Source organism: Rhizobium sp. FG96, assembly GCF_057808655.1.
This window is the reverse complement of sequence record NZ_JBMDIL010000012.1, coordinates 1-57,671: the sequence shown is the minus strand read 5'-3', so window position 1 is coordinate 57,671 and position 57,671 is coordinate 1. Positions and strand designations below refer to the sequence as shown.

At 58.8% G+C, this 57,671-nt stretch carries 46 protein-coding genes and 1 pseudogene (1 of these 47 running past the window's edge); 20 read left to right on the top strand and 27 right to left on the bottom strand.

The window, feature by feature from the left end; all coding sequences use genetic code 11:
* Positions 1 to 134 (top strand): annotated as a pseudogene (locus ACODR6_RS22510) (DUF1003 domain-containing protein) (it extends 338 nt beyond the left edge of the window).
* A gap of 101 nt (positions 135 to 235) precedes the next feature.
* On the opposite strand, the gene ypfJ reads toward ACODR6_RS22510, so the two are convergent.
* Positions 236 to 1,159, bottom strand: a complete 924-nt coding sequence (gene ypfJ / locus ACODR6_RS22505; RefSeq protein ID WP_203431222.1) for a KPN_02809 family neutral zinc metallopeptidase — start codon at positions 1,157 to 1,159, stop codon at positions 236 to 238.
* Positions 1,160 to 1,268: 109 nt separating this feature from the next.
* Positions 1,269 to 1,781 carry a YciE/YciF ferroxidase family protein gene (locus ACODR6_RS22500; protein WP_203431630.1) on the bottom strand — a complete coding sequence of 171 codons (513 nt, stop codon included), beginning with the start codon at positions 1,779 to 1,781 and terminating at the stop codon, positions 1,269 to 1,271.
* Between the two features lie 486 nt (positions 1,782 to 2,267).
* On the opposite strand from ACODR6_RS22500, the gene treZ reads away from it, so the two are divergent.
* Positions 2,268 to 4,049 (top strand): malto-oligosyltrehalose trehalohydrolase, encoded by a 1,782-nt coding sequence (treZ, locus tag ACODR6_RS22495; RefSeq protein ID WP_449099003.1) that lies wholly within the window; start codon positions 2,268 to 2,270, stop codon positions 4,047 to 4,049.
* A gap of 6 nt (positions 4,050 to 4,055) precedes the next feature.
* A complete protein-coding gene (gene malQ / locus ACODR6_RS22490) occupies positions 4,056 to 5,939 on the top strand; it encodes a 4-alpha-glucanotransferase (protein ID WP_489024591.1) in 1,884 nt (627 codons plus the stop codon).
* A gap of 310 nt (positions 5,940 to 6,249) precedes the next feature.
* On the opposite strand, the gene ACODR6_RS22485 is transcribed toward malQ, so the two are convergent.
* Both ACODR6_RS22485 and ACODR6_RS22480 read right to left on the bottom strand, forming a co-directional pair.
* Positions 6,250 to 6,426, bottom strand: a complete 177-nt coding sequence (locus ACODR6_RS22485; RefSeq protein ID WP_203431219.1) for a hypothetical protein — start codon at positions 6,424 to 6,426, stop codon at positions 6,250 to 6,252.
* A 9-nt stretch (positions 6,427 to 6,435) separates the two neighbouring features.
* Positions 6,436 to 7,611, bottom strand: coding sequence for a zinc-dependent alcohol dehydrogenase (locus tag ACODR6_RS22480; protein WP_203431218.1), 1,176 nt, complete (start codon positions 7,609 to 7,611; stop codon positions 6,436 to 6,438).
* A 516-nt stretch (positions 7,612 to 8,127) separates the two neighbouring features.
* Between ACODR6_RS22480 and ACODR6_RS22475 the strand changes: the two genes are divergently transcribed.
* Entirely contained in the window at positions 8,128 to 11,409 is a 3,282-nt protein-coding gene (locus ACODR6_RS22475; RefSeq protein WP_449099001.1) for a DEAD/DEAH box helicase, read from the top strand.
* A 238-nt stretch (positions 11,410 to 11,647) separates the two neighbouring features.
* Here the strand turns inward: ACODR6_RS22475 and ACODR6_RS22470 are convergent, their stop codons facing one another.
* Positions 11,648 to 12,517: an SDR family oxidoreductase gene (locus ACODR6_RS22470; protein ID WP_203431217.1), complete on the bottom strand. Its 870-nt coding sequence runs from the start codon at positions 12,515 to 12,517 to the stop codon at positions 11,648 to 11,650.
* Between the two features lie 610 nt (positions 12,518 to 13,127).
* Between ACODR6_RS22470 and ACODR6_RS22465 the strand changes: the two genes are divergently transcribed.
* Positions 13,128 to 13,544, top strand: a complete 417-nt coding sequence (locus ACODR6_RS22465; protein ID WP_489024587.1) for a hypothetical protein — start codon at positions 13,128 to 13,130, stop codon at positions 13,542 to 13,544.
* A 1,515-nt stretch (positions 13,545 to 15,059) separates the two neighbouring features.
* On the opposite strand, the gene ACODR6_RS22460 is transcribed toward ACODR6_RS22465, so the two are convergent.
* The 6 genes from ACODR6_RS22460 to ACODR6_RS22435 all read right to left on the bottom strand — a co-directional run bounded on the left by ACODR6_RS22460 (position 15,060) and on the right by ACODR6_RS22435 (position 21,526).
* Entirely contained in the window at positions 15,060 to 15,800 is a 741-nt protein-coding gene (locus ACODR6_RS22460) for a ribonuclease activity regulator RraA (protein WP_449099000.1), read from the bottom strand.
* Between the two features lie 21 nt (positions 15,801 to 15,821).
* A complete protein-coding gene (locus ACODR6_RS22455) occupies positions 15,822 to 16,985 on the bottom strand; it encodes a mandelate racemase/muconate lactonizing enzyme family protein (RefSeq protein WP_203431215.1) in 1,164 nt (387 codons plus the stop codon).
* Positions 16,986 to 17,015: 30 nt separating this feature from the next.
* Positions 17,016 to 18,113: an ABC transporter ATP-binding protein gene (locus ACODR6_RS22450; RefSeq protein ID WP_203431214.1), complete on the bottom strand. Its 1,098-nt coding sequence runs from the start codon at positions 18,111 to 18,113 to the stop codon at positions 17,016 to 17,018.
* 10 nt (positions 18,114 to 18,123) lie between these two features.
* Entirely contained in the window at positions 18,124 to 19,014 is an 891-nt protein-coding gene (locus ACODR6_RS22445) for a carbohydrate ABC transporter permease (protein ID WP_203431213.1), read from the bottom strand.
* Complete coding sequence (locus tag ACODR6_RS22440; RefSeq protein ID WP_203431212.1) at positions 19,011 to 19,970, bottom strand: carbohydrate ABC transporter permease; 960 nt, start codon at positions 19,968 to 19,970, stop codon at positions 19,011 to 19,013. The genes ACODR6_RS22445 and ACODR6_RS22440 overlap by 4 nt, the downstream gene beginning before the upstream one ends.
* Positions 19,971 to 20,047: 77 nt before the next feature.
* Positions 20,048 to 21,526: an ABC transporter substrate-binding protein gene (locus ACODR6_RS22435; RefSeq protein ID WP_203431211.1), complete on the bottom strand. Its 1,479-nt coding sequence runs from the start codon at positions 21,524 to 21,526 to the stop codon at positions 20,048 to 20,050.
* A 201-nt stretch (positions 21,527 to 21,727) separates the two neighbouring features.
* Between ACODR6_RS22435 and ACODR6_RS22430 the strand changes: the two genes are divergently transcribed.
* From ACODR6_RS22430 to ACODR6_RS22410, 5 genes are all read left to right on the top strand, one after another.
* Positions 21,728 to 22,438, top strand: coding sequence for a GntR family transcriptional regulator (locus ACODR6_RS22430; protein ID WP_112716169.1), 711 nt, complete (start codon positions 21,728 to 21,730; stop codon positions 22,436 to 22,438).
* A gap of 53 nt (positions 22,439 to 22,491) precedes the next feature.
* Positions 22,492 to 23,658 carry a mandelate racemase/muconate lactonizing enzyme family protein gene (locus tag ACODR6_RS22425; protein ID WP_449098999.1) on the top strand — a complete coding sequence of 389 codons (1,167 nt, stop codon included), beginning with the start codon at positions 22,492 to 22,494 and terminating at the stop codon, positions 23,656 to 23,658.
* A gap of 65 nt (positions 23,659 to 23,723) precedes the next feature.
* Positions 23,724 to 25,085 (top strand): mandelate racemase/muconate lactonizing enzyme family protein, encoded by a 1,362-nt coding sequence (locus ACODR6_RS22420; protein WP_148195186.1) that lies wholly within the window; start codon positions 23,724 to 23,726, stop codon positions 25,083 to 25,085.
* A 15-nt stretch (positions 25,086 to 25,100) separates the two neighbouring features.
* A complete protein-coding gene (locus ACODR6_RS22415) occupies positions 25,101 to 26,306 on the top strand; it encodes a mandelate racemase/muconate lactonizing enzyme family protein (protein WP_489024582.1) in 1,206 nt (401 codons plus the stop codon).
* Between the two features lie 189 nt (positions 26,307 to 26,495).
* Positions 26,496 to 27,482 carry an aldo/keto reductase gene (locus tag ACODR6_RS22410; protein WP_203431208.1) on the top strand — a complete coding sequence of 329 codons (987 nt, stop codon included), beginning with the start codon at positions 26,496 to 26,498 and terminating at the stop codon, positions 27,480 to 27,482.
* Positions 27,483 to 28,058: 576 nt separating this feature from the next.
* On the opposite strand, the gene ACODR6_RS22405 is transcribed toward ACODR6_RS22410, so the two are convergent.
* Positions 28,059 to 28,562, bottom strand: a complete 504-nt coding sequence (locus tag ACODR6_RS22405) for a 2'-5' RNA ligase family protein (RefSeq protein WP_203431207.1) — start codon at positions 28,560 to 28,562, stop codon at positions 28,059 to 28,061.
* Positions 28,563 to 28,907: 345 nt separating this feature from the next.
* Between ACODR6_RS22405 and ACODR6_RS22400 the strand changes: the two genes are divergently transcribed.
* Positions 28,908 to 30,764, top strand: a complete 1,857-nt coding sequence (locus ACODR6_RS22400) for a glycoside hydrolase family 15 protein (protein ID WP_489024579.1) — start codon at positions 28,908 to 28,910, stop codon at positions 30,762 to 30,764.
* A gap of 498 nt (positions 30,765 to 31,262) precedes the next feature.
* Here the strand turns inward: ACODR6_RS22400 and atzF are convergent, their stop codons facing one another.
* The 10 genes from atzF to ACODR6_RS22350 are packed head-to-tail and all read right to left on the bottom strand — an operon-like array spanning position 31,263 to position 41,629.
* On the bottom strand, positions 31,263 to 33,059 hold the full coding sequence (atzF, locus tag ACODR6_RS22395) for an allophanate hydrolase (RefSeq protein WP_489024577.1): 1,797 nt from the start codon (positions 33,057 to 33,059) through the stop codon (positions 31,263 to 31,265).
* Positions 33,056 to 33,409, bottom strand: coding sequence for a cupin domain-containing protein (locus tag ACODR6_RS22390; protein WP_203431204.1), 354 nt, complete (start codon positions 33,407 to 33,409; stop codon positions 33,056 to 33,058). The genes atzF and ACODR6_RS22390 overlap by 4 nt, the downstream gene beginning before the upstream one ends.
* A complete protein-coding gene (locus tag ACODR6_RS22385; RefSeq protein ID WP_203431203.1) occupies positions 33,402 to 34,070 on the bottom strand; it encodes a cysteine hydrolase family protein in 669 nt (222 codons plus the stop codon). The genes ACODR6_RS22390 and ACODR6_RS22385 overlap by 8 nt, the downstream gene beginning before the upstream one ends.
* On the bottom strand, positions 34,070 to 35,620 hold the full coding sequence (locus ACODR6_RS22380; protein ID WP_112715953.1) for an ABC transporter ATP-binding protein: 1,551 nt from the start codon (positions 35,618 to 35,620) through the stop codon (positions 34,070 to 34,072). The genes ACODR6_RS22385 and ACODR6_RS22380 overlap by 1 nt, the downstream gene beginning before the upstream one ends.
* A gap of 1 nt (position 35,621) precedes the next feature.
* Entirely contained in the window at positions 35,622 to 36,677 is a 1,056-nt protein-coding gene (gene atzD, locus ACODR6_RS22375) for a cyanuric acid amidohydrolase (protein ID WP_130279540.1), read from the bottom strand.
* Positions 36,677 to 37,378: a biuret amidohydrolase gene (gene biuH / locus ACODR6_RS22370; protein WP_203431202.1), complete on the bottom strand. Its 702-nt coding sequence runs from the start codon at positions 37,376 to 37,378 to the stop codon at positions 36,677 to 36,679. Before biuH ends, atzD begins: the two co-directional genes overlap by 1 nt.
* Before the next feature lie 9 nt (positions 37,379 to 37,387).
* Complete coding sequence (locus ACODR6_RS22365) at positions 37,388 to 38,404, bottom strand: formamidase (protein WP_130279539.1); 1,017 nt, start codon at positions 38,402 to 38,404, stop codon at positions 37,388 to 37,390.
* A gap of 19 nt (positions 38,405 to 38,423) precedes the next feature.
* Positions 38,424 to 39,350: an ABC transporter permease gene (locus ACODR6_RS22360; RefSeq protein WP_112715961.1), complete on the bottom strand. Its 927-nt coding sequence runs from the start codon at positions 39,348 to 39,350 to the stop codon at positions 38,424 to 38,426.
* The gene (locus ACODR6_RS22355; protein ID WP_130279538.1) at positions 39,350 to 40,480 is read right to left on the bottom strand and encodes an ABC transporter permease; all 1,131 of its coding nucleotides are present in this window, start codon (positions 40,478 to 40,480) and stop codon (positions 39,350 to 39,352) included. Before ACODR6_RS22355 ends, ACODR6_RS22360 begins: the two co-directional genes overlap by 1 nt.
* A gap of 21 nt (positions 40,481 to 40,501) precedes the next feature.
* Positions 40,502 to 41,629, bottom strand: coding sequence for a BMP family ABC transporter substrate-binding protein (locus ACODR6_RS22350; RefSeq protein WP_112715965.1), 1,128 nt, complete (start codon positions 41,627 to 41,629; stop codon positions 40,502 to 40,504).
* Positions 41,630 to 42,002: 373 nt separating this feature from the next.
* Here ACODR6_RS22350 and ACODR6_RS22345 point away from each other — a divergent pair, with 373 nt between their 5' ends.
* The 5 genes from ACODR6_RS22345 to ACODR6_RS22325 all read left to right on the top strand — a co-directional run bounded on the left by ACODR6_RS22345 (position 42,003) and on the right by ACODR6_RS22325 (position 47,819).
* On the top strand, positions 42,003 to 42,617 hold the full coding sequence (locus tag ACODR6_RS22345) for a GntR family transcriptional regulator (protein WP_413709012.1): 615 nt from the start codon (positions 42,003 to 42,005) through the stop codon (positions 42,615 to 42,617).
* 469 nt (positions 42,618 to 43,086) lie between these two features.
* Positions 43,087 to 43,773 (top strand): HAD-IA family hydrolase, encoded by a 687-nt coding sequence (locus tag ACODR6_RS22340; protein WP_112715969.1) that lies wholly within the window; start codon positions 43,087 to 43,089, stop codon positions 43,771 to 43,773.
* A gap of 205 nt (positions 43,774 to 43,978) precedes the next feature.
* Positions 43,979 to 45,091, top strand: a complete 1,113-nt coding sequence (locus ACODR6_RS22335) for an NADH:flavin oxidoreductase/NADH oxidase (protein WP_130279535.1) — start codon at positions 43,979 to 43,981, stop codon at positions 45,089 to 45,091.
* Positions 45,092 to 45,769: 678 nt separating this feature from the next.
* Entirely contained in the window at positions 45,770 to 46,003 is a 234-nt protein-coding gene (locus ACODR6_RS22330) for a DUF2171 domain-containing protein (RefSeq protein WP_112716171.1), read from the top strand.
* A gap of 79 nt (positions 46,004 to 46,082) precedes the next feature.
* Positions 46,083 to 47,819: an FAD/NAD(P)-binding protein gene (locus ACODR6_RS22325; protein ID WP_130279534.1), complete on the top strand. Its 1,737-nt coding sequence runs from the start codon at positions 46,083 to 46,085 to the stop codon at positions 47,817 to 47,819.
* On the opposite strand, the gene ACODR6_RS22320 is transcribed toward ACODR6_RS22325, so the two are convergent.
* The 3 genes from ACODR6_RS22320 to ACODR6_RS22310 all read right to left on the bottom strand — a co-directional run bounded on the left by ACODR6_RS22320 (position 47,735) and on the right by ACODR6_RS22310 (position 51,341).
* Positions 47,735 to 48,472 carry an MOSC domain-containing protein gene (locus tag ACODR6_RS22320; RefSeq protein WP_489024570.1) on the bottom strand — a complete coding sequence of 246 codons (738 nt, stop codon included), beginning with the start codon at positions 48,470 to 48,472 and terminating at the stop codon, positions 47,735 to 47,737. The two genes, ACODR6_RS22325 and ACODR6_RS22320, sit on opposite strands and share 85 nt — an antisense overlap.
* 381 nt (positions 48,473 to 48,853) lie before the next feature.
* The gene (locus tag ACODR6_RS22315; RefSeq protein ID WP_112715979.1) at positions 48,854 to 50,209 is read right to left on the bottom strand and encodes a pilus assembly protein TadG-related protein; all 1,356 of its coding nucleotides are present in this window, start codon (positions 50,207 to 50,209) and stop codon (positions 48,854 to 48,856) included.
* Between the two features lie 493 nt (positions 50,210 to 50,702).
* The gene (locus tag ACODR6_RS22310) at positions 50,703 to 51,341 is read right to left on the bottom strand and encodes a L,D-transpeptidase (RefSeq protein WP_489024568.1); all 639 of its coding nucleotides are present in this window, start codon (positions 51,339 to 51,341) and stop codon (positions 50,703 to 50,705) included.
* Between the two features lie 679 nt (positions 51,342 to 52,020).
* Here ACODR6_RS22310 and ACODR6_RS22305 point away from each other — a divergent pair.
* Positions 52,021 to 52,281, top strand: coding sequence for a hypothetical protein (locus tag ACODR6_RS22305; RefSeq protein ID WP_203431594.1), 261 nt, complete (start codon positions 52,021 to 52,023; stop codon positions 52,279 to 52,281).
* 921 nt (positions 52,282 to 53,202) lie between these two features.
* Here the strand turns inward: ACODR6_RS22305 and ACODR6_RS22300 are convergent.
* Positions 53,203 to 53,613 carry a response regulator gene (locus ACODR6_RS22300; RefSeq protein ID WP_112715981.1) on the bottom strand — a complete coding sequence of 137 codons (411 nt, stop codon included), beginning with the start codon at positions 53,611 to 53,613 and terminating at the stop codon, positions 53,203 to 53,205.
* Positions 53,614 to 53,969: 356 nt separating this feature from the next.
* Here ACODR6_RS22300 and ACODR6_RS22295 point away from each other — a divergent pair, with 356 nt between their 5' ends.
* Positions 53,970 to 54,188, top strand: coding sequence for a hypothetical protein (locus tag ACODR6_RS22295; protein WP_112715985.1), 219 nt, complete (start codon positions 53,970 to 53,972; stop codon positions 54,186 to 54,188).
* Between the two features lie 243 nt (positions 54,189 to 54,431).
* The gene (locus ACODR6_RS22290; protein ID WP_112715987.1) at positions 54,432 to 54,653 is read left to right on the top strand and encodes a hypothetical protein; all 222 of its coding nucleotides are present in this window, start codon (positions 54,432 to 54,434) and stop codon (positions 54,651 to 54,653) included.
* A gap of 781 nt (positions 54,654 to 55,434) precedes the next feature.
* Here ACODR6_RS22290 and ACODR6_RS22285 read toward each other — a convergent pair.
* Entirely contained in the window at positions 55,435 to 55,635 is a 201-nt protein-coding gene (locus tag ACODR6_RS22285) for a hypothetical protein (RefSeq protein WP_413708907.1), read from the bottom strand.
* A 1,611-nt stretch (positions 55,636 to 57,246) separates the two neighbouring features.
* Here ACODR6_RS22285 and ACODR6_RS22280 point away from each other — a divergent pair.
* Positions 57,247 to 57,645, top strand: a complete 399-nt coding sequence (locus tag ACODR6_RS22280; protein WP_112715989.1) for a DUF1236 domain-containing protein — start codon at positions 57,247 to 57,249, stop codon at positions 57,643 to 57,645.
* The last annotated feature ends 26 nt before the right edge of the window (positions 57,646 to 57,671 follow it).

Genomic DNA, 57,671 nt, shown 5'->3' with positions numbered 1-57,671 from the left:
CGCCGCGATCGCCGACAAGCTTGGCCTCGACCTAGAGGAAGCACGAGATCGAAGAGCTCCAGCAAGACGTCACGCCCGATGAGGTTTTCGACACAATGGAAAAGATCACAGAAGGTTCATCCTCAGACCTTTAAGTCACGGCCGACAAGCAGGAGCACTGACCCCCCTTAGCTTGCGATGGCAGGAACCGGCTTTTGCGGACGATCACTTGACGACGATCTCAGGCAATTTTGCATCAGACTGGTCCAGAAAAGGTGTCGCAAGATGAAAGTTGACCGCTGTCGAACCCTCGCTTGAACCATTTTACACGTTGAGCGGAGGTGCCGTGGTTGAAGCTGTCCGGCACGACATAGCCCTGCGTGCGCTTTTGCAGTGTGTCGTCACCGATCTGCTGTGCGGCGTTCAAAGCCTCTTCTGTGTCGCCTGCATCGAGGATGCCTTTCTGCTGTGTGTATTTCCCCCAGATGCCCGCAAAGCAGTCCGCCTGAAGCTCGACGCGGATCGACATCTTGTTCGCATCGCTTTCGCTCATCTGTTCTCGGGCTTGGTTGAACTTCGGGAGAATGCCGAGCTGGTTCTGTACATGGTGCCCAATCTCGTGAGCCACCACGTATGCTTCAGCGAAATCACCGATGGCGCCGAAGCGATTGCTGAGTTCCTCGAAGAAGGCGGTATCAAGATAGACTTTCCGGTCTTCAGGGCAGTAAAACGGCCCGGTCGCAGCCGACGCCGCGCCGCAGGCGGATTCCGTCTGATCTCGGAAGAGTACAAGCTTCGGATCCTCATACGAAAGGCCTTGTGACTGAAAAATGCCCTGCCAGGTATCTTCAGTCTCTGCAAGGACTGTCTTCATAAATGCTGTCATCTGGTCGCTGGCAGGGGTCTGCCCCGCCCCCGCGTTCTGACGCTCGCTTTGCTCGTATCCCGATCCGTCAGAGTTGGCTTCCCCCAGCACCTGAAGAAGGTCGACGCCCATTGCTTTGAAAACCAAGTAGATCACGACGAGAAAAATGATCGTGCCGATGCTCAGCCCGCCACCGCGGCGTCCGATCGGCAAGGTGAACCCGCCGCCCCGACCGAATGCACTATCGTTGAGCCCGCCGCTTTCGCCTTGGCGATCCTCGACGTTTTGAGACTGACGTCTGCCTTGCCATTCCATCTCTCAGTTCCTTTGAATTGGGACGGTCCGTTACTAACGCTGCTGTCAAGGTTGCGTAAAAAGGAAAAGGCCGCCTCACGAGGCGGCCTTCTCGGCGAAACTGCCCAAATTAAGCAGCTTTGGAACCTTTGCCCTTAGGATTGGCCTGCGCCTCGGCGAGGTGCGTCAACTTCTGATCAGTTGCTTCCTCCTCCTGAAGATTAGCCTCCAGCAGGGCAACGGCGTCCTTTAGGCCAAGCTGCTTGGCCCATGCGATCAAGGTGCCATAGCGTGCGATCTCATAGTGTTCAACAGCCTGAGCCGACGAAATGAGACCAGCGTCGAGAGCAGGCGATCCCTTGAATTCTTCCATGATCTCTTCGCCCTCGGAAATAATGCCCTGGATGGCTTCGCAGGTCTTGCCGCGCGCGGGCTTGCCAAGGATCTCGAACACCTGCTCCAGGCGGTCGATCTGGCCCTGTGTTTCATCACGATGCTGAAGGAAGCCAGCCTTGCCTTCCTCGGATTGCGCAGCGCGCGCCATCTTCGGCAGAGCTTTCAGGATCTGTTTTTCCGCGAAATAGATATCCTTGAGGGTGTCGAGAAAGAGATCGTCGAGTGTCTTGGTCGAATTCGTTGCCATAATATCCTCCTTGTCGGCCAGCTTTCTGGCGCGTGCTGCTCCGCCCGTGGCGGCGCCGCCGGTTGCAGAGATCGAAAAAACAATGCGTGTTCGAAGCATTTGTTCCGTAACTTTGACGGCCGCATCCCACGCATCTTTTCAGCGCTTGAGCTCAAGATGTCGCCCGTCGCGCCCCGCCATGACGATGAAAAACGGTATGTCTTTCCCCCATCCGCCGCCGTTGCAACCAGAGCCGCGCATTCAGCTTCTTAACGTTCTTGACCGTACGGACAGTCCCGTCGTGGAACTTCGATCCGTGCTTCTAGTTGTAAGTCCGCTCGCAGTCCTGGAGACCTGAATGCTTCCATCGATAAACTTATCCGCCAAGGCCGCTGGCATACGGAGCTTGGTGCCGTCTTGGGCGATGTCAGGTTCGCCACCCGCATGTTGTCGGATGAGATCAGGTCACCCTGCCGGAGCTATGAATTCACAAGATAGGATGATGTCGTGATCGAATACGCGTTCGGCCCGCTGATCTATGAGGATGGTGTCGAGTTTCGGCTATGGGCGCCTTTGAAAGACAGAGTTCTGGTCGACCTGGAAGGTCTTCAGCCGCAGCTGATGGAGCGGCAGGCAGACGGGTGGCATCGCTGTCGCGTGAATGGTGTCAGGCCCGGTGCCCTCTACACCTTCGTCTTGCCGGATGGATTGGAGGTGCCGGATCCGGGCTCGCGATACCAGCCTCAGGACGTGCATGGGCCGAGTGAGATCATCGATCTGTCACGACATCGCTGGAAGACCGATGCCTGGACAGGCCGTCCTTGGGGAGAGATGGTGATCTACGAGCTGCATGTCGGCTCTTTCACATCGGAGGGAACTTTCGCGGCCGCGATCACCAAGCTCGATCACTTGGCAGCTTTTGGTGTAACCGCCATCCAGATCATGCCGATCAGCGATTTTCCCGGCCGGTACAACTGGGGCTATGATGGTGTTCTCCCTTACGCGCCGGACAGCACCTATGGCCGCCCCGAAGACCTGATGGCACTGGTCGATGCTGCACACGAACGCGGCATTGGCGTCTTCCTCGACGTTGTCTACAACCACTTCGGGCCGGATGGGAACTATCTTCCGAACTACGCACCGCTGTTTACCGAGAGCCACAAGACCCCGTGGGGCAACGGGGTCAATTATGACGGTGACGGATCAAGAGCAGTTCGCGAATTCCTCATCCAGAACGCGGTTTACTGGATCAAGGAATTCAGGCTCGACGGGCTGCGGCTGGATGCCGTACACGCTATCAAGGACGACAGCGAGGAGCATCTTCTCCATGAGCTTGCCCGTCGTGTCCGAGCCATCGCTGCCGGTCGGCATGTTCATCTAATCGTCGAGAACGAAGATAACGACAGCGATCTTCTGGAGCGGGATCAGAATGGCCGGGCCGTCCAATTCACCGCCCAGTGGAATGATGATGTACATCACGTCCTTCATATTGCCGCGACCGGTGAAACTTTCGGCTATTACCAGGATTATGCCGATGACCCCTTAAAGATCGGGCTCGCTCTTGCTGAAGGCTTCGTATTCCAGGGCGAACATATGCCCTATCGTGGCGAGAGCCGGGGCAAGCCGACTTCGAACCTGCCTCCGACCGCGTTTATATCATTCATCCAAAATCATGACCAAATTGGAAATCGGGCGCTTGGCGACCGTATGATCACCTATCGGCCGCTGGAGCCGCTCAAAGCAGTCACAGCTCTCTATTTGCTGTCAGCGCAGATCCCTATGCTGTTTATGGGTGAAGAGTGGGGCGCGCGCCAGCCGTTCCCTTACTTCTGCGACTTCGACGAAGACTTGAACGAAAAGGTGAGACAGGGCCGCCGAGAGGAATTATCCCGTCTTCCTGGCTTCGATGCCGATGATTTACTCGATCCGACAGCCAAGTCGACGTTTGACGCGTCAAAACTTGACTGGTCTGAGCTCACCGGTGCGGCCGGCGCCGAAATGCTGGCGTTCTATCGATCACTTCTTGCTCTGCGGCATGACCGGATCGTTCCGCTGCTGGAAACCGTTGGCCCAATTGGCTCTTCGTTTCGGCAGGAGGGCCGCGTGACTGTTGTCGAATGGGTCTTTAACGATGGCTTGACGCTGTGTGCAGTTGCCAACCTCTCGGACCACCCGGCGCGGTTTTCGACATCGTCGGCGGCGAAACAGATCTTTTCGATCGGATCGTCGACCGAAGACACACTGGCACCCTGGGCTGTTACCGTCGGCATTGCCCAAGCTGGAGGTTAAATCTGCATGGTCTCCCGTAAAGAAAGTGACGCTCCTTCGAATGCGCGTCTCAACCAGCTGGCAACAGAACACGGGATCAGCCTCAAAAGGCCAGGCCCAGACAATGGGGACGTTGCGATTAGCGACGACACGAAGCGAAAAATCCTTGCGGCGCTCGGCGTCTGCGTCGACAGCGATGCCGAGTGCCTTGGGCGGCATGCCACCCATAAAGCTTCCAGCAAAGCCATCCCGCGCGCTTTTCTGCCGGATTTTCTTCTGACCGATCGAGTATGGGGCATCAGCTTGCAGCTTTACGAGCTGCGATCTGAACGCAATTGGGGCATTGGCGACTTCCAGGACCTGATCGACATCATCCGCTTTGCCGGGACGCTTGGCGCCGACTTCATCGGGCTTAACCCTCTGCATGCGCCTTTCCTTGCCGATCCTGACCGGTGCAGCCCCTACGAGCCATCAAGCCGGCAGATGCTCAATCCGTTGTACATCGCGGTCGACCATGTCCCCGGCTTCAAAAGCGATCCGCAGCTCGATCTGCGGATAGGGCAGTTGCGGTCGAGCGATCTCGTTGATTACGGCGGGGTGGCCGAGGCCAAGATGGCTGTTTTGCGCCGCATCTGGCAGGCTTGGCGATCCTCTTCAGATCGTCAAGCGGAAGATCGCCAAGCGTTCGATCGCTTTGTCGATGAGGGTGGGGAGGTCCTGCGCCGTCACGCGCTGTTTGACGCTTTGTCCTCGGTGATGGCTGATCAAGGTCTCGGCGCGGGTTGGTCATCTTGGCCAGCGGAATATCAGCGGCCGGAGAACGCAGAGGTCGCAAGGTTTGCCGACGAGCATGCAGACCAGATCGACTTCAATATCTGGCTGCAATGGGTTTGCCATCGCCAATTGAGACAAGCCACCGACGCTGCGCAAAACGCCGGTCTGCGTATCGGTCTCTACCTCGACCTGGCTGTCGGAGAAGCAACTGACGGCTCGGCAACCTGGAGCGAACAAGGCAACTACATCTCCGATGCAACGGTCGGAAGTCCGCCCGATCCGTTTGCTCCCCAGGGCCAGGACTGGCACTTGGCAGCCTATCATCCTGCAGAAATCGCTTCGGGCAACAACGCGCCATTTCGGCGAATGGTAACGGCTGCGATGCGGTACGCAGGCGCTATCAGGATCGATCATGCGGCAGCCCTGCGCCGGCTATTTCTCGTCCCGCTCGACAGTACGCCCGACGAAGGTGCTTATGTGGATTACCCGCAAAACGAGCTGCTACAGATTCTGGCCGAAGCCTCATCAAATTACCGTTGCCTGGTGATCGGAGAGGACCTCGGCATGCTGCCGGAAGGCCTGCAGGAGGATCTTGCTGAAGCCAATATCCTCTCTTATCGCATCCTGTCTTATGAACGGGGACAGAAGGGTTTCACGCCGGCAGGTGCATATCCGCGTCTGTCGCTCGCCTGTATTTCCACACACGACCATCAGACATTGGCAGGCTGGTGGCGTGGCGCGGACATCAATGCCAGATCCGAACATGGGATCGTCCCACCCGAGATGACGAAAGCGCATGCAGAACAACGCCAGCATGAGCGAGAAGATCTGAAGGTCGCGCTGAAAGAGGAGGGTACCAACCCGCCCAAACACCTGCCTTCGCCGAGAGCCGACGACGACAAGCTGAAAGACCTGGTCGTCAGCGCACATCGCTTCATAGCAAAGACCGCCTCAGTACTTGCTGCGGTTCGGTTGGCCGACATGACGGCCGAAAAGCGACCGACCAACATTCCGGGCACGAGCGGCACCTATCCGAACTGGAAGCCAAAGCTATCTGTGGCACTTGAGCGGCTTTCCGGATTACCGCTGCTTCAGGAAATCGCTGACGCCATGCGGGACGAGCGACCAAAACATTAGTTGGCGAGCACGATGGGAGACGACAGGTCTTCGCGCAATGTGCGGTAGGATTTCACAGAATCCCTCCACCTTGCGCAACGCTCCAGCCAGCAAATGTCACCTATCGGACACTTCGCGACCGCCTCGCATGGCTCGGTTCCTCCGCCTGCACGCTGGAACGAATGCTCCTTCGATGGACGGGAAGGGGCAGTTTCGATCTTTCAGAATGAAACGCTCGGCGAGCAACCCGTCCTCGGGCTGGCCGGGCCCGACAGCGGCGCTCAGAGCAAACAGACCGGCTGAAGGCCAGCGATCCAGGCCGCGGGCGAGATCAACACTCGGCTGGAGGGCGCGTCGGCCCTCTGATCGGCATCATCGAAAAAATTCGCCTCCAGCCTATGAGCGGCCATCCGGTCGGCATGATCCCGGCGATGGCGTCGAGGAACGCCTCCACGCCGTGCTCATGTTCGAACTTGCGGCAAGCCGCCTTGAGGTCGTTGGCTTCCATTATCGGTTCTCATGCAGTCAGAACGACCTTTATGCAATTGTCCTTCTTGTCACGGAACGTCTCGTAGAGTTCGGGCCCGCGTTCGAGGTCCGCGCGGTGGGTTATTACAAAACTCGGATCAATTTCGCCTTCCTCGATCCGGCGCAGGAGATCGAGCGAGTAACGGTTGACATGCGTCTGGCCGGTTCTGATCGTCAGGCCCTTGTTCATTGCCGCTCCGAACGGGATCTTGTCGAGGAACCCGCCATAAACGCCGGGAACTGAGACGATACCGCCAGGACGGCATGCCATTATTGCGGTCCGGAGAACATGCGGGCGGTCGGTTCCAAGCAATGTGGCGGCTTTTACCTTATCGACGATGGCATCAAAGGATGCCGTTGCATGCGATTCAGCACCAACAGCATCGATGCATTTGTCGGCGCCATGGCCAGCAGTCATGTCCTTGATGCGATCGGGGATGGTACCCTCGATTTCATCAAAATTGATCGTTTTGGCGCCAGCTGCGGCGGCGAGAGCCAGACGCTCTGGTACGTTGTCGATCGCAATGACGCGGGCGGCGCCTTGCATAAGTGCGCTCTTGATACAGAACTGGCCGACCGGGCCACAGCCCCAGATCGCAACGATGTCTGTTGGCTCGATCTCGCAATTGGCCGCTGCCATCCACCCGGTCGGAAAAATGTCGCCGAGGAAGAGTGCCTGCTCGTCAGAGATGCCGTTCGGTATGATTATAGGGGAGACATCTGCGTAGGGCACGCGCACATATTCGGCTTGTCCGCCGGCGTAGGCGCCCGTTAGATGCGAATATCCAAACAGCCCCGCTGTCGGATAGCCGAATGCCTTCGTGGCGTTCTCGGCATTGCGGTTCGTTCGCTCACAGACTGACCAGTTGCCCTTTAGGCATTGCGAGCACTCGCCACAGCAAATTGTAAAGGGTACGACCACTCTGTCGCCGACCTTGAGCTTCTTGTTGCCGCGACCGACTTCAACCACCTCGCCCATAAATTCGTGGCCGAGAATATCGCCCTTCTCCATGAAGGGGATGTAGCCGTCCATCAAATGGAGGTCGGACCCACAAATCGCGCAGGCCGACATCTTGATGATCGCGTCTCGGTCATTTTCTATTTTGGGATCTGGGACGCTGTCGCAGCGAATGTCGCCTTTCCCATGCCAGCAGAGTGCTTTCATCACTGTCTCCTTGTTGTCTCAAGATGCGGTGCCGACCGCGCGGGTTCTCGTGGTCAGAGAGATCACGATGGAAAGGACGCCGACCGCGTGGACGATCCAGCGCGCTGCGGGCGGAAAATTGACGATTGACGGTGCTATGAGCATGGCGAAGCCGAATACAGCATCGTTCCGCTATCGCTCGAAGCCAGGCGATAGTCCGTCTGGAGGTTGCCCAGGATAAACGCCACGGTGGTGGAAGTCTCGTCAATGCCCATCAATTGTCCGACTTTATCGTCTGGTGCCTAACAACGGCGCGTACGGAAAGTTCCGCGTTCGAAAACGGTCAGGGAAACGCCGGGCTGGTGCAATACCTGACACGTTCGACTAATCGGGCCGTGAACGAAAGCTTACACGGGATACGAAATCCGCAGGCGCGACGGGCAAGCCTGGAAACGACGCGATTTTGACGAAGCAGATCACGGAACAACAACCCGCATCCGTTGTTCTTGCAACGGACCCCTTACAGCGAGATTTTCATTGCGCATTACCGAATACGAAGCCACAGATCCGCCACCACTCCCGTCCGCGGACGAGAGAAGTCCGCCGGGCAAGGCGCCGGCGGCCTTCGTTGCGACGCGTCTTGCCGCCCTGCTTGAAAGCTCGCGCATGTCGATCTGCTACGTTGCCTTGAGTGAACTCTCCGCGGAGCGCGTCTCACGTTCGATCCGGTGCCTGTTTCCGGACCTGGACGTCGTCGAGCTGCCACCATGGGACTGCTTGCCCTATGACCGTGTTCCCCCATCTCGCAATTGCATGGGAAGGCGGATGGACGCCTTGAGTGTCTGGAGCGAACCCAGCCGGACACCAAGGTTGCTGATCACCTCGCTCAATGCTGTCCTTCAGCGGATCCCACCCCTGGACATCATAAGGAACAGTCGTTTTGCAGTCAGGACGGGGAGGCCCCTCGACAGGCAGATGTTCGAAGCGTTTGTCCGCTCCACGGGGTATGCGATCGAAACCGTGGCCGATGAGCCTGGGGAGCTCGCAATCAGAGAAGAGGTCATCGACATATTTCCCGCGGGAGCGGCAGCGCCGATGCGGATCGTTCTGAGCGAGGACGACGAGGTCGTCGAACTCAAATCCTACGACCCCGCGACCCAAAGGACGACCGAACTTCAAGACGAGATGGTCTTTGGTCCGGCATCGGAGGCAATCCCTGCCGATGACGGGATAAATGAGGAGAGGCCGTCTCGCAGCATGGAGCTCGCCCTCCTGCAACTCTACGATTCCATGCCGACCGTTTTCGATGTTCTCGGACAGTGTCGCGTGGCATTCGCGCCCGGAGCAGAAGCACGCCTTGGTGAATATCTCGGCATCGTCGATGACGCCCTCCAGGCAGATGACAGGTTCCGGGCTCACGACGGTTCACATCCTTGCTCCCTCTACCTTGATCGCGCCGAATGGAATGCACAGATTGCGACGCTTGCGACTGTCGAGCTTGACGTGAGGGGAGGCGATGCCTTGCCGCCCGCTAAAGAGGCCGGAAACCCTCGAAGGTTTCGCGAGGATGTCGCTCTTGCTAACCTGCAAAGGGGACGAAAGGTCGTCATAGCGGGCCGCGGCCGTTCGCTGGATGCGCTGTGTCAGCGGGTTGAAAAGACGTCAGGGCGCGTTTGCGACAAGGCAACGGCGTGGGATGCGGTCCTGAAGGCGCGCGCTGGTAGCCTCATCAGGGTGGAAAGCGACGTTGAGGAAGGTTTCGTGGATGAAGACCGGGACCTCGCCCTTATCCCCGCAAGCGAAGATTTGGCCTCCCTGCCGTCAACCGGCTCTGCGCTGATCGAGCCTGAGATTGAAATCGGCGACGTGGTCGTTCATGAAGATCACGGTATTTCGATCCTGTCTGATCTGGAGCGCGTCGCAATAGAAGGGCATGAAAGGGATGCTGCCCGGCTCCAGTTCCGGGATGACGCTTCCCTGTTGGTGCCGACCGAAGAATTCGGCAAGATCTGGCGATATGGCTCGCAAGCCGGGTCCGTCACCCTCGAGCGACTACACACAGATGCCTGGCGAAAGACCCAGGCAAGGATCGTTAAAGACATCGGGTCGACCGCCCGTCATCTTATGAAGCTTGCCCGTGAGCGGCACGCGGCAAAAGCCAAAAGGTTCGTTGCGCCACGCGGGGAGTATAGCCGGTTTGCCCGCCGGTTTCCCTATTCGGAGACGCCGGACCAGCTGGCCGCAATCAAGGCCGTGCTTTCGGACCTATCTTCAGGCCAGGTGATGAACCGGCTGATCTGTGGTGATGTCGGCTTCGGCAAGACCGAAATTGCGTTACGCGCAGCTGCGGCCGTGGCTCTTGCCGGCGGCCAGGTCGTGGTCATCGCGCCGACGACTGTTCTGGCTCGTCAGCACTTCTCGACGTTCCAACGCCGCTTTGGTGACACAGGAGTTTCGGTCGCGATGCTGTCGCGGCTGGTCAAGCCTTCTGGCGCAAAGGCGGTGAAGGCCGGGCTCGTTAGTGGCGAGATCAGCATTGTTGTCGCGACACAGGCCATTCTCGCGAAAGACGTGGCCTTCTCCCGTCTTGGTCTGCTAATCGTTGACGAGGAGCACCGTTTTGGCTTGAAAGAAAAGCGGGCGATGAGCGCACTTGCGCCGGCGCTTCATACACTTGCGATGTCCGCCACCCCCATCCCACGCACTCTGCAGTCTGCCATGATCGGCATCCAGGAGGTCAATCTCCTGGTCACCGCGCCATCGAAACGCCGGCCTGTCAGAACATCGCTTGGCCAATTTGACAAGGCGTCGATGCGTACGGCACTGATGCGGGAATTTCGCCGAGGTGGCCAGAGCTTCGTTGTCGTCCCAAGGATCGAGGACATCGGGGAAGTCGAAGCAATCCTTGCGACAATTGTTCCGGAACTTACCATCGGGATCGCGCATGGGAAGATGTCGGCCGGAGACATTGACGAAGCAATCGTTGGTTTTGCCAGCGGCGACGGGGACGTCCTGCTGGCGACCAATATCATCGAAAATGGCCTCGACGTTCCGTTGGCCAATACCATGTTTATCTGGCGAGCCGATAAATTCGGGCTTGCGCAGCTCCACCAGCTGCGCGGTCGGGTTGGACGGGCGAGAGCGCAGGGTTTTGCCTACCTTGTGACCGAAGAGGGCGCCGACGTTTCGGAGGAAACGCGGTTGAGACTATCTACCCTTGTCGAGAACGATCGCCTCGGATCCGGACTTTCCATCAGCATGCGAGATCTCGACCTTCGCGGCGCAGGTGACGTTGCCGGCGAGGAGCAGAGCGGGCACATCAAGGCGATCGGCATCGGGCTTTACCAACGGCTCCTCGAGCAAGCCGTGTTGGAGCTGCGTGGCCAAAAAGCGTTGGATCACCGGCGCTCGATCGTCAACCTCGGGGTTTCCGGCTCCATCCCGCGCGACTACGTGTCGGACCCGGCAGTGCGGTTCAATTTCCATGTGCGCCTACTGCACGCGGTCTCCATCGAGCAGGTGGACGATCTCGAAGAGGAATTCGAAGATCGGTTCGGTGATCCGCCTCAGGACCTGTTGATTTTGCTCCGGCTGACCAGGTTGCAAATTGCGGCGGCGCGCTTTGGTTTGGCGAGACTGGAGGCTGGCCCCAAGGCATTGGCAGTCACGGTGACCCCGAAAACGCCGGCGAAGGTGCTGACCACCTTGCTTAAAAATGCTGGATCGTCTCGACATGACGACCGTGTGGTGTTCGAGCGAGCAACGCAGACGGGCGCCGAACGTGTGTTTTTCTTCGAAAAGCTTCTCTCGTTGCATTAGGCGGCGGCTCGGTCACCGTGGCGCATCGCCGCATCGCCGCATCGCCTGCATCGATCAACGTCCGCTTTCCGCCTGAAGCTTAGAAAGATCGCTTGTGGACCGCGAAGGCGGACCGATTGTTATCAGCTGGCTTTTGTCGATCTGGCTCGCGTTGGGCCTACTCCTGAAGGAGGCCCGTGGTCGGCGCGGCTTTCGGCTGACAGCGTCTTGAGCCGACGCTGTCAGTTGGCCTTGCTATCTAGATCATTACCTCGCCACCCGTCACGGGGATGACGGCGCCGGTCATGTAGCTGCCGAGGTCGGAGGCCAGCAGGACATAGGCGCCAGCCAATTCCGCTGGCTGCCCGGCGCGGCCGATCAGCGTCTGTTCGCCGAATTTGGCAGCCTTTTCGGCTGGCATTGTCGAGGGAATGAGCGGGGTCCAGATCGGACCGGGCGCCACCGCGTTGACACGGATGCCCTTGTCGGCAAGCATCTCGGCAAGTCCAGCCGTGAAGTTCAGGACTGCCCCCTTGGTCGACGCATAGGCCAAAAGCTGCGGTGAGGGTTGACGCGACTGGATCGAGGTCGTGTTGATGATCGCACTTCCGGCCTTCATGTGTTGAGCGGCAGCTTTGGAAAGGAAGAATGGGGCGTAGATATTGGTGCGAAACGTCTCGTCCCACTCCTCCGCGGTGATGTCCCCGATATCAGCATATGTGCGTTGGAAGGCGGCATTGTTGACGAGAATGTCGATGCTTCCAAGTTCGTCGACGGCGCGCTGAACCAGGGAGCGGCAATGATCTTCGGACTTGATGTCGCCGGGGACTAACACAGCCTTGCGGCCGGCCTTTGCAATCCACTCTGCCGTGTCTTTCGCGTCGTCCTCTTCAACGTCCAGATAGGAGACGAGAATGTCGGCGCCCTCGCGGGCAAATGCGATCGCGACAGCCTTGCCTATTCCTGAATCGGCACCTGTGATCAGTGCCACCTTGCCGTTCAGTTTGCCATCGCCTTTGTAGGATTGTTCGCCATGGTCGGGAATCGGGTCCATGGCCCTCGTTTTGCCTGGCGGGCTTTGCTGCTGCTCCGGATAGGGCGGGGTTGGCCGGCGTGCGTCATCTGTCATCGTGGGCTCCATTATTGTTTGACGCTTACCAAACATCTGCAGGCAACCACAGTTCCATTGCCGTCACGGTCGTTCGAGAAATGAGGCAAGATGTGACGTGAGAATGCCCGGGGGCCAAGCCGGACGCCTGCTCGGTCACGTAAGCCATCGTTCCCAATCCTGACGACCCTAGAGCACGGACCCGTCCGATTAGAGTTGCTACCACGAGATTTGGACCAGTCATTGTGATTTTTGGGCCCTCTGATTTCTGACGGCCGAACCGGTCGATGAAAGGATTAGCGCCCCTCTAGCCAGTGCCTCTCGGTCTCGGCGGCAGGGCGCCGCATGCGTATAGACATGCCGGCAGTCCGCGATATTTCTCTTGATGGGTCGAACGAACTTCGCTGACCGTCGTTAGCCGTCAGTCGATGGATCTAAGCAGACCAACGCAAGAACCGCCGCGTCGCTGCGGGCGGAATTGAAATTCTGTGCAAAGGGAATTCATTTGCCCAACAACCATGACGAGAAGGGATGAACATCTTCTGTCCCACGGCGTTCATGACCAAGATCAGCTTCTAATCAGAAAAGCCGCTTTTTAAGTTGGCTCTTTTCAACCAGGGAGAAAAACACAATGGCAGACCCCAAGGATTCACCCGCCGTCCAATCGTTGCTTCGCGAACAGGCGGCACAACGCTCACGGTCGCAAAAAGGCGAGCTCGACAAAGCTCTTGAAGACACCTTTCCGGCGTCAGACCCCGTATCCGCGTTGACAACGTCCATTCCAACCGGCCGGGCTGACCCAGGCGAGGCAGCGCGCGCGCTGCAGGCCGATGAGGAGTCCAGCTCTGATCCGGCTGATCGGTCCTTGAGGCGTGACGCTGGTCAAGTGAGACAGGCGGCGTCTCAGGTTGCAAAAGACGGGGCGAGGGCCGCCCGTGCCGAGGCTCGAAGCTTCTGGGCCGATGTTGAAGCGACCGTACGCGAAAACCCGCTGACCGCAGTCGGCATTGTCGCCGGCCTCGCCTATCTGTGGGGCGCCACGCGGTAAGCTCAATCAAGCACCGCAGGAGGCTTGCGGACAAGGGCGAGCCTCCTGCTCATGCCCAATGCGGCGTTCAGTTTGCTCTGCCATCAGTATCCACGACAGGCAGATGCAAGTGGATATAGAGACGCAACCGCACGATCGTATTGCGTCCTCGTTCCTGTCATTGCTATCGCACCAGCCGGTCGTTGCCCATTTCCAGCCGCGCCAAAGATGGTATTGATCGCCGATAATGTAGACCCAATCCGCATAATGGTCGAAGCAGGCGCTCCGGTTGGAGCTAAGATGCGCGACTATCGCGTGCGAGCCCAGAGCGCGCTGCGAGGCCTTTCTCGGTCAACCGGCATCTGTAGGCCAAGGAAAGGTCTCCTATGACTTCGATCAAATCATTTTGCAGAGCTAGGCGAGTTGTTCGCCGTCCCACAGTCGATGGCGGCGGCCGAAAGCTTAAGTGATCGAGATGCATCAGTAATGTGCGCATGCGCTGGCCGGTCAATGTCTTCATGGGCAATCGTAATCGCAAAAAATCGAGTGGCGTCAAACGGCAGGATAAATCGGCGCAGACATTCCGGCCGCGCACTGGCATCGCATTTCCAGCGTAAGGCTCGCGAGGTGTCAAGGGGCCCCAGGCCACGGTGGCGATCAGCCTTTCGTCCGGGCGGCAAAACGGGGATCGTTTCAACACCGCTGGTCGCCTGCCGGGTCGGTCATTGTCGGTGGAAGCGCAGGGGTTGGGGTGGCCGGCACGCGGGAGGAATAAGCCTCGCCCTGCACAGGTGGATGCACAGGACGAGGCAGCTGGTTTGGATTGCCCTTCAAACCATAGCCATGATGAACGCTTAAAAGCGAGCTGTCAGCCTGACCCTTAGGATTAATCAAAGCGGCTTGGACGCTACGTAAGGTTGGTTGCCAGGCCGGCAACATCCTTGCAAAAAGCAATGTGGTGCTTCTCAAACCGTCGTCTACCAGCGGCAGATACGCTTATCACTATAGACCCAGCGGTGATGATAACGATGCCGGACAGTGGTCACGCGGCAGCGACGACCAGGGCGGTAGTAGTGGCGCGCATGGTGGCGGCGCCAGTCGCGCCGGTCTCGGCCGCCATCCCTGTAGCCTATGTGAAGATCGCCGACGGTAAGCGTCAGACTGTCGGCCATTCCCGGTGTCGCGGTCGCGATTATCGATGCCAATCCGATCTACCAGCCATCAGTAGCGTTTTCATTTTTCAATACTCCGTTCGAAACGCAGACCTGAAAACGCAGCCGTCCGTTTGCTGTGCCTCGATCGACCTTAGTCCTACTATGCGCGATCGGACGGCAGCGCTCCTATCTCCCAGCCACAAAGCGGCCGGTACCACGCAACTGTGACCCATCGACAGAGACGGGAAACGAGCGAAAAGACTAGCTGTCGTGCGGCCTCCGAGCAGCAAAACAGGAAACGAAGAGCCGACCGCAACTCACCCCTTGACTCAGGACTGGGTGAAGGATCCGTTTCTCGCTGCTGCACCCTCCGCAGATCGCGCTAGCGCCGGGTGTTCGTTCTGGTCCATTCCTCGTATTCGCCCCGAGCATCATCGTGCAACGGATAGTATCGCTGCAGGGATCCGCCAGCCATCAGCTTCATACGGGAGAATTCTTCCCAGTCATGGTGGGTTTTTGATTCCTGGATCACCTTTGAGGCCATGGCAACGGGGAGCACGACCACCCCGTCATCATCCGCCACGATGATGTCTCCGGGGATCACCGTGACGCCACCACAGGCAATCGGTACGTTCACTGCGTTGGGATAGATGCTCGTCTGAACATGGTAGTTCGGCGTCCAGCCGCGAAGCCACAGCGACAGGTCCAGCTTTTCGACGTTGGGTCTGTCGCGCATGCATCCATCGATAACGATGCCGGCGCCGCCGCGGCCCTTAAAATAGGTCGACATCATATCGCCGAAGACACCCGAGCTCATATCGCCGCGCGCATCGACGACGACCACGTCGCCTTCCTGCACGTGATAGAGGACATGGCGGTGCAGCTGCGTTTCCGGATCAGCGTATTCGCCCTCGCTGAAGAGATCAGGCCGCTGGGGCATGAACTGGAGTGTCAATGCCGGTCCGACGATCGATCTGCCTCGCCGCTGCGAAACGGGGCCAACCATGTGCGGATTGCGAAATCCCATGTGCCCAAGCGTTCCCGCTATCGTTGCCGCGCCGATTTCTTCCAGAGCCTCGATCAATTCCTTGGGGGGCCGCGTAATATCCGTTGTCTTGGTCATGGGGGCTCCAGTGTTTGGTAATTACCAGTTGGTGACTGAACCGTCGCGGCGCCTCAGATGCGGCGCTTCCCAGAAGCGGAAGCTCTCGGCGGCAATGGCATCCTCATTTACCTCGATGCCGAGCCCGGGCCGTTCGCTGACTGGGTAGTCTGCTCCGTCCAGTCTTGGCTGAACTGGAAAGAAGTCCGAATTGTCAAAGCCGAGCCTGGCTTCAGGCGCCCGGGTCTCTAGCCAAGCGAAATTGGCGACAGCGGCTGCAAAATGGATTGTCGCAGCGGTACAGACCGGGCCAAGTGGATTGTGCGGCATCAAATCGACGTAGTGCGCCTCGCTCCAGCCGGCGATTTTCATCGCTTCTGTGAGCCCCCCGACGTTGCAGACGTCAATCCGGTTGAACTGGTGAATGTCGCGCTCGATATACGGCAAGAACTGCCACTTGCTGGCAAATTCTTCACCAATGGCAAAGGGGATATCCGTCATTCTGCGCAAGGATTCATAGGCTGACGGTGTTTCATCGCGTATCGGCTCTTCAAGAAAATCAAGAACACCGCGGCCGAGCTTGTTGCAGAAGCTCGCCGCCTCCGCCACCGATAAGCGGTGGTGATAATCGATACCGAGGACGACGTCATCACCCAATACCTCGCGTGCCTCGTTCAGCATCGATGCCGTTGGGCCAATTGATTCTCTCGGCTCGAAAATATCCTTGCTGTCCTGCCCGGCCGGGAAGAAACGGATTGCCTGCCAGCCTTGTGCCCGCAATTCACGCGCGCGCTCGATGGCGGCAGCCCCCTCGGCCTCGTCACCGGTCGATGCAAAGGTTGGAATGCGCTCGCGCTGCCTGCCGCCGAGCAGTTCATAGACCGGCACGCCAAGGGCCTTGCCCTTGATATCGTGAAGAGCGATATCGATCGCCGACATCGCCGCCTGGAGAACCCGGCCACCTTCAAAATACTGGCTGCGATAGATCTCCTGCCAGATCCGGCCGATCTGCATCGCGTCGCGGCCGATCAGAAATTCGCGATAATGCTCGATCGCTCCCGTGACGGCTTGCTCGCGCCCACTCAAGCCGCTTTCGCCCCAGCCAAAGATCCCTTGATCGGTTTCGACCTTGACCAGCATCTGATTGCGAATGCCCACCCATACTGGATAGGGCTTGATTGCAGTGATCTTGAGTTTTGCCGTCATCGACGCCTCGTGTTGCGCATTCGCCTGCTGTCAATCAGCTCTCAGGGCCATTTCTGTTTCACCGTCGAAGAGATGGATCCGCTCCTGATCGAATTCGAGCCAGATCTGTTCGTCCGGCGCAACCGCGACAGCCGGCGGCACGCTGATATTGACGATCGCGCCGGAGAGGAACGCTTGCACGAAGGTGACGTCTCCCGTCGGCTCTACGGTATAGGCCTTGGCGGGCACGCTTCCCGGAACCGCACTTTTGTGCAGTTTGATGGTCGAGTGTCGCGCACCGAGAACGACTTTCCTCGACTTTGCCTTGTCGACCTTGCGAGCATTTGCTGTGGAGAGTTCCAGATGCCAGCCTTCCGCGCTGGTCAAAACAGCTCTTCCTTGGCCTGTCGATGCTTCGAGGGGCACCAGGCTCATCGCCGGGCTGCCGACAAATCCGGCAACGAACATGTTTACGGGATTGGCAAAGACCTGCGCTGGCGTATCGTATTGCTGGAGATAGCCACCATTCATCACCGCCATTCTGTCTGCCATCGTCACAGCCTCAAGCTGGTCATGCGTCACATAGATGATTGTCGCCTTCAGATCCTGATGAAACCGCTTGATCTCCGAGCGCATTTGAACGCGCAGCTTTGCATCCAGGTTGGAGAGCGGCTCATCCATCAGGAACACGGCAGGGTCGCGAACAAGAGCGCGGCCGAGTGCCACGCGCTGCTGTTGTCCGCCCGACAGCTCCCGCGGCTTGCGTTCGAGCAACTGCGTCATATCGAGGACGCGGGCCGCTTCCCTGACTTTCTTGTCGATCTCGTCCTTCGGCAGTTTTCGCATCTGCAGCGGAAACGCCAGGTTTTTGTAGACGGATTTTTGCGGATAAAGAGCGTAATTCTGGAACACCATTGCGATGTCCCGGTCTTTGGGGTCGAGTTCGTTGACCACACGATCGCCGATGACGATATCGCCAGATGTGACCGAGGTCAGCCCCGCCACCAGGTTGAGCGTCGTCGTCTTGCCGCAGCCTGAAGGGCCGACGAGTGCGACGAATTCGCCGTCGTTGACCGTCAGCGAAACGCTTTTAACAGCATTGAAGCTGCCATAATTTTTGATCAGATCCTTTAAGACCACATGGGCCACGAGCAACTCCCTAGTGCTTGACGGCGCCCTCTGTCAGCGCGCGGACGAAGTATCGTTGCAGAAGCAGAAACAGGACGACAACCGGTACGCTCATCATGAAGCTGGCCGCCATAAGGCCAGGAAAGTCGGTGGTGTTTTCCGAAAAGAAGCGCTGGATGCCGACAGGCAAAGTCAGCTGTTCGTTTTTCGAAAGGAAGGTATAGGCGTAAATGTACTCGTTCCAGGCGCCGATGAAGGAGTAGATCGCTGTTGCGATGATCCCGGGCGTCGACAGCGGCACAACGATCAGAACGAAGGCCTGAAAGCGTGTCGCCCCGTCAATGCGCGCGGCTTGTTCCAGCTGGATTGGAATGTTGTCGTAGAACCCTTTGAGGAGCCAGATGGCCAGAGGCAAGCCGAAGGTGAGGTAGGTCAGGACGAGGGACCCGTGGGTGTTGACCAGCCCGATTGCCCGCATGAGGATAAAAAGCGGTACGAGAAAAATCACCGCTGGAAACATGTTCCGAAGCAGGACGGCAAAAAACAGAAAGTTCCGTCCAGGAAATGAGAAGCGAGAGAAGGCGTAGGCGGCCGGGACAGCGACGATCACCGACATTATGGTCGTCGCCGTGGAGACGAATAGGCTGTTCCAGAAGAAACGCAGGAAATCCTGGCCGACGCTGTTTTGCGGGTCGAGCAGCTTCTGGTAGCTGGCGAGCGTCGGCTGATCCGGCCACCATTGAGGCGGAAACTGCATTGCTGCGAAGCCCGATTTGATTGACGTGAGCAACATCCAAATCATCGGCAAGGCTGTGTAGAGCAGCATGAAGAGCAGGAAGATGCGCCCGCCCCATCGCCATGCATCGACGCGCGTGCGGTGGTGCGGCTTGGGCGCGTCTCGGGTCTGTGCAATCGTGCTCATTCGGCCGCTTCCTTTTTATCGTTGGAGCTGAGCGCGCGGACATAGAAGTAACCGAACGACATCAGGATCAGGAACAGCAGGACCGAATATGCAGATGCAACGCCCCACCGCTGGCGGCCGAAGGCGAGCTCGTAGATGTGGGTGATCCAGATGTGCGACGCGTTCGACGGGCCACCGCCGGTCATGATCCATGGGATGATGAACGAATTGAAGTTGGCGACCGCCAGAAGCAGGATCGTTACGATCGAAACGTTGCCGACATGCGGGAAGGTCACGTGCCAGAACCGCTGCCACGCATTGGCTCCATCTACTTTTGCTGCGCGCAGCAATTGGTCGGGAACGGTCTGAAGAGCGGCCATCATCATGATCATGGCGAACGGGAACTCGCGCCAGATATTGACGATGATGAGAGAAGGCAGAACGGTATCGACATTGTCGATGAAGTTGGGTGGCCGGTCTGCGAGACCGAGGCCGACCAGAACCGCGCCGATCACGCCGAAGTCTGAATGATAAATCCATTTCCAGATATAAGACGCGGCGACTGCGCTGATGACCCACGGGATAATCAGGATTGCGCGCAGGATCGCTCTGCCTGCAAAGTCGCGATGGAGCGCTAGTGCACAGGCAAACCCGAGAACGAAGGAGATGAAAGTCGACCCAACCGTCCAGATAAGCGTGTTCTTGGTCACCGTCCAGAACACCGGGCTTTTCAGGATGGCGGTATAATTGTCGATGCCGACAAAGATCTTGTCGCGCAGCTGCAGACCGGGCGGCGTGTTGAAGAAGGACAGTTCTATCGTATAGTATATGGGGTAGGCGATCACGATAAGCATCACCGCGATCGACGGCAGCACATACGCGTAGTCGAAGCGATGATCCCAAACCCTGCGCATCACTCCAGATCTACGGTTATGCCACCGGCCAGTGTTTTCGGCCTTTCCGGTCAAAATCGTCACTATGCAAAGCCCTCATCCGTGGGAAGAAGGCCGGCTGCAGATCGCTCTGCAGCCGGTCCAAGATCAAAGGACCTTGTCTAGAGGCCACCATCCATCAGTTCCTTGACCTTTTTAGCCGCGTCATCTGCGGCCTGGTCAACGGTCATCGCCCCGGTCAGCGCGTTTTGCAGCATGTCGGGCACGATGATGTTCATGATTTCCGGTGACTGCGGAAGTGCTGGGAAGGGAATGCCGTAGGGCAGCATGGACGTCGTCACGTCAAGAAACTTTATCTTTTCCAGCCGGTCTTTCATCCACTTCGTCTTGAAGCCGTTCAGGTTCCCGGGGTTGGATCCGACATAGGCGAGTTTCAGCGACCATTCCGGGCTGCTCCACATGCAGATGATCGCCTTGGCTGCGGGTTCATCGACCGTGCCGCCCTCGACATATTCCGGCTTGAGAATATGGATGTTCGAGCCACCGAAGACCACGGCACGCTTGCCGTCAGGTCCGGTCGGGATCAGGCCGTAGCGCATGTTGTCGATAACGGTCTGTGCTTTCTCCTTGTCCGTCGCCGTTGCTTTTTTCTGCAGGTCGAGCATGACGTCGTAATCGGACGGGTGCGAAACCATCATTCCCAGCTGGCCAGCAAGGAATAGCGGCTGATTGTCAGCCTGCTGGTTGGTCAACGCCGAAACGGGAACCGACTTGTCGCGGACATACATGTCATAGGAGGCCTGCAAAGCCGCCTTGCTTTGAGGGCTGGCAAGTTCGACCTCCTTGTAGGTCGGATCGGCGGATGCTTCGTCGAAGACACCACCGCCATAAGCCCATAGCTGCGGCATAAAACGGTATGGCGTATTGCCAGCGTTCTTGCGGGCCACGAGGCCATAGCCCGACACGCCAAGCTTGTCATGGATCTGCTTGGAATATTTTACGACGTCATCCCAGGTGGCTGGCGCCTTGTCGGGATCGAGGCCAGCGCGCTTGAATATGTCGGCATTCCAGATGAATGCCATCGTCTCGTTATTGGTCGGAATGCCATAAGGCACGCCATCCCAACTGACGGCCTTCATTGCGCCGGGCCAGAAGTCCTCTGTCTTGTAGCCGACATCCTCTGGCTTCAAAGGCTGAAGGTAACCCTTGGCAGCGAACTCGACGCCTCCGAGGATTTGCAGGCGGACGGCCATCGGTGCGGCGTTGCCGAGAAGCGCGGTGCGGAACTTGTCGAGAAGATCGTTGTAGGTCAGTCCCTGTTCTTCGAGCTGAATATTGGGGTAGGTCTTGCGGAACGTCGCGAAGAAGTCCTTGTAATATTGCCGAAGTGAATCGGGATCTCCCTCGAAGATACCCTGGTACCAGAAGGTCAGCCGCCCCTTATAGTCGAGGGGTGTTACCTTGCTGCAGTCCGCTGCGGTATCGAAGTCCTGTGTGCCGGCGATCGACCTTACATAGTCGGGTGACCACTTGCTCAGGTCGACCGATGCGCCCAAGGCTGAGGCAGACATCATCGACATCAGCAAAGCGGTTGAGACGGTGCCGCGCAGCACGGCACCTCCGAGTGAAATCCTCGTCATGGGTATCCTCCAGGTTCTCCCGAGCCGCTCGGTCCACGGCGAGCGCTCCTGTCCGCTGGGCCGCCTCCTCAAGCAGTGTATCCCATCAGACGGATTGCACGTTTTCAGATCAAGGAATGTCTGTCAATCGGCAAAATCGTACATTGTTTGAAGCCGATTTGCATGATAGGCGAGTAAGCCGAGTATTGGATGGGGATTATTTTGAACGAGACGAGCGATTTCAGAGCCGGACCACCTGAAGGCATCGATGCCGATGGAGCATCGAGCGAGGGGGCCTCGCTCTACAAAATCATCAGGGACGACATCATCGAGGGCCGGCTGGCGGCAAACGAGCGGCTGGTGGTGACCGATCTCGCCCGGCGCCATGGTACGTCCACCAACCCGGTGCGCGAGGCCTTGCAGCTTTTGCGAGGAGAGGGTTTCGTCACATTCGTGCCGAACCGGGGTGCGCGCGTCCGGCCGATCGATCAGGACTTTGTTCGCGATATCTACGAGATTGGTGTCCTCATTGAACCGGCATTGACACGCTGGTTCGTCACGATGGCAACCGTTGACGACATTGCCGAACTTGAGCGCATTCAGGATCTGATTGAGCAAAACGATTTTGCCGACCCGTTCAAACACAGTGAGTTGGACACGGCTTTTCATACGGTGATGTACCAGAAGCACTATAACCGTCATGCTGCCGAACTCTGGTGGAAGCACCGTGAAGTGCTGCGCGCAGTCGGGCGGCGGTTCAATTTCACGCTTGCCCGCCGGGCCGCCATCCTGAGTGAACACCGTGAGCTCATCGCGCATGTGAAGTCGGGAAACGCCGAGGCGGCAGCTGAACTCATCGCCCGGCACGTCGAGGGCTCCGGCCGTCATCTCCTCGAACACATGCGGGCGCGTAGCGCTCTTCGTGCGGGATAGACAAAGCCCGGGTGTAGACTCTCCTTCATGCCTCCAAGTCAAAGGTACCCCAGATGAAGATTACCAGTGTACGGCCGTGGCTCATCAAGTCGGATGCGTCTTACTGGGGCGAGTTCCTGTTCGTCGAGGTGACGACCGACGACGGGGTGAGCGGCTGGGGAGAGATCACAACGACGACGAAACTCGCCAATCGTGCGCTCTGTACGATCCTGCGCCAGATCGGCCAAGCACTGAAAGGCGAGGATCCGGGGCGCATCGAATACTTGTGGCACAAGATATTTCGCAGCTTTACCTACATGGGCAGCCGAGGTGCGGCTGTCGAATGCGTCAGCGCGATCGACATAGCTCTATGGGATATCCGCGGGAAAGTCATCGGCAAGCCGATCTACGAGCTTCTCGGGGGCCCGGTACGAGACGAGATCGCGCTCTACACCCATCCCAATCAGGCGAGGTTTACCAGCAGAGAGGCCGTCATCCGCGAAATCCGCGACATCGTCGATTCTGGTCACACCGGACTGAAGTTCGATCCTTTCCCCCAACAAGGACGCATCGCCGATGGTTACGCGCGAGAACAGCGAGACGGCTATCTTGACGGCACCATGACCCGAAAGGATGAGCGCGAAGCCGCAGAGCTTACCGCGCTGATCCGTGAGACGGCGGGTCCTGATGTCGACATCTTGATCGACGCCCACGGCCGTTTCGATGTCCCCACTGCCATTCGCCTTTGCCGAAGCCTTGAGGAAGCGGGGCAAATAGACTGGTTTGAGGAGCCTTGCCCACCCGAAAGCCTCAACGCTCTCAAGCAGGTCCGGGAGAAGGTAAGCGCCGCGATCTCGTGGGGCGAGCGCGGCCACACCAAGTGGGACTTCGTTCCGGTTCTCGAAAACAAGCTTGCCGACTACATCATGCCGGACGTCACCTGGACGGGGGGCATTACCGAACTGAAGAAAATCTCAGCTCTTTGCGAAGCTTATTATATCCCGGTCTCCCCGCATGACGCCGCCGGCCCGATCAACGTTGTCGCTGGCGCCCAGGTGATGATGACCGTTCCGAACTTCTACAAACTCGAGACATCGGAGTGGAACCTGGGCAAGTACGATCATCTCATCGACCGCCCACTCGATGTCTCAAATGGCAACCTGAAGCTCAGCCCCAAGCCCGGGCTCGGTATCGAGATGAACCGCGACTACCTTCAAGACCACGAGATTGCACTGGACTGACCAACGTTTTCGGCTGTGCCGGCCGCGCGGCGGCCAGCCCTGTCGACAGGAGCGAGGATCAACTTATGAAAGAGGCAGACGGAGCCGAAGACGCGCTCGATCGGGTGAACCAGAATTCCAAGCCCTCGGACCTTCGCATTACCGACATGCGGGTTGCCGAAATCGTCGGTGCACCCTTCACCTCTGCGCTTCTCAAGATCTATACGAACCAGGGAATCGTCGGGCTCGGCGAGGTCCGGGACGGGGCGAGCGCGACTTATGCTCTCATGTTGAAGAGCCGATTGCTTGGCGAAAACCCCTGCGACATCGATCGCCTGTTCCGGCGCATCAAACAGTTCGGCGGACATGGACGGCAAGGCGGCGGTGTATCGGCGGTCGAAATTGCCCTTTGGGATCTTGCCGGCAAGGCCTATGGCGTTCCGGTCTACCAGATGCTCGGCGGTCGCTTCCGGGAGAAGGTACGCGTTTATTGCGACACGGACGCCACCGTGCCGAGCGGCACGGAAACCGGCAAGCGCCTAAAAGAGCGCATGGATCTCGGCTTCACCTTCCTCAAGATGGACCTTGGGCTGATGCAGATCGCCGATGTCCCTGGAGCGGTGGTGTTTCCTGCAGGCTCGCTGGAAGGATATCGCGACAGCCCGACGCGCGGACCGTTGAAGACGGCGGACGAACGCCGTCTTCGCAATGCAGCCTATGACCTGCATAACGTCCAGCATCCATTTACGGGTCTGCACTTTACCGACAAGGGCCTGGACTTGCTTGAGCAATACATCGCCGAGGTTCGCGAAGTCATTGGAATGAATGTACCGCTCGCGATCGACCACATCGGCCATATTTCGATGCAGAACGGCATTCGCCTCGCGCGACGCATCGAGAAATATGTGCCGGCATGGCTCGAGGACGTGATCCCCTGGCAATACGCACAGCAATATCGGCAATTGCAGGATGCCACCACCGTACCGATCTGTACCGGCGAAGACATCTATCTCAAGGAGGGTTTTCAGCCGCTCCTCGACAGTGGCGGTGTTTCGGTCATCCATCCGGATCTTCTGACCAGCGGAGGCATCCTTGAGACCAAGAAGATCGGTGACATGGCCCAGGATCGCGGTGTGGCAATGGCGATCCACATGGCGGAGAGCCCGATTGCGGCGATGGCGGCTGCTCATGTTGCGACAGCGACCGAAAACTTCATGGCCCTTGAATATCATTCGGCCGATGTCGACTGGTGGGACGACATTGTGACGGGCCTACCAAGACCATTGGTGAAGGATGGTTTTATCACTGTGCCCGACAAGCCGGGGCTTGGGATCGACGATGTCGTCGACGAGGTCATCCTGCAGCATTTGCAGCCGGGTGTCGCCGGCATTTGGCAGCCCACTGACCATTGGGATGACGAGTATTCCTGGGATCGTACCTGGAGTTGAAGCGAGAAAACGAAGATGAAGATCACCGACCTGCGCTGCGCTGTTATCGGCAAACACCCCATCGTCCGGATTGTGACCGACGAGGGCCTCTATGGCCTCGGCGAGGTGGAGTTTACCAAGACTTACCTCAAGCCATGGGTATTGCATTTTCGCGACGCTCTGATCGGTGAGGACCCCACCGACGTCGAAAGGGTGATGCTGAAGATCCGCCAGCGCGGCTCGTTCAAGCCATATGGCGCGGCCGTGAGCGCCATTGAGCATGCATTGTGGGATATCGCCGGCAAAGCGGCTGGCGTGCCGGCCTACAAGCTGCTTGGGGGCAAGGTGCGAGACAAGGTGCGCGTCTATAATGGCTCGGTGCGCCGGAAGCGTTCGGGTGATCGGCCGGAGGATTACGCCGCCGACGTCAGATGGATGATGGAGCAGCCGCAGAATTTCTTTATGGTCAAGCAGGGGATCTCGTTCCACTCCAATATGAAGGATACGGTCGAGGATTTTCATTATGGTGTGACGCAGACCAAGGCGGGTTACCACGGCGCGATGGATCAGGGCGTCATCAGCGAGCGCGGCTTCAACCATATGCTCGACTGCGTCATCGCAATGAAGGAAGTGCTTGGGGACAAAGTCAGCCTGGCGCTTGATTGTGGCCCAGGCTGGATGTTGCCGGATGCGATAAAGTTTGCTCGCGCGGTCGAGAAATACAATCTGATGTGGCTGGAGGACATGCTGACAGGCGACTATGTGCCCTGGGTCAATCCTCAGGCCTACAGGGAGCTGACCACCTCTACCTCGACACCGATTCACACCGGCGAGCAGATCTATCTCCGTCACAACTTCAAGGAGCTGATCGAAACGCAAGCCGTTCGTGTCATCGGGCCTGACCCGGCTGATGTCGGAGGTATCGCGGAACTGAAATGGATCACCGAACACGCCTATATGCACTCAATCCTGATGGCCCCACACGGAACGGCAAACGGGCTCCTTGGTCTCGGCGCGTTGATCAATGTGTGCGCGACGCTGCCGGCAAATTATGTTGCCTTTGAATATCCGACCGCCTCGGATCCTTGGTGGGAAGATCTGATCATTGGCTTGCCGGAAGAGATCGTGAAGGACAGCATGGTGGATCTTCTTGAGACGCCAGGCCTCGGTCTCGACATCGACGCGGAGAGCGCGAAGAAATACCTCAAGGAGGAAGATGCAGGATTTTTCGACCTGAACTGAAATGTCATCAGCGCGAGCAACGACCAGGCGAAAAATAGCCTTCAACGAACGTGTCACCCCAAATTTCTCGGCCCCGCTGGCAGGTGTCTGAAGCAGCCAAGTCTTCTGCTGGAAGATGGGTGGGCAGGTGAGCGACTGGTTCATTGCAATGTCTGGCCGCCTTGAATTAAATCATAGAAGGAGGAAAAGATGCTCAAAAGGACGCTCGGCCGGCAGGGTCTGGAAGTCTCGGCTATTGGTTTTGGCTGCATGGGTTTGAACCATCACCGCGGTCCCGCGATGCGCTCAAGCGATGCGATCACTTTGATGCGAACGGCATTCGATCGCGGAGTGACCTTCTTCGATACCGCCGAAATCTATGGTCCTTTCACGAACGAGGAACTCGTAGGGGAGGCTCTCGCACCGATCCGCGACCACGTCGTGATTGCCACAAAATTTGGCTTCAGGGACGGGCGATCAAGCAATGGCCTTGACAGCCGGCCGGAGAGTATCCGTCGGATGGTCGATGCCGCGCTTGTCCGGCTTAGAACCGACCACATCGACCTTCTCTACCAGCACCGTATCGATCCTGACGTTGCGATGGCGGATGTTGCAGGAACGGTCAAGGATTTGATCGACGCCGGTAAAGTCTTGCACTTTGGGCTATCGGAGGCCGACGATGAAGCTATCCGGATAGCTGATGCGGTCCAGCCGGTTGCCGCCGTGCAGAGTGAGTACTCCCTGTGGTGGCGCCGCCCCGAGGCGAGCGTTCTTTCGACCGTCGAAGAATTGGGGATCGGGTTCGTAGCCTATAGCCCTCTGGGACGCGGCTTCCTGTCGGGGACGATGGGGCAAAGCACGAACTTCGCGGCCGACAACGATCAGCGCAAGACAAATCCCTATCTCTCAGCTGAAAATCGCGCGGCGAACCAACCGATCATTGATGCGATCCAGGCAATCGCGGAGGAAAAGCGGGCGACCGCTGCACAGGTTGCGATCGGTTGGTTGCTGGCACGGAAGCCATGGATTGTTCCCATTCCCGGAACGACGAAGCTGCAAAGGCTCGACGAAAATCTCGATACGCTTTCCCTTGAGTTCAGTGAAAGTGATCTGGAGAAAATCGATCGCCTGTTTTCGACCATCACGGTTCACGGTGAGCGCTACGCCAGCGCTCCTGCGCCAACGGCCGAACGATAGAGCGCCGGTTCCCGTCGCAGCCTTACAGAGCCATTTCAGGCTGCCATGTCCTATCGGCAAACGAGACATCTTACGCCGATGAGCCGCCGCCGCTGATCGTCCTTCTATCCAAGTGGGGAACTGTTACCGTCCGGAGATAATTCTGCAGATGTTTTGAGCCCCGTGCCTGTCACGTTTCCCCAAGCGTCTCTATAACCTCTAAGCCAGGCCGCATAGCGGTCAGGTCGACCTTGATAAGGGTTTGCAGACAGTAAGGCCCCATTTCGCGCGCTCAAACAACCAGCCTGCTCGGCGTCCTTGGTTTCCCTCATCAAGCTCATAAGGATCTCCACAAAAGCAAGATTGATAGAAAAATCTGGTTGATGTCCAACGTCGGTACTTCTCCCGCTGCCAATGTCAAGTGGCAGAGGCCGCGGGATTGGCGTCCAACCGCTGCAGGCCTGATCGTTCGCCAGAGCTTATAAAGTGGGTCTTCAACCATGCGTTGTCCATGATCGATTGCGTCACCCTTGCCATTCTTTGCGGCTTTCAACCCGTCGGCTCCCCGGCACCAAGCGGGCACAACAGCCAGTTGCCCTATCTCGCCGGATCGGAGAAGCTATACGTTGCCTCCAGCTTCCAGGGACCACCTTGGTAGTGCCATAGCTGATACCCAATCATGTTCAATGTCTTCGGCTCAAACTCATCGCGGAGTTCGTCGAACAACAGGTTGGCCTTTTTCGTGTCGACCCCGTTTTGCACGGTAATGTGCGGCCGCCATGGCTGAAGGTCCTGCGGGCAAAGCCACGGCTGAAAGCTGCGTCGCAAGGCAGCGCGAATATTGTTGAGCTCGTCGGAGGCGACCGCGAAGGCGACGCCACGGCCGAGGTGGTATATGCCGGTCGTTGTCACGGTCGCAGGCACGACGTCTGCTGCCAGGGCTGCGAGTGTCGTACGGATGTCTGCGAGGCGGATGTTATCGATTTGATGAAACATCGTCAGATGCGCGCGCAGAAAGTTGCGGGGACTGGGAAAGTGCCTTTTACGCAAGGCTTCAAACGCTGCGAGATCGTCATCGGGGAATGCTGCGGTCAGGATCATAGCATCGAGATAGATTGACGCAGTTAAAATACAAGCAGGGGCATCTCAGAGAAGCGCGCAAAGGCGCTCAGTGCGCTGGTCTGGCCAAACAAGCTACCAGCATCGCTCGGCGATCGATCGCCGGTGGAGAGATGAACGCCAAGTCGACACCACCATGAGGCTGTCGGGGCACGGCGCCGCCCGCTGCCGGGACCGGAGCGAAGAATGCAGGTAGCCGAGAAGGCAGGCGATCCTTACCACCCACAGACCTCCCTGTGCAATTAGCGCTTTAATGTTGCCACCGATCGCCACGAAACCGAATCTCGGTCGGCGCGTTTTGAGCAGGCAACATGCCTGGAGTGGCGGATGGATCGCCTGTCGGCAGGATACGACGAGATTGAACGTGAAAAGCAGGGAAACGCCATACCGCGTCCGATCTCTGATCATGGCGTTATCGGTGACCTCGCAACACTGGCCTTGGTCGCCAAGGATGGGGCGATCGATTTCATGTGTTGGCCGAACTTTGACAGTCCGACAATCTTCGCGGCGCTCCTCGATCCCGAAAATGGTGGAAACTTCGAAATCTCGCCGAATATCGCTGATGCCAGGGTGGTCCATCAATACCGTCCAGACACCAATGTTCTCATCACCCGTTGGATGGGCGCTGATGCGAGTGCGGAACTTACTGATTTCATGGCCGTCAACAATGGCGTAGCCGACACAGCGACGACGCTCGCGCGGCGTCTGAAGGTCACGCGCGGCAAGGTCCAGTTCACGATGCGCTGCGCGCCGCGTTTCGACTACGCCCGGCAAAAGATGGGCGCTATCGTGAACGGCAAAGCGGCATCTTGGGAGCCCTCAGCTTCCGTTCAGGGATTTCGTTTGTCGTCGAACACTGGCCTTTCCGCGGATGGCGCCGACGTCGTAGCTGGCGGTCTCCTGATGGCCGGAGAGACGGCAGATTTCATCCTTGCAGCTGTCGATCAGCGTCTAATCGAGATATCGGAGATTGATGGTTTCGAGGACGCCACCATTGCCTATTGGCAGGATTGGGCTTCGCAATCAACCTATCGCGGCCGATGGCGGGAGATGGTCAACAGATCCGCGCTGACGCTGAAGCTGATGACGTCAAGGCGCCACGGCTCGATTGTTGCAGCGGGAACTTTTGGTTTGCCCGAAGCGCCCGGGGGTAGCCGCAATTGGGATTATCGCGCGACATGGATCCGGGATGCATCCTTTACTATTTACGCCTTGATGCGACTTGGATACCAGCAGGAGGCCGAGGCTTTCAACGGCTGGATCGGCAAGCGCGCTATGAGATGCGGTTCCCGAGGCAAACTTGATATCATGTATGCCGTCGATGGTGGGCAAGTGCCGGAAGAGGTCAGTCTTGACCATATTCGGGGCTATGGCGGAGCGCGTCCGGTTCGCATCGGCAACAAGGCATCCGAGCAGTTCCAGCTTGATATCTACGGCGAGCTTATGGATGCGATCTATCTCAGCAACAAATACGGTCACGCCATATCTCATGACGGCTGGCGTGGCGTGCGAGACGTCATCGACTATGTGTGCGAGCATTGGCAGGATGCCGATGCGGGTATCTGGGAAATGCGCCGGGAGCCGCAGCATTTCCTCCATTCCCGGCTGATGTGCTGGGTGGCGGTTGATCGCGCGATACGCCTTGCGAGCAAGCGCTCGCTGGCTGCGCCTTTCGCCAAATGGATCGACGTGCGCAATGATATCTATGAGGACATCTGGGCCAATTTCTGGAATGAGGAAAACGGACATTTCGTTCAAACGAAGAATGGCGATAGCCTCGACGCATCCCTGCTACTGATGCCACTGGTGCGCTTCGTCAGTGCGACAGACCCGCGATGGCTGGCAACTCTTGACGCGATCGGGCGAACACTTTCTGACGACGGCGTCGTCTATCGCTACAAGAGCGCCGACGGTTTGCGCGGCCGGGAAGGTGCTTTCTCGGCCTGTTCTTTCTGGTATGCAGAATGCCTTGCGCGCGCCGGCGACCTGAAGAAGGCGCGGCAGGTATTCGAGGCGGTCCTCAACTACGCCAACGATCTCGGTCTTTATGCCGAGGAGTTCGATGTCCGCTCTGACCTGATTGGCAATTTTCCGCAAGCTTTTACGCATTTGGCGCTGATCAGCGCAGCCTATTATCTCGACCGTGAGCTTGATCGACGAAACGACCAAGAATGGCGGCCGTAAGCAATGGCGGTTGCGGATCCCGGCGTGCGAGCAGAAATCAATAGCCATCTGTCGAGCGCACGTTCAATAGCAGTGCCGGGCCGACTGGCCGGAGGATCCGGCTTGATCCGTGAGCACGCCACCCTGTCTTGGAGACTGCTGACCGCTCTGCGCGGCCGTCCCTTGCGAGCGACCGGTGCAAGGGAAAAAGGAGATCACGCTCGCCCGCGTGATCTCCAATTAAAACTGCTCCACGCCCCCGCAAAGCAGTCGATGCCAGAGAGGAACTGACAAGCTGAGACTGAGGCGGTTTGGTTAATGCAGCGTTAATGAACGACAACATGATTTTGCCGCTGTGAACAGCGCTGAAAAACAAAAACGCTTCATCGCATGGGTCAGCCGTGCGTCAACTCATGTGCCATCGACGGTTCTGCGAACATCTCTTGCTTCATCAGCACTCAGCGACATTGACCGCATCGACCGACGCGGCGTGCATGGCAATGGCAGGATGACGGGCAACTATTTGCCCGTCAGGAACGCGCGCCAGCCTCCAAATGCCGTAATGTCGGCACTGTTGCTCACTGCAGATGCTTCAACGAGGAAGCCCTTAACACTGGACCCATCGGCCAAGGCGATCGTCCCGATCCCTAAGGGGGATGGTATCTCGGCGACGAAACTTCCGAACGCCTCAGCAGACAAACGCCAAACCTCCACGTCGATTTGGCCGCCTTCTCCATCACGGATGCGAAGCAGGCCGGGCTTCGAAGGCTTCTGAGATGTCAATTCGAACAATCGGTACGCATCGGATGTCTTTGCGGTGCGCACAAAACGCGCGTCCCTGGATGTGAGTTGGGCATTGAGAGGCATGCCGCTCAGATGAGCTCCGACCACCGCAATTTCAATTTGGCCACGCGCGGGTGGCGCCACAGCAGCGGTCTTTGGAAGCGTCCAGCCGGTAGCACCCAGCGTTAGGCCGCTCGCCTGGTGAAGCCTCCGCGCCACGGCGCCAGCGATGCCGTCCTGGCCAGCTGGCGCAAGCAGCGTCACGCTCGATGGCAGGCCGTCGCGGCGCCGGCCACAGGGTACGGCGATGCCGCAGAGACCGAGCAGATTGACGAAATTCGTGTAGGTGCCCAGCCGCGAGTTCTCGCGGATCGGTTCGGCTTCCAGCTCGGCGACAGTGAAGTGCCGCGGTGCCGTCGGCACGCAGAGCAGATCGACCGAGGCGATGACAGGCGCGAGCTGCTTTTTATAGGCCTGAAGCGCGTAGAGGCCGCGGAAGGCGTCCGAGGCGGAGAGCGTCCTGGCGCCGCCATAAATCTTGCGGGTCACCGGATGGAGGCTCGCTTCCTTCGCATCAAAGAATTCCTTGACGGCGGCATAGCGCTCGGCGACCCAGGCCCCCTCGTAGAGCAAATCGGCGACCTTATAGAAATCGTGGAAGGGCAGTTCGGTGATCGCGTAGCCCATCCCGGCGAGGTCATCGAGGCTCTTGTCAAAAGCTTCAGCCATCGCCTCGTCGCCAAAGAACCGCAGATCGGCACGCGCCGGCACGCCGATTCTCAGAACCGGCGGCAGCGCCTCTAGCGCAAGCGGGCCGTAATCTCTCGAATAGGCGTCGGTTTCATCTGGCGCGGCCGCAGCCGAGAACACGCACCATGCATCGTCGACCGTCAGCGCGAAGACCGAGACGCAGTCGAGCGTGCGGCAGGCGGGAGTGACGCCCGATGTCGAAAGCGCGCCGAGGCTCGGCTTCAAGCCGACGATGTTGTTGAGGCCGGCGGGAATGCGGCCAGAGCCGGCTGTATCGGTGCCGAGCGCGAAGCTGACGATGCCCTGGGCGGTGGCGACCGCCGATCCGGAAGACGAGCCCCCTGGCACAAGCTTGGGATCGATGGCGTTGCGCGGTATCGGATAGGGCGAGCGGACGCCGACGAGGCCAGTGGCGAACTGATCAAGATTGGTCTTGCCGACGACGATGGCACCGGCCGCCTTCAGCCGGGCAACGACGGTCGCATCCTTTTCGGGCGTATAGGCATAGTCGGGGCAGGCGGCGGTGGTCGGCATGCCGGTGACGTCGATATTATCCTTGACGGCGAAGGGGATGCCCCAGAGCGGCTTTGCCGACGGGTCGAATGTGCCGAGTGCCGCTGCTTGGGCGAGCAGATCCGCCTTGCTGGCAATTGAGATGAAGATGCCCGGATCGTTTACCGCCGCGATGCGGGCGAAGACCGCCTCGATCACATCCTCGGCCTTTCCGCCGTCGGCGTAGAAGGCGTGCAGTGAACTGATATCGAAGGCTGGTACCGTCCTCATGCCATTTCCTCTTCCAAAATCCTCACCGGCCTGTCCCACTGGATCAGGACCACGCATCCGGTATCGCTCCACACGGAATGCTCGGTGCCTTCGGCATTGACGACATAGCTGCCGCGGCCGTAGTCGCCCGCCTCGTCGGATTGCGTGCCGTCAAGAACGAAGATCGTCTCCAGACCCTCATGCCGGTGCCGGGGGACGGCTGCTCCTGCCTCGTATTTCAAGAGCGCTATCCCCGGCTGGTCCGCCTCGAACCTGCGGATCCAGTGTATCTCCACCCCGTCACGGAATGGCTCGAAGGCCAGTTTATTCCAGCCGCCCAGCGTCAGCATCTCGCGCGTCGTTTCAGGCATCGGCGATCCCTTTCAGAATATCGTCCACATGGGCGGTCCAGCCGACGATCGCGCCCTGGGCGCGGATCATGTCGATTGCCGCCTTTTTGAATTCGGGGAAATAGCTTTCGGTCGCCTCCTCGGCGAGCAGGCACTCGTAGCCGCGGTCATTGGCTTCGCGCATCGTCGTCTGCACACAGACCTCGGTGGTGACGCCGGCAAAGACCAGCTGGCTGATGCCTTCCTCTTTCAGGATGTCGCCGAGCGGCGTTGCATAGAATGCGCCCTTGCCGGGCTTCTCGATAACGATCTCGCCATCGACGGGTGCAAGCTCAGGGAGAATAGCTGTTCCCGGCTCGCCTGCGATCAGGATGCGGCCCATCGGACCGGCATCGCCGATCCTCAGCGACGGGCTGCCGCGATCGCGCTTTGCCGGCGGCAGATCGGAAAGATCGGGCTTGTGGCATTCCATCGTGTGAATGACCGGCAGTCCCGCCTGGCGGAAGCCTTCTATCAGGCGCTTGACGTCGGGAATGATCCTGCTGATCCGGCTGACATCGTTGCCGAGGCTGGCGCCGAAGCCGCCGGGCTCGGCGAAATCACGCTGCATGTCGATGACGACGAGGGCCAGTTCGCCCGGTCTTGCCGGGAAGGCAAATGGTTCTGCCGCAATGCCGACCATCAGTGATGTCCTGCCATATGGGCGCCGATCACGCCGATGTCGGCACCGCGGGCTGGCGTTTCGTAAACCAGCTTGCCTTCCGAGATGACCATAATGCGATCGGACATTTCCAGGAGCTCGTCCAGATCTTCCGACAGCAGCAGCACCGCCGTTCCGGCGTTGCGCGCCTTCATGATGCGGGCTCGGATATCGGCGACAGCAGAAAAGTCGAGGCCGAAACAGGGATTGGAGACGATCAGGAGATCGACATCGCCGGTCAGCTCGCGGGCAAGCACCGCACGCTGCACGTTGCCGCCCGACAGAGCCGCGATCGGCGAGGCGGACGAGGCGGTCTTCACCTTGAAATCGGCAATCAGATCGGCGGCGCGCTTCTTCATCTGTCCCTTGCTCAGCCAGATAGCATCGCCGCCGCCGTCCTTGAGATCGAAGGTGCGGAAGGCAAGGTTCTCGCTGACGGTCATCTTCGGGGCGCAGGCGTTCTGCAGCGGCTCTTCGGGGATGAAGCGGACGTTGTGCTGGCGCGTTTCCGGCCGGGTGGCGCCGTAGCGGCTGCCCTTGACGGAGACGCTGCCTGCTTCCAGCGGGCGCTGCCCTGCGAGAATTTCTGTCAGTTCCTTCTGGCCGTTGCCGGATATGCCGGCGATCCCGAGGATTTCGCCCGAGCGGACGGTGAGCCTGTCGATCTCGATGGTCTTGAGGCCGGAGCGATCCGGTGCCTTGGCGGCCTCGACGGCAAGCACCATCGGCGCGCTATCGGAAACCGGTGTGCGGGCGTCGAGCTCGGCAAGCTTGACGTCGCCGATCATCATCGCCGCCATATCGGATATCGAGAGCTCGCCGATCTTGCCGCTGCCGACCAGCTTGCCGCGGCGCAGGATCGAGACGGCATCGGCAAACTTGGTCACCTCGTGGAACTTGTGGCTGATCATCAGTACGGTCAGCTCGCCGCGCTCTGTCATAGCGCGCACGAGCCCCAGCATCTCGTCGGCTTCGGCCGGGGTCAGCACCGATGTCGGTTCGTCAAGCACGATGAAGGAGCGGCCGAGATAGAGCTGCTTGACGATCTCAAGCTTCTGCTTTTCGCCGGCCGCCAGCTCGCTGACAGGGCGTTCGAGCGGGATCTTGAACGGCATGCGTTCCATGAAGGCCGCAAGATCACGGCGTTCCTTGGCCCAGTTGATGACTGCGGGCACTTCGGCTCCGCTGATCACCAGGTTTTCGGCGCCGGTTAGCGACGGCACCAGTGTGAAGTGCTGGTAGACCATGCCGAGGCCATAGGCAGCCGCATCCCGGGGCGAGGCGATCGCAGCCTCGCGGCCGCCGACCGATAGCGAGCCCGATGTGGCATGGTAGAAGCCCATGATGCATTTGACGAGGGTCGATTTGCCGGCGCCGTTTTCTCCGAGCAGCGCGTGAAAGCTGCCGGCAGGAATGCTGATCGAGACGTTGTCCAGTGCGGTGAACGACCCGAAGCGCATGGTCATGCCGAGGGTATCGATACCGATGGCCTTGCCGGCCTGGGGAAGGGGCGTGTCGCGAACGATGCTCACTTCAACTCTCCTTTTCAACGATGATGGCGACGGGACCGCCGCCGGAGGGACCCTGGTGTTCGGCCCCGCCGGAGACATAGAGATCGGTCATGCCGAAGACGCCGGCGAGCACGCCGCCGACGAAGGCGCGGGCATGGCGTGTGCCTGATATGTCGGAATCGTCGAGCATGGTGTGGCGCAGACCACCGACCTTTCCCGACGGGTCGGGCTCAGCCTTGGCGAGCACCGCGGTGAGACGGGCACTGGCGGGCAGACGATCGCGTGCCTTTAGCACGGAGGATGTGTCGATCGCATTCTCCATCACGGCATGGTCGATCGCGAAGGGACCGGACCAGCCGTTGCCCATGCCGAGCACGACGATTTCATGGTCAAGCAATTCGACGCCGCCGGAGGTGGATGCGCGGCGAGAGAAGATGGCGTAGCGCGTGCAGATGTCGGCGTCGGCAATCGAACCTGGGTCGGCCTCGCCGAGGGCGACGGCGGCACCGAGGGCGGAGGCACCGCGCGACAGGCCCATCGATTTCAGCGTGTCGCGGGTCGCGACCGCCTCGCCTTCGTTCTCGGCGACGCCAACGCGGGCCAGCGTCAGAAGCGGGCATTTGATCTGGACGAAATGCACGTCCCTCGGGTCATCGATGCCGGCATCGCGCATCGCCGCCTTCACACCGTTGGCGACCATCAGGATCTGCTGGCGGCGCCCGAGATGGTGGAAGGGAAGGACCGGCGTACGTGCGGTGCCGATCGCCAACGCGCGGCCCGCCGGCGCCTCGCTCTTTTCGCGGGAAAAGACCGTCCAGTGCGGCGACAGCGCGCCCTCCGTGCCGCCGGACATGACGAGGCAGACGCCGGTGACGCCATGCCTCGCGAACAGCGCTTCGAAGCTGCGGCTGGCAAAGCCGCGGGTGAAGTCGTTGACGCAGCCATTGCCTTCCGTCTTGCCGAGGATGGCAACGACGCTTTCCGGCCTCAGCCCGGCGGCAAACAGCGCCTCGACGCCGGAGACGTCGTCGGGGCCGGCTGCCGCAACGCGATAGACATGGGCACGCATTGAGGACATCAGGGCAGCGCCTCGATCAGAGTGTTCGAATTGGAGACCGAGCCGAACACGCCGCCCTGCATCTTCACCATCTTGATGGCGGCGAGATGATTGCCGTAATCGGTGGCGCCGCAGCAGTCTTCGAGCAGCAGGCATTCGAAGCCGCGGTCGTTGGCTTCGCGCATGGTGGTCGAGACGCAGACATCAGTGGTGATGCCGGTCAGGATGATGTTTTCGATACGCTTCTGGTTGAGGATCAGCTCCAGGTCGGTGGCGCAGAAGGAACCCTTGCCGGGCTTGTCGATGATCGTCTCGCCGGCGACCGGGTACAGTTCGGGGATGATGTCCCAGCCTGGTTCGCCACGGGTGAGAATGCGGCCGCAGGGGCCGGGATCGCCGATGCCGGCGCCGATGCGTTGCGAACGCCAGCGCTTGTTGGCCGGCAGGTCGGCGAGATCGGGCCGGTGGCCCTCGCGGGTATGGATGATGTGATAGCCCTTGGCACGCATGGCTGTAAGCACCGCCTTGATCGGCTCGATCGGTGCCTGGACCAGCGACAGGTCGTAGCCCATGTGATCGACATAGCCGCCCTTGCCGCAGAAATCGGTCTGCATGTCGATGATGATGAGAGCGGTATTGTCGGGTCGCAGCGCGCCATTATACGGCCAGGGATAGGGGTCGGCGGTGATGTAATGCATCTTGGTCTCGACCAGAGTGTCCATCGTCTTGTCCTATTCGGCAGCGGGTTTGAGGGTTTCGCCGTAGCGGCGTGCCGGCGTGTCGAAGCCGCAGGAGGTGCCGTCGGTGACCTTGATCTGGTCTTCCCAGGGCAAGCGGTAGCGGCCGGCGATCAGGTCGTGCATGTAGCTGTAGGGCGCGTCACCGGCGCCACCCGATACCGCGACATAACCGCGATGGCCGAACTGGTAGATGTTGTTTTCGACACCCCAGCCGAGACGTGCCTCTCGGACGAGATCGGGACGGACCTCGGCGGTGATGATCTCGTTGACGCGGCCGGATGTGCCGTGAGCGATGATCGTGCCGTCGAAATTGCAGATCATGCCTTCGCCCATGGAATCGAAGGTGCCGTCGGAGCCGCACATGCAGACACTGGCGGTGACCATGAGATTGCAGAAGGCGTTGGACTGGTTGGTGAACTTCCAGCTGTCGCGGATCGGCGCGGTATAGCCCGCCGTGCGGATCATGATCTCGGCGCCCTTGTAGGCGCATTCGCGGGCCATTTCCGGGAACATGCCGTCGTGGCAGATGATCAGCGCAAGCTTCGCGCCCTTCGGGCCGTCGATCACGGGAATGCCAAGATCGCCGGGCTCCCATGGCTCGATCGGGACCCAGGGATGCATCTTGCGATAGTAGAGCTTGAGCTCGCCCTGATCGTCGATGACGATGCCGGAATTGTAGGGCATGCCGCCGGGGTTCAGCTCCATGATCGAGAAGCAGCCCCAGATGGCGTTGTCGCGGCAGGCCTGCTTGAAGGCGGCGACTTCAGGACCGTCGAGGCTGCACATGATATCCGGATTGATGTCCATCGACAGGCCGTGCAGGGCATATTCGGGGAAGACCACGAGATCCATGCCCGGCTGATTGCGTCTCGCCTTGCCGACGAGATAGACGATCACCTGCGTCTGGCGCGCAAGGTCCGCCCTGGTGACGGTGACCGGCAATTGCAGCTGGACGAGGCCGATGCCGACACCGTGCTCCGATTTGTTCAAACCGCCTAGGCCGTTCATGGCTGGGCTCCTTTCTGGTTCATTTCGTCAGTGACAGGGCGCCCGGCGCGCCCGTCAGCGAGCGGTTGGGCGACGAGGTGGCGATCAAGATGGCGAGCGTCAGCACGTAGGGGGCGGCGTAGAAGAGGTAATAGCCCTGCGTGACGCCGACCGACTGCAATGCCGGACCAAGCGCACCGGCGCCGCCGAAGAGCAGTGCCGCAAAGAAGCAGCCGATCGGGTTCCAGCGCGCGAAGATGACGAGCGCGACGGCCATCAGGCCCTGTCCGGAGGAGATCCCCTCGTTCCAGGAGCCGGGATAGTAGAGCGACAGATAGGCGCCGCCGATCGCTGCCAGCGAGCCGCCGGTGGCCGTGGCGAGCAGACGGACGCGGTCCGGATTGATGCCCATGGCACGCGCCGCATCGGTACTGTCGCCGACGACCCGCAGGATCAGTCCGACGCGCATGTTCCGGAACGCCCACCAGAGCAGGAATGCCAACGCGGCGCCGATGACAAACAGCACATTGATGTTCAGGGCGGCCTGTATCTGCGGGCTCGCCGACCAGAAGCCAAGCGGGATGGCCGGCAGGCGCGGGGCAACCGGCTGGATGAACGGCTTGCCGAGGAAGAAGGCGAGGCCAAGCCCGAACTGCATCATGGCGATGCCGATGGCGATATCGTTGACCTTCGGCCATTTACAGATCCAGCCGTGCACCAAGCCGAAGATCGCGCCCGACCCCATCGCGGCGAGTACGCCGAGCCAGGGAGAACCGGTCATGACGGCGATGGCATAGGCGGTCATGGCGCCGAAGACGAGCGTGCCTTCGAGGCCGAGATTGATGCGGCCGGAGCGTTCGGTGATCGTCTCGCCGAGACTGACGAAGATGAAGGGGGTGGAGACGCGGATCGCGCCGGCCAGGATTGCAAGCGGAACACCCCAGATGCCGATGCCTGAACTTTCCATCACTGGTTCCTTTTCCAGAGGTCCGGATTGAAGATCTTGAAGCGGCCGTAGAAGGTCTCGCAGAACAGGATGACGATGAAGAGCGTGCCCTGGAGGACGAGAACCGTGGCGTCCGGCAGGCCCATGCGCCGCTGGATCAGACCGCCCGAGGCATCGATGCCGCCGAGCAGGATGGCAACGGGGATGATGGCCAGCGGATTATGCCGCGCAAGGAAGGCGACGAGGATGCCTGTATAGCCGTAGCCGGCCGCAAGCGAAGCATTGGCGCCGCCCTGGACGGCCGCCACCTCGATCATGCCCGCCAGTCCGGCAAAACTCCCGGCGATCGCGGTGAAGCCGGTGATCAGCCTGCCGACCGGCAGGCCCTGGATCTGGGCGGCGCGGACGTTGCCGCCGGCGATGCGCGCGGCAAAGCCGTAGCTGGTCGCCTCGATCAGCAACCAGGAGAGGATGCAGGCGGCGATGCCGATCGCCAGACCCCAATGGACGTCCATGCCGGGGATCTTGCCGAGCATGTATTCGGCCGGTAACGGCGCGGTGGATGGCTTGTTGAGACTGGCCGGATCGCGCAGCGGTCCCTCGACGAACTGGTTCATCAGGGCAATGGCGATATAGGCGAGCAGCAGCGAGGAGATCGTCTCGTTGACGCCGCGATAGTGGCGCAGGAAGCCGGCAAGGCCGATCCACAAGCCGCCTGCAACCATTGCCGCCAGGCCCATCAGGATCAGCGTCGGCCAGACCGGCGCAAAGCCGACGAGTGGCAGAGCGATCGCCGCCGCTGCGACCCCTCCGAGCACGACAGCGCCTTCGCCGCCGATGATGACGAGGCCGAGACGGGCGGGAAGTGCTACGCAGAGTGCCGTCAGCAGCAGAGGGGAAGCTCGGCTCAGGCAGTTCTGGATCGAAAACCAGCTGCCGAAACCGCCGGTATACATCAGCTGGAAGAGCATCGCCGGCGACTTGCCGATGATGAGGATGAAGAGGGAGAAGAGCGCGAGCCCGATCAGGATGGCCACGAGCCCGATGGCGACGGGCTCGGTGCGCCGCGCCAGCCATTCGATGGCCGGGCGCAGCGAGGCGGGCTTGGCAGGAGCGGCTGTCATTGCGGGATCGTGGGTCTCGACCGTCATGGCACTTCTCCCTTCAATCCATCAGGCGGTGGATCCGACGACGCCCTCGACCAGATAATCCATGCTCTCGAGCTCGATCGCGTCCTCGGCGAAGCTCTTGCCGCCGGCGATCACCTCGTTGCCCTTGTTGTCTTTCATCGGGCCCTTGAAGACCGAGAAGCCGCCCTTCATGATTTCCGCATGCGTCGCTTCGAACGCCTTGCGGCCTGCCTCCGGCACTGCCGGTCCGAGCGGGCTCATCTTGACGAAGCCGTCCTTCAGGCCGCCGCGGACGAAGTTGGCGAGCTTTTCGCCGGCCTGGGCCTTCTTGACGAAGTCGGTGTAGACGTTGCCCCAGGCCCATTCGGCGCCGGTCAGGTATTTTTCAGGAGCCAGCGGGCTCTGGTTGGCGTGATAGCCGCAGACGAAGGCATTGCGGCCAGCCGCCGTCTCGACGACGACCTTCGGGCTATCGACATGGCAGGTGATGACGTCGGCGCCCTGATCGATCAGCGCGTTGGTCGCTTCCGCTTCCTTGACCGCCAGCGACCACTCGCCGGTGAAGATCACTTGGCAGGTGATAGTCGGATCGACGCTGCGGGCGCCGAGCAGGAAGGAATTGATGTTCTGGATGACCTGCGGGATTGGTTTGGCTGCGACGAAGCCGATCTTCTTGCTCTTCGTCGTATGGCCGGCGGCGATACCGTTCAGATACTGGCCCTGGCCGATATAGCCGAAATAGGAGCCGGTATTCTTCGGATGCTTGCCCTCCTGCCAGAGGCCGCCGCAATGGCGGAACTGGATATCCGGATATTTGGCGGCCATGGCCAGCATGTGCGGATCGAAATAGCCGAAGGAGGTCGGGAAGAGCAGCGTTGCGCCGTCGAGGTTGATCATCGATTCCATGGTCTTCTGAACGTCTACGGTCTCGGGGACGTTTTCTTCTTCGACGACGGTGACGCCGGGGATCGCCTTGACGACGGCGGCACCCTCGGCATGCGCCTGGTTGTAGCCGTAGTCATCCTTTGGGCCGACATAGATGAAACCAATGGTCAGAGCATTCTGGGCGAGCGAGCGTGACGCGGTGAGGCCGGTAACGGTTGCGGCGAAGGCGCCGGCAGCAGTAGCAGTCAGAAATTTGCGGCGGTTCATGGGAAGGAGGTCGGTCATTGCAGGCTCCTTGACGGCTGGGCCGATAAAAAGGGTTACGAAAAAGTGTATGCAATGGCCGTGCCAGTTCCTAAGTCATTGAAAAGAGGAGTTGAAAATCGACATTCAGCCGCACCTGATAAAAGTGTATGCACTTTCGTTCCATAAAATGATGATTTTATAATCAAAACAGGTTCCATGGTGAAAATTACGCCTTCTGCGTAACGTCTTTCGAACTTCGATTCGTGGACGAGTTTTTAAATCCCTGAATTATCTAGATATTTGACTATCTCGTAAATCTGTATCATCTGTATGCAGATTGCTGAGAGAAGGCAGGGCGTTGCCGCGGATACGAAAAAGAGAGGTCATTAGAGCCGGTAACACCGTCGAACAGATGGTGAGGGCAGTTGCCGATCTGATTGTGACGGGAGAACTGCTACCGGGCGAAAAGCTCGATGAGGGCTCGCTAGCCGACCGCTTTGCCGTCTCCCGCACACCGGTGCGCGAGGCTTTGCGCGAACTCGGGGCGATGGGGCTGGTTGCCCGCGAGCCCAACCGCAGCGCAGTTGTTGCAAATGTTTCCGGGCACTATCTTCATTCGATGTTCGAGGCGATGGCTGAGCTCGAGCGAATATGCGCCCGGCTTTGTGCCGAGCGTATGAGCGTTGACGAGCGCAGATTGCTCGAGCGCCAACACGAGGGTTCAAAGGTGTTGGTGCATCAGTTTAACGTGGATGAATACGCCGCGCATAACGCCGAATTCCACACCCGCCTCTATCGCGGAGCGCGCAACGATCATATCTTCGAGCTAGCGACTGCAACTCGTGCCAGACTTGCACCTTTTCGCAGCGCCCAGTTCCGCCTGCCTGACCGTTTGGCAAGATCATTTCAAGAGCACGATCTTATCGTCCAGGCAATCCTGAGAGCGGATGGAGCGGCGGCTGGCGATTATGCTTTCCAGCACGTTGAATTGGTCAGTAGCGCAAGCAGCGTCTTCGCAAGGGGCTGATATGTCGATGATGCGTTCTTTTTAGAATGGGTCACGCTGCAACCAGTCCGGTCCAAACAATCCGATAATGCTCTGACGAGCTCACCCCTCGGGTCGGAAGCGAGAGCGCATCAATGCTCCCGGGTCTAGATATCGGGTGAACTGATTGAGGGGACGACACGCGTCCGTCGTCTGCGGTTATCGTAGATAACAAAGCTGCCGAAGCACCGCGTGGACCTCGCGTCCAGGTCCATAATCTTCACGAACCATTGACGGGAGGCCCCTCAAAAACGTGATCAGTGCGATCATCGCGATGCCCCAGAAATAGGCCGCCGTTGATAGAGCGGCCGTGCGCGTGAGATCTCACCAGTGGATGGCTGGATGTCAGAAAAGGTCAGGTCACATCCTTGACTGTAGAAGGCGGTACCACACGTGTTTCACGCGGTTGGCTGCCGCGAGTCCGAAACACGAACTGCGGGAAGAGCTATTCATGATCTCTGTTTTCACAAAGCCATTTGCCGGCTTCCTTTTCGATATGGACGGCACGATCATCAACTCAGCAGCTTCAACTGATCGGGTTTGGGGCAGGTGGGCCGTTCGTCACGGATTAGATCCACATGAGCTTCTTGCGAAAATGCACGGATCGAGGTCGGTTGATACGATCCGGCGATTGAACCTGCCGGGGGTAGATCCCGAACGGGAAGCCGCGGCAATTGAAGCCGAGGAAGCTGATGACATCGAGGACGTGGTTGCCATTCCCGGCGCTCAGACATTCTTAAACAGTCTGCCGGCGCGACGGTGGGCACTGGTGACATCGTCTTCGAAGAAGCTTGTGCTGCGTCGACTGGAGGCTGCACAACTTCCTGTACCTGAGTTTCTCGTAACGGCTGAGGAAGTCGTGCATGGGAAGCCCGATCCCGAAGCCTATCTTCTCGGCGCCGAGAAGCTGGGTGTCAATGCAAGAGATTGCCTGATCTTTGAGGATACGATGCCGGGTCTGAACGCTGGCGAAGCTGCTGGGGGCAACATCCTGTTGATCAGCGCCGTTCATAATCCTCCCCTGGCAAGCGAACACGAGGCGGTCGACGACTTTCGGCAACTGAGAGCGGTTCCTTCCAACGACGGCGCTGTGCTTCGAATCGAAAAAATCACAGGCAGCAGTATTGCCGGTGGGTAAACGTTTGATGGCGGCCAGGCGCTCGACGCTGTCTCATCCGGTGCTCTGGTGTCGTTTTAAATCATGATGATCGCGCCTGACGTGCCGCGACGAAAACCCTTCTTGATCTCCTTTCAAATGGCACGGTGTCAGGCGTGTTGCGTATGAGATACACTTGCAAGCGGCTGTCACCAGCGTCATAGCTGTGCGTCGTAGAGGAGCCCACATGTCAAAGACAAGACTGTTCTCGCCTATCCGTATCGGGTCGCTCAACATGCGAAACCGCATCGTCATCGCGCCTATGTGCCAGTACTCGGCTGCCGACGGCGAAATGACTGACTGGCATCACATTCACCTTGGCCATCTCGCACTCTCGGGCGCGGGCATTCTTACGATCGAGGCGACAGCAGTCTTACCAGAGGGTCGGATAACCTACGGTGACGTCGGCCTATATTCCGATGGCTGTCAGGCCGCGATGGATCGTGTGCTGACCAGTGTCAGACGGTGGTCCAACATGCCTGTTGCGATCCAACTCGGCCATGCTGGCCGCAAGGCCTCGACTGAGAAGCCATGGCTTGGTGGCCATCAGCTGAGCCCAGGCGAAAAGAACGGCTGGAAGACCGCCGCTCCTAGCGCTGTTGCGTTCAAGCCTGAATACGATCCGCCTCAACAACTCGATAGAGACGGACTTAAGCGGGTGCGAGGTGCTTTTGCAGACGCCGCAAGACGTGCTGCCGCTCTCGGGATCGACGCTGTGCAGATCCATGGCGCACATGGCTATCTGCTGCATCAGTTCCTGTCACCACTGTCAAACAAACGCACCGACGAGTACGGCGGCTCGCTTGAGAACCGCATGCGGTTTCCCCTGGAAGTTTTCGATGTGGTCAGAGAGGCTTTCCCTTCCGACAAGCCTGTGACGATGCGCGTGTCGGCGACCGACTGGGCACAGGGGGGGTGGGACAACGCTCAGACCGTCGTTTTCGCCGAGGCGCTGGAGGGGAGAGGGTGCTCGGCAATCCATGTTTCGACCGGCGGGCTCTCGGCTCACCAGCAGATTTCAATCGGTCCAAGCTACCAGGTACCTTTCGCGCGCACCGTCAAACACGCAGTCAAGATACCTGTGATCGCTGTCGGTCTCATTACTGACTTCGAACAGGCGGAAGCCATATTGACAACGGGGGATGCTGATCTCATTGCGATCGCGAGAGCGATCCTCTACGATCCGCGCTGGCCGTGGCACGCTGCCGCGCATTTCGGGGAAACCGTTGATGCGCCCGAACAATATCTTCGCAGCCAGCCTCGTCAGTTCAAGGACCTGTTCGGTACGCCGGCGGGATGATTGCCGTAGGGTATTGCCACTCAGACCTTCGATGAGACCTCGCGGCAACCGAACTAACGCTTCTCCGGTCCCCGCCGTCCCCGCCAGCTGCAAATGTTTTCCCAAGCCAAGGCGATACCGGCTAGCAATAGGAAAACGGTCGGAATAGCGACTATCGGAATGGTCCAGACGCTGAGAGCACCGGTCAACCACCATAGCATCCATACTGCGTCAACCATCAAAAACAAGGCGACAAGAAATGAGATCGCTCTACGCATCACGCCCCATCTGACCATTTACATGAAAGTAGAACTTGGACGGCCTCCATGGGTTCCGGCCTGCGGGCATTGTCTCGGCTGCGATGCTGCGCAGCCAGGATCACGCGGGTGGCTATCGCGCCTGCGTGGGATCTGGCGTCAGCCGAAACGTTCGCCTGTCAAGCGCCCCGCTGTCGGCGGCACCCCGCACGGCGCCAATATTTCAAATTCAGTACCGATGAGGCTCCCTCGAAGCCGATCCGGTGGATCTTCCCTTATCGGTCGCTGCAGTTCAGGAATACAGAAAACCTCGCGCGGGCCTATGACGAGGCAGCGTATTTGGAGACCGTCATATTCCCATTCTCATGTGAACCCTCGCATTGATGACAATGGAACATCATCATCATCTACACGTTCCTCGCCGCCAGCAAAGGAGCAAATGATGATACGAGCAGAACAGATTACCGAGCACATGGAAGTCATCTCTCAGGACGGAGCGCATGTCGGCACGGTCGACCACATGGACGGCGACAGCCGCATCAAGCTTACCAAGACCGACTCCGACGATGGAAAACATCATTTCGTTTCCTTGGAATGGGTGGATCATGTCGATGAGCATGTGCACCTCTCCAAGAGCGAAGCTGATGTTCGCAGCGCATGGTCCGTCGAGGACTGACGACCTGCAACGCTTGACGTGAAACAAACCCATGGGGCCGGGCCGTCCGGCTCCTCCTTCAAGCAGCTACGGGAACAGCATGGCAAGGATCGCGATCATCGGCTCGGGACCGACGGGGATCTATACTCTCAAGGGGCTCATCTCGCACCCGGCTGGACTTTCGATCACCGTCTTCGAGGAAAGTCCGGACCCCGGTAAAGGCACTCCTTACCATCCAGCCGTCAACGACAAGGCTATGTTGGCGAATATAGCGAGCATCGAGATTCCGCCGATCATTGACAGCCTCGTAGGCTGGCTCAGATCGCGGTCCAACGAGGAGCTACAGAATCTCGGCATAGCACGCGACGCGATCGGCGAGCGCGAGTTCTATCCCCGCATCGTTCTTGGTGACTACTTTGCTGCGCAGTTTTGGGAGCTGGTCAGGCGTGGCCATGCGGCGGGTCACACGATTGACGTCCGGGGAAGCTGCCGGATCGCCGACATCGCATTGAATGCGCATGATCTAACAGTCACGGCAACAAGCAGCGAGAATTCGCCTTGCCGGTTGAGCTTCGATCATGTTGTGATGGCAACAGGTCATGACTGGCCGCAGGATACGGAAACATCTCCGGGCTATTTTGCCTCTCCATGGCCCGCAGCTGCTATCAAGCGGATCAAGGCCGTCAAGGTCGGCGTTCTTGGAACGTCCCTCAGTGGCATTGACGCCGTGGTTTCGGTGGCGACGGCGCACGGGGTGTTCCTACGGGACGATATGGGGGCGCTGCTGTACCAGCCTTTGCAAGGTCGCGAGGACTTGCACATCACGATGATGTCGAGGAAGGGACTGCTTCCTGAGGCCGATTTCTACTGCCCTATCCCTTACGAGCCATTGGCTATATGTACACCGATGGCGGTCGAGCAGGCAGTACACGATGAACCGGACAGGCTTCTGGACGCTGTGTTCGATCTCTTCAAGCAGGAGCTTGCCCGTGCGGATCCTGATTTTGCTGCACGCATTGGACTGGCCCTTGCGACGGTAGAAGATATTTCCGATCGATACTTCCGCGAACGGACAGCCAGCGACCAGTTCGTATGGGCCGGCCGTGTTCTCGCACAGGCCAAACGGGATAAGATCGAGCGCAACACGGTTCCTTGGCGCTACGCTATCCTGCGCATGCATGAGGTCATTGCACGAGCCGTGCCGCACTTCAGCAACGGCGACCTGGGACGCTTCCATAAATATTTCAAAACGGTCTTCGTCGACGATTATGCGACGGTTCCACATGAATCCATTGAGCGGCTCTTGGCGTTGCACAATGCCGGGAAGCTAGAGGTGATGGCAACGGGTTCTGATTACACGATCGAAAAGACCGACGGTCAGCCGGGAGTCGAGCTGACTATCGCTGCTTCCTCGCCCATCCGTTTCGCGGCCTTCATTGACGCCACCGGGCAACATCCTCTCTCCGCAAAGGACATTCCGTTCGAGAGCCTCCGACGCCAGGACGTCATCCGGCAGGCTCAGACACCGACCAATAGCCTGGGTGGCGACGGGTGCGATCTCAGGCCCACAGGGGGGATCGACGTCGATGAAAGCTTCCGGCCGAAGTTCGAAGCGAACTTGACAAACCAGCTCTACTGCGTATCGGTGCCTTTCCTGTTGCACAAGCTGCCATTCGTCCAGGGCATAACATCTGCAAGCGATATGGGCGAGATCGTTTCTGAATCGATCAGGAGCGCGCTCGGGAAAGTTAGTCAGTTACTGCCATTCCCGGTTTCGACTGAAAGGCTAAATCGATCGCCTACACCGACGACGCCCACCGAGGATACGGTTGCATAGACGCCGAATGCTCGATGCCGCTTTCTGACGATGGTACGAAGCACCTCGGCATCCTCGTCAATTCCTTGTTGGGCGATCATGGTCATGCCGCAACGCTTGGCAACCTCCTTCACCAGCCCGCCGCCCCCAACGCCGACGTGGAACGATTGCCCTACCCAGCCCTGGTCATTGCTTTCAGTGCTGATCACCAGATTGGGCCGGAAGCGGCGTGTGTCGACAAAGCTTTTACCAAGTTCGAGCGATAAAGCGCGTAGGGATGATGTCGTTATGAGGTGAAGCGGGGTGACGTCGTACCTTGGTTTGAGGCAGACCGTCGACCCATTGGTGAGAGACACCATGGTTCCGGCAGCTCGTATGCCGCACCGGAAGCCCATGTGCTCGCTTACCAGTCTATCGAGTTCGCTTCCATGACTGGCCTCGTGCTTTCCAACTGAGACAACCACTGATGTACCTTCAATGCGTGCTGCCATCAGCAAAGCCTTGCGCCAACGAAGGTCGCTTTCGGGAGAGGCGACTTGACCGTTATCGAGGTCAACGAGCAGATGCGTCCTGTCCCCGGCTATGCCCGAGAGGCACATTTCGCCCGAGGTGAGCTTCTCGCCGCCCAAGCTCGATACCGGATATCTCCAAACTTCTATAACATGGCCAGCCATCAAACCTCTCGCATTTTCGCAGCAACCCATGCCGAGAGCTGCTACGACAAATGCGGACCAGGATAGTTCGTTCCTGCAGTGGCTTTCAAAATGTCCAAAACGTGTCGCAACGGTTGGCGCGCCGGCCTTTGGTGAGCCATGCAAGGCCATGGCGATGCGCACTATTCCGTTACGTTCCTTCTCGCCCTCATGCGGCCGGAAATGACAGCGGCGGCTCCTGTCATCGAACTCTGGTGATCCAATTGCTAAAGCATCGGTCGCTCTACTCAACCGCTGGACACCCAAACGTTCACGGATGCCACGGCATCCCGGATGAAGCCGTTGAACGCTTAATGGCCTGGCCCGACAAGATTGCTGCGAGGCCGCGTGATCTGCGGCGCACTACATTGTTAGCCGCGGCGTGATGATCTGCCCGGCGATTGTCTTGAACACGTCCACCAGCTTGGCGGAATCTTCCATCGCATAGGCTTTCGAACTGTCGGAGGCGCAAGACGCGAGGCCAGCGGCTGTCGGGCCCGTGACGCCGACGGCCACCGTAAAGATCGTGATGCCGGCCGCCTTCGCATTTGTGCAGACGCTGGACATCAACGCATTGGCCTTTGCGGCGTCGGTCCCTGTGTGCTGAAGGTAGTTCGACTTGTTAGGAGACAAAGTGTTGGCGCCATCGGTCATTAAGACAATGAATTTGCTGAGGCCATTACCCTTTGGAAGAGCTTCCTCCATGGGCATTTGCGAAGACAGGGTGTTCCAACCCCACAGGATGCCCGCAGGAATATAGGTCTCGTCCTTAGCAGCCATCTTAGATATCGCCATGCGTAACGAAGTATAGTTGTTGGTCAGCGGCATGACGACCGACCCGCAGGTGGTATTCTGCAGCCCAGTATATTTGGTCGCCGGTTGAACGTCGTTGACGTCGAGCGGACTTGGCCGCGAACCGACGCAGCCGTTCCAGGTATAGTTGAAAGTTTTATCGGAGCAGGTGGTGACGGGCTCGTCATATGTATAGCTGTCGCATTGCTCCTTCTGCCCCGTCGTGGTCACGCCGTCATTCGTAGTGGTGGTCGGAACCATTTTGCAGCCCGACTTGGACAGGAGTTTTTTCGAGGTAGTGCAGGTATTTCTGACCTCAGACGTATCATTAGGTACACTAAGCCAAGGCTGCCCCCGGTTTTCTGTCCCGACGTTAACGTATCGTGAGAACGGCACCAGCGAGAAGCGAGCATTCACATTCGATGCCGTCTCGAAAACCTTAAGCAAGGAGTTCGCTGCCGCCTTCAGATCTGTCAGCTTTTGACCAGACATCGATCCGGTATTGTCGAGCACCATCGAAACCTCGATCTTCTGATAGCCGGAGCGCACTGATTGCGCAGAAACGGCGACCTCGAGGTTGTCTTGGAACAGGATCTGACCGATCGTCAGCGGAACACGGGTCCTGGCGTTCAGGGTAATGTAGTTGGACGCCGAGACCTGGAGATCGTCGACACTGGCAGACTTGGCTAGATCGCCGCTCAGATTGGCAATGAAAACACGGGTTGCTTCTATTTTCATGTTGTCGACCGACGTCGACGGCATTGATGCCGCAGCGAGGACGGCGGCATCCGCTGCAGCTTGCAAATCGGCCTTTCGTGACAGGGCCATGGAGAAGTCAGTCGCCATCCCAGCGGCCCCAATCAGTGGCACGGCGACGATTGCGGTCATAACCGCGAAATTACCTGACTTATCTTTCCAGATCGACATCGTTCACCCCGCAGTTCGAGGTGGTTCAAATTGAAGTGAAAGCGTTTAGCATTTGTTAAGAAGAGATCCGGGTGATCCCGAATGAACGCGAGGAATGGCCGGCCAAGGCGCGCCGACGGAGCGACGCCAGTCGGCGATAACGTCTCCTTGGGCCAGACGGCTAGGACAAAGCAGCCGGTCCAGGAAAGAATGCACCAGTACCAGTTGGTTCGGACGGCGCGTCTGGGGCAGGCGCAAAAGCAAATGGCCCGGGCGCCGGGTGGGGGAGCCGGTCCAGGTCGTCATAGCGTCCCGGGCGGCAAAAGCTCTAGCGGTGGCGGCGGCAAGGGTTCCTGCGATGGGGATGCTGTGAAGGGCCCCGGCAGCCATTTGGCTGGAGTTTGTAATGTGCAAGAAAAGCGAGGGTCACCGTTTCAAACGGTGCTGCTGCACAGCCTTTTTGACCGGCGAGGGTCAGTTACTATGAAGTGGGCGGATGGTGAGGGGCAGGACGCTATCGCACAATGATCTTTGTTCCGGTCTGGACCAGCTCGTACAGCTCCTCCACGTCCTGCCGGTACATCCGAAAGCAGCCACTTGAAGCCTTTGTGCCGATCGAGGACGGATCGTTGGTCCCGTGAATGCGCAACAGACCATCGGCAAGGTAGATCGCGCGCGTTCCCAGCGGGTTTTGGGGGCCAGGGGCGACGACCGCGGGCAGCCGCGGGTTTTTTTCCCGCATGCTTGCGGTCGGTCGCCATTCCGGATGTTCGCGCTTGGCGACCACCCGCGTCGTTCCAAACCACTGTTTTCCCTCCCGTCCGACGGCGATCGGGTAGACGAATTGCTGTCCCTGCGACGTCGTGTAAGTCAGCGTTCTGCGGCGTGTTGAGATTTCGATGGTGCCGCGGCCGATATTGATCGACGGCCGTTGACGCTCCAGCTCTGGCGCCCGATAGCGCGGTTCCCGATACCCGGGTTCAAGATAGCGCTGGTCGTTCTCATCGTAGGGAGGCGGCGGATACGGACTGTACGGGTCGTCGTAGCCATACCCGTCATAATCTCCGTAATCCTGCTGAGGGGGGTAAAACTGCGCATTGGCGTTTCCCGCGAAGAGCGCGCTGCACAAGGCAAAGACGACCATCGATTTCATGTAGAGCCACCGAACGTTTTTCATCGATTGGACCGAATTCTGTGGCAGCACTATGACGACGACTACGCAGTGCGAGCTTTCGAGATGTTGATCCGACCGAGACTGTCTGCATCCTCGGTCTCGAAGGAAATCCGGCGGGCTCGCGAAGTCTCTGCAAGCGCCCAGATTTGCCGTCCCTTTTTAGGGCGAGTTTCAGGAAAGGTGCAAAGAGTAGTGCTAAGTGTTCGTTAATGCCCGCGCTCGAGACACCACGGCTCTGCCTCATCGTCGTCGCCAAAATGTTCGTTTGGAAAAAGCCGACGCTTGCGCATCGCAAGGCGTTTACTCAGCCGATCGGTGGCCGCAGCGGTCTCTTGACCGGCTGATCCTCGTGCACTGCCCGGAGTGATCTCCGTTTTCGGACGTCAGTTAAGCGAGCTGGGTCGACCTTTCTATGCCAGCCGACAGCGGCGCGGATCGAGGCCGCGCTTTAGGCGTCCCAATCAACATCGGAACAACGCCGTTGGATGCAGGTTAGGTTAATGAGCGTTGCGTTTTCCTAACTCAGGATGCGCAGCATGGTAAGTCACGGCAGCTCGCAAGGTCAGAACGTCAACGCTGGCTTGTCGGATTTTCAGGCTCTTACGCTCATGCGCGCAACGACTAATCAGCGGCGTCCATGACGCTGAGGCAGGGAAAGATGCAACGATTTTACCGTGTGGACAGTCAAACAGCACAAGCTTATCCGGGGCATCTCATCGTCGTCTGGGGCGACGTTGAAAGGATAGTTGGTGAAGTGGTTCCTATGGGTCATACTTCCCGCGGCCAAACGGAACCCCTTGAAGCTGCAATCCATAACGCCCTCCTTATAAAACAGCGTGACGCGCTGCCCATTGCGGTGCGAGATGATTTGGGGCTGTGGCCGCCGAGGCTCGGTCAGTTGGTTGTTTGGGATCCATGAGAGTATTGAGAGATCAAGTTAATGATCGCTGTTATAGCTTTCACGCCTGACATTGCCGCGCTTAGCGCTGCCACATCGGCCGCCCTTAGGAAGCCGGCTGCATCAAGATGCGGTGGCAATGTTTCATGGCGTGGTAGGGTGCATGCTGACTCGCTCGCTTTTCACCTCAGGCGGCCAATCTGAGCCATGCAGAAGGGGTGGATGAGCGAGTCATTTCGATCAATACTCTTATTGTCGAGGCTGCTTACTTTTTGCCGCCTGCATCGCCATTCGTATAAGGTACTCAATGAGCTTCTCGCCGTCGCCGCGGACTGCCTTGCACAGACTTCGATTTAGCTGATTTGCCATTTATTCCTCGTGCTCGCAGGCTCGGGAGACGCCACTTTAGCCAGGTGCGGCCTAAAAGGCATGGGCATGCTTTCGCCGCCGGCAGCCAACTTAGGGCACTTTGCTGTCCGTTTCGGCTTAGCCCATCATGGATGTGCCGGGCAATGATCAGTCCGCTGTCTGCTCGTCATCGGCTCAACTCCCCGAGGATTGAGTTCAACTCCCCCTGTCCGGCGATGGAGATGGCTCTCGGCCCAAACCGGAAGCCCTGTAAAAGCGGCGGTAGCAACGCAAGGCGCCTCAGGCGATGTCGAACGACGTTCGGGAGCGTTCAACGGCGGCCCGCTTTGTCGGTAACGGATTTCACCGACAGCAAAGGGAAGCGAAAGCTAACTTTAAAGCTTTCCACGAGGCGCGCGACAGCGGCCAAGGACTATCTACAACATTTCGCCCGGGGTTGGGGCGCCCGCATGGAAAATTTAGGGGCAGACAAAAGAACCGGCGGGTGGCAATTTCCGTACATTCGGCAGAGTGAGAGGTTTGATCGGCCCGGCGACGAACTCCTGGCTCTGCTCTGGCCGGATAGCGGCGCCGTCACGCGAACCCGACGAGAGAAGGGGGCGGCACTAGGCTCTCTCCGCTCCGTCTGGCGGCAGCGTAATCGAGCGCGGCCACGACCTCTGCACCAGAGAGCGGTTTTGCCACCACACCGACTGCACCGGGAAATCCCTTCGAAACGATTTCTGGTGACGCCGTCGCGAATAGCACCGTGACATTCCAGCGCTCTGAGAGCATTTTGCCGATCGCCGTTCCGTCTTCCTCATCAAGATGAATGTCGACTATCGCGACATCGACATGTTCCGCCAGTCGAGCCGCCTCAATGGCATTTCGGGCATGTCCGCAAACCTCGTAACCTCCTGCCATCGCCGCCTCCTCGATGGTCATAGCCATCTCAAGGTCGTCCTCGACGATCAGAACCTTGATAGGTCCTCTAACAGGCTCCATGGCATCACCTCGGTTCTAAGCCCAATGCCATCATTCACGACATCGCAACAACGAGCATGACAGCTCCGACCAAGAGGACGACAAATAACGTGACGATTGTCCAAAAAGCGAGCCGGAAGCCCTTGGAGAATTGGATACTTTTCCAATCCGTCTTCGGGGAGGGGCTGGTTCCCAGAGAAGTGTCGGTGTGCAGGTATCGGGACATAGCGTTCGGTTCCAGTTGGCGCATGGTGAACGGGCGGTAACCGCGAATGTTCCTCTCCCGACTGGTCACGGCTGCGAATGCCTGAATTGGGTAGTTGCTTATACGCCGACAGGCGTTACGCTTACGAAGGCCCAGCATAGAGGTATTGCATATGGATGCTCTCTCCAGGAAAACGGTCGGTATCGAAGACAGTAAGATATTGGTGACGATCCTCGATCAGTGGTGTGCTGCAAATCCGGCAGCGTCGGGAGGTAGCGAAGCGCGAGCAAAAGCTGAGGAACTTGTAGACTGGTTCGAATTCGGGATTTCGGATGCGAATGAATTGGTTGATCTGATCCATCGAAAGCATTGGCAGGTTTCGACAATTTAAGAATAGCTCACGTAAGCATCTCCGATGATTTTTCGACGACGGGATGCCAAAACGACAGGCTCTTGAATCGTCTCGTTCCCGGGTTGCGAGTGTCGATAAGGAACATTCCTGGGACAGTCGACACGGCAGGGGATGACGGGCGGCGTCCTATCAATTTGTCGTCCACGTCGGCCCGGGAAACTGGCCGCAGCGGTCTCGGTAGAGTGCAAGCAAACCGTAACGCCTTCCTGCTAGCGTTTTAGAATGGAAACCCAAATCATCAAGTTCGGCCTCAGCACGCCCACTCTCGTCATCATTCAGGACGAAATGCCGAAATCGCGGGTTATCAACCTCCTGATTGATCACGTCGTCGACGACGAGGACGCGAGGGCAGCCATCGAGCTCGTCTGCGGCTCTCCCGCGGGCCGTTATGATGGCAATGGATGGTCCTTCTGGTTTGCAATGAAGGACGCGATCTTACACTGACAGCGCAACGTGTCTTCCTTCGCGGTTCGAGCGAAAGCCATTGGTTCTCATGCCCCGACTGCTATGACATGCATCAGAAGCTTTCCAGCCCGGACTCGCCAATGCCAAGATTGCGCGCCGAGCTCATATGGTTTTGAACGTAATGCGAGATGACGCCAGCCCCCGCTTGGCTGCGAAGATGGGTTGCGAACCCACTCATTTGAGGATGAGACGGCCGTTTCATTGTGTCCGACAAGCACGGACGGCAACTCCTGCGATATTGGCGAGCGGTGTAAAGCTGTGCACTTCGTCGTGAGTAGCGCAATCTCCTGTGAAAACATTGCCGTAGAGAGAAAAGTGATAGAGGCCTCCCGTTAACAGGGCCAGATCCCGGTCTGGCCTTCATTTCTGTTGAAACGAAGAGTGCCCACTGATGGCCAATCGGAGGGATCGCCTCCGTAGGCAGAAATATATGCGACAACCCAGTTGCTTTGCACGCTTTACCTGGTCAACGAGCGCTTTTACGCTGACTGCCTGGCGCCAGCCCTATCCAACTGTAAGTGTTTGGCATGGTTCGCATCACGATCGCCGGCGTTTGCCGCAATGACGGTCATGTTGGAGGCATCCGGGGCCTGGTCTGAGCGCCGGCCCGCTAACAGAAGGGCGTTGAATGGACACAGGCAATAAATAGAGGTTACAATCGCGGCGGCCAGCTGTACGCCAGTGCGCAGGATGCGACATTTCGACAACGGCCCTTCGGACCGTCGTGAAACCTGCCTTTGAGCACGCCACTCAGGACCGCCTATCCTTCGTTTCCATCGCTGATGAAGTTCGTATCACTACCGTCGGGTGCCGGATTTGCAATGTCTGTGACAGAGACGGGAACTTCTTGCCGCCGCTTTTGCCGACGGACCTCCGCCGTTGAAGATACAGGGTCGGTTATAGAAGGTTGCGCCTGAACTTGGTCCGGTAGTTCCGTGGCATTGCTATCGGTGCGGATCATAATTTCCTCCTAGTTTTGTTTAAACCCGCACGAGTGCTTCCAGTTCCCAAGCGCCACCGGCCTAAGATGCGGAGTAGAACTAAAAACTAATTGCACATCAAAACGCCCGGGCTGCTTCGGCCAAGGGAAGCTGTTGAGCGCCGGGGGGAAAATGATCAGGCACTGCTGGATCAACGTCGGCCTGGACGTCATACCTGCGACCTACTCCTGCAAGATGATGCCCATCTCGTTCGTATTATCAGCCGATACGATAGGAAGGGTTTGAATCTTATACCGGTCCGAGCCGGTGCGCGGTAAACCGATCAGGCCACCGTCACGAAATCGTGGCTCAGCTTTTGGATCAGGTCCAGGGGGCTCGTATAAGATAGAATTTCAACGTGGTTCAGGTTTGTCGCAGTTTCAAAATTGGAAAGACCGGGTCGGTATATGAGGCTCACCGGGTTGTCGTCCGAACCTCGACACGCACTGTCGGACGAGAAACTTGCTAGTGTTCTGCCGGCTTAGCTCACGGTGAGCGCAATGACCTTAATATTTCGTCTGAGGCGAGAAGATTGTCGGATATCTGAGCGAAGCGTCGGTAAGGGCGCGCGGCTGGACGCTAGCTGATGCGAGAAGAGGGCTCACGCTGCGATCCGCCCAGCAAAGGATGCCTGAGGCGGAGGACGGATAACGGAAACTCGTGCATAAAACCGAGCCTAATTCCCTGGCCGCTGGGCGAGCTCGACATCTTGTGCTGCAGCAACGCTGATTACGACTAGTCCTTCTGATTTCACCGTGCGCCGGAACTTGGGACCATGCGCTGCGTTCGGCGCGTGAGGAGAGCAAACATGTCTGTTCCAAACGAACCTATCGTCCCGCCACAATCGCCATCACCGATCGACAGACCTCCGCAGGATCCTGATTGTGTTCCCGCAGACGAACCCGTCCGCGATCCGGATCCCGACGAGCCAGCCAGCCCGTTCAGTCACACCACATCGCATTGCCCGACTTGGGGCCTGATCTGCAGGGGCGTTCGCCTGCAGCCGGAAGATTTCCGGCAAACGGCTTGAGTTGCAGAGCCAAATCTGGCGTTGGATTGAACGGCCGCGCGGTGGTCTGGCCAGTGTGAATTGTCTGGGCTGTGAAGCGGTGCGGCAGTGACGCCGCCACACCAGCCGCGGGGGTGGGCGTTCCGCCGCACGTTTGTCCTGACAGATACACCCATAGAGGGTGCTGCCTCGAAGCTGCAGATCTTTTAATGTCGTTTAGACACCGCATGCGCCCGAACCCGAAAAGAGTGCGATTGCGATTGACAGGCACGATGCCATGCTTCGGACAGCTCGGTCGTTAAAGCCGATGACCGCGACAGGGGCGACCTCGGATGCCCCTAAGCGCGTGCGGAAACTCCAGAGATATGTTGTTCGGCCAAAGCCCAAGCAGCTTCAACCTGATCAGGGACCGTAGCCCCTGCTGTTAAACCAGTAGGATCCAGTCTTCAGCTGGCGACTTTTTGGTCCGGCGGTGCATTCGAGTGGCTTCATCTCGGACCAAGGTCGGGGGTAGGGAACAGCTAATCGCCTCGCTCGTTCTTCGGCAGCGGTCAGATCAGACCGCGTCCAAGGAGAGGTAAAAATGCTCACGAAAATCTCGATAGCCGCCACCCTGTCCGCAGCGCTCCTGTCAGGCACAGCATTCGCTCAGTCGTCGACCGTCAATGGAGCCGCTGGCGGAGCGGTCACCGGCGCGATCGTCGGCGGCCCGGTCGGCGCAGCCGTGGGTGGCGTTGCAGGCGCCGTGGTCGGCACGGTCATCGATCCGCCGCCGCAGAAGGTGGTGACCTATGTCCAGGAAGCTCCGGCTCCGACCACGCGGGTCGTCGTAAAGGAGAAGGTCGTGGTAGGTCAGCCGCTTCCTGAAACAGTCGTCGTCACGCCCGTGCCGGACAATCCGACCTATTCCTACGCGATCGTTAACGACGAACGGGTCATCGTCGAACCATCTTCGCGAAAAGTTGTCCAGATCATCAATTGACGTTCGGCGGGGGGGGGGGGGGGGGG

Coding starts and splice junctions, on each gene's coding strand:
- ACODR6_RS22410 (WP_203431208.1), top strand. CDS start 26,496: ATGCTCAAAAGGACGCTCGGCCGGCAGGGTCTGGAAGTCTCGGCTATT.
- ypfJ (WP_203431222.1), bottom strand. CDS start 1,159: ATGGAATGGCAAGGCAGACGTCAGTCTCAAAACGTCGAGGATCGCCAA.
- biuH (WP_203431202.1), bottom strand. CDS start 37,378: ATGGACACTCTGGTCGAGACCAAGATGCATTACATCACCGCCGACCCC.
- ACODR6_RS22330 (WP_112716171.1), top strand. CDS start 45,770: ATGATACGAGCAGAACAGATTACCGAGCACATGGAAGTCATCTCTCAG.
- ACODR6_RS22350 (WP_112715965.1), bottom strand. CDS start 41,629: ATGACCGACCTCCTTCCCATGAACCGCCGCAAATTTCTGACTGCTACT.
- ACODR6_RS22425 (WP_449098999.1), top strand. CDS start 22,492: ATGAAGATTACCAGTGTACGGCCGTGGCTCATCAAGTCGGATGCGTCT.
- ACODR6_RS22485 (WP_203431219.1), bottom strand. CDS start 6,426: ATGGAAGCCAACGACCTCAAGGCGGCTTGCCGCAAGTTCGAACATGAG.
- atzF (WP_489024577.1), bottom strand. CDS start 33,059: ATGAGGACGGTACCAGCCTTCGATATCAGTTCACTGCACGCCTTCTAC.
- ACODR6_RS22420 (WP_148195186.1), top strand. CDS start 23,724: ATGAAAGAGGCAGACGGAGCCGAAGACGCGCTCGATCGGGTGAACCAG.
- ACODR6_RS22360 (WP_112715961.1), bottom strand. CDS start 39,350: ATGGAAAGTTCAGGCATCGGCATCTGGGGTGTTCCGCTTGCAATCCTG.
- ACODR6_RS22435 (WP_203431211.1), bottom strand. CDS start 21,526: ATGACGAGGATTTCACTCGGAGGTGCCGTGCTGCGCGGCACCGTCTCA.
- malQ (WP_489024591.1), top strand. CDS start 4,056: ATGGTCTCCCGTAAAGAAAGTGACGCTCCTTCGAATGCGCGTCTCAAC.
- ACODR6_RS22335 (WP_130279535.1), top strand. CDS start 43,979: ATGTCAAAGACAAGACTGTTCTCGCCTATCCGTATCGGGTCGCTCAAC.
- ACODR6_RS22500 (WP_203431630.1), bottom strand. CDS start 1,781: ATGGCAACGAATTCGACCAAGACACTCGACGATCTCTTTCTCGACACC.
- ACODR6_RS22405 (WP_203431207.1), bottom strand. CDS start 28,562: ATGATCCTGACCGCAGCATTCCCCGATGACGATCTCGCAGCGTTTGAA.
- ACODR6_RS22445 (WP_203431213.1), bottom strand. CDS start 19,014: ATGAGCACGATTGCACAGACCCGAGACGCGCCCAAGCCGCACCACCGC.
- ACODR6_RS22355 (WP_130279538.1), bottom strand. CDS start 40,480: ATGACGGTCGAGACCCACGATCCCGCAATGACAGCCGCTCCTGCCAAG.
- ACODR6_RS22285 (WP_413708907.1), bottom strand. CDS start 55,635: ATGATCCGCACCGATAGCAATGCCACGGAACTACCGGACCAAGTTCAG.
- ACODR6_RS22290 (WP_112715987.1), top strand. CDS start 54,432: ATGGAAACCCAAATCATCAAGTTCGGCCTCAGCACGCCCACTCTCGTC.
- ACODR6_RS22340 (WP_112715969.1), top strand. CDS start 43,087: ATGATCTCTGTTTTCACAAAGCCATTTGCCGGCTTCCTTTTCGATATG.
- ACODR6_RS22305 (WP_203431594.1), top strand. CDS start 52,021: ATGCAACGATTTTACCGTGTGGACAGTCAAACAGCACAAGCTTATCCG.
- ACODR6_RS22385 (WP_203431203.1), bottom strand. CDS start 34,070: ATGGTCGGCATTGCGGCAGAACCATTTGCCTTCCCGGCAAGACCGGGC.
- ACODR6_RS22315 (WP_112715979.1), bottom strand. CDS start 50,209: ATGTCGATCTGGAAAGATAAGTCAGGTAATTTCGCGGTTATGACCGCA.
- ACODR6_RS22480 (WP_203431218.1), bottom strand. CDS start 7,611: ATGAAAGCACTCTGCTGGCATGGGAAAGGCGACATTCGCTGCGACAGC.
- ACODR6_RS22455 (WP_203431215.1), bottom strand. CDS start 16,985: ATGACGGCAAAACTCAAGATCACTGCAATCAAGCCCTATCCAGTATGG.
- ACODR6_RS22415 (WP_489024582.1), top strand. CDS start 25,101: ATGAAGATCACCGACCTGCGCTGCGCTGTTATCGGCAAACACCCCATC.
- ACODR6_RS22460 (WP_449099000.1), bottom strand. CDS start 15,800: ATGACCAAGACAACGGATATTACGCGGCCCCCCAAGGAATTGATCGAG.
- ACODR6_RS22320 (WP_489024570.1), bottom strand. CDS start 48,472: ATGGCTGGCCATGTTATAGAAGTTTGGAGATATCCGGTATCGAGCTTG.
- ACODR6_RS22325 (WP_130279534.1), top strand. CDS start 46,083: ATGGCAAGGATCGCGATCATCGGCTCGGGACCGACGGGGATCTATACT.
- ACODR6_RS22300 (WP_112715981.1), bottom strand. CDS start 53,613: ATGGAGCCTGTTAGAGGACCTATCAAGGTTCTGATCGTCGAGGACGAC.
- ACODR6_RS22390 (WP_203431204.1), bottom strand. CDS start 33,409: ATGCCTGAAACGACGCGCGAGATGCTGACGCTGGGCGGCTGGAATAAA.
- atzD (WP_130279540.1), bottom strand. CDS start 36,677: ATGTCCTCAATGCGTGCCCATGTCTATCGCGTTGCGGCAGCCGGCCCC.
- ACODR6_RS22345 (WP_413709012.1), top strand. CDS start 42,003: ATGGTGAGGGCAGTTGCCGATCTGATTGTGACGGGAGAACTGCTACCG.
- ACODR6_RS22365 (WP_130279539.1), bottom strand. CDS start 38,404: ATGAACGGCCTAGGCGGTTTGAACAAATCGGAGCACGGTGTCGGCATC.
- ACODR6_RS22470 (WP_203431217.1), bottom strand. CDS start 12,517: ATGACAGATGACGCACGCCGGCCAACCCCGCCCTATCCGGAGCAGCAG.
- ACODR6_RS22465 (WP_489024587.1), top strand. CDS start 13,128: ATGGCAGACCCCAAGGATTCACCCGCCGTCCAATCGTTGCTTCGCGAA.
- ACODR6_RS22295 (WP_112715985.1), top strand. CDS start 53,970: ATGGATGCTCTCTCCAGGAAAACGGTCGGTATCGAAGACAGTAAGATA.
- ACODR6_RS22280 (WP_112715989.1), top strand. CDS start 57,247: ATGCTCACGAAAATCTCGATAGCCGCCACCCTGTCCGCAGCGCTCCTG.
- ACODR6_RS22310 (WP_489024568.1), bottom strand. CDS start 51,341: ATGAAATCGATGGTCGTCTTTGCCTTGTGCAGCGCGCTCTTCGCGGGA.
- ACODR6_RS22400 (WP_489024579.1), top strand. CDS start 28,908: ATGGATCGCCTGTCGGCAGGATACGACGAGATTGAACGTGAAAAGCAG.